Source organism: Micromonospora sp. DSM 45708 (assembly GCF_039566955.1).
Lineage (GTDB): Bacteria > Actinomycetota > Actinomycetes > Mycobacteriales > Micromonosporaceae > Micromonospora.
This window is the reverse complement of record NZ_CP154796.1, coordinates 5,246,867-5,303,976: the sequence shown is the minus strand read 5'-3', so window position 1 is coordinate 5,303,976 and position 57,110 is coordinate 5,246,867. Positions and strand designations below refer to the sequence as shown.

At 74.2% G+C, this 57,110-nt stretch carries 53 protein-coding genes (2 of these 53 running past the window's edge); 26 read left to right on the top strand and 27 right to left on the bottom strand.

Features of this window, described 5'->3' with window-relative positions; genetic code table 11:
- Window positions 1-260, top strand: partial view of a cellulose binding domain-containing protein gene (locus VKK44_RS22685; protein ID WP_343443239.1) — the final stretch only. The gene continues 1,060 nt to the left of window position 1, outside the view; the window shows 260 of its 1,320 coding nt (coding positions 1,061-1,320); its start codon lies beyond the left edge, outside the window; the stop codon is at window positions 258-260.
- 51 nt (window positions 261-311) lie between these two features.
- On the opposite strand, the gene VKK44_RS22680 is transcribed toward VKK44_RS22685, so the two are convergent.
- The 3 genes from VKK44_RS22680 to VKK44_RS22670 form a co-directional block, all read right to left on the bottom strand.
- Window positions 312-977 carry a PepSY domain-containing protein gene (locus VKK44_RS22680; RefSeq protein WP_343443238.1) on the bottom strand — a complete coding sequence of 222 codons (666 nt, stop codon included), beginning with the start codon at window positions 975-977 and terminating at the stop codon, window positions 312-314.
- A 129-nt stretch (window positions 978-1,106) separates the two neighbouring features.
- Window positions 1,107-2,384, bottom strand: a complete 1,278-nt coding sequence (locus VKK44_RS22675; RefSeq protein ID WP_343443237.1) for a sensor histidine kinase — start codon at window positions 2,382-2,384, stop codon at window positions 1,107-1,109.
- Window positions 2,381-3,073 carry a response regulator transcription factor gene (locus tag VKK44_RS22670; protein WP_343443236.1) on the bottom strand — a complete coding sequence of 231 codons (693 nt, stop codon included), beginning with the start codon at window positions 3,071-3,073 and terminating at the stop codon, window positions 2,381-2,383. Before VKK44_RS22670 ends, VKK44_RS22675 begins: the two co-directional genes overlap by 4 nt.
- A gap of 104 nt (window positions 3,074-3,177) precedes the next feature.
- Here VKK44_RS22670 and VKK44_RS22665 point away from each other — a divergent pair, with 104 nt between their 5' ends.
- The 3 genes from VKK44_RS22665 (at window position 3,178) to VKK44_RS22655 (ending at window position 4,855) form a co-directional block, all read left to right on the top strand.
- The gene (locus tag VKK44_RS22665) at window positions 3,178-3,645 is read left to right on the top strand and encodes a septum formation initiator (RefSeq protein ID WP_343443235.1); all 468 of its coding nucleotides are present in this window, start codon (window positions 3,178-3,180) and stop codon (window positions 3,643-3,645) included.
- A 162-nt stretch (window positions 3,646-3,807) separates the two neighbouring features.
- Window positions 3,808-4,212, top strand: coding sequence for a hypothetical protein (locus tag VKK44_RS22660; protein ID WP_343443234.1), 405 nt, complete (start codon window positions 3,808-3,810; stop codon window positions 4,210-4,212).
- A gap of 250 nt (window positions 4,213-4,462) precedes the next feature.
- On the top strand, window positions 4,463-4,855 hold the full coding sequence (locus VKK44_RS22655) for a cupin domain-containing protein (RefSeq protein WP_343443233.1): 393 nt from the start codon (window positions 4,463-4,465) through the stop codon (window positions 4,853-4,855).
- 67 nt (window positions 4,856-4,922) lie between these two features.
- Here VKK44_RS22655 and VKK44_RS22650 read toward each other — a convergent pair whose 3' ends face one another.
- Window positions 4,923-6,086, bottom strand: coding sequence for a threonine synthase (locus VKK44_RS22650; RefSeq protein WP_343443232.1), 1,164 nt, complete (start codon window positions 6,084-6,086; stop codon window positions 4,923-4,925).
- A gap of 8 nt (window positions 6,087-6,094) precedes the next feature.
- Window positions 6,095-7,129 carry a DNA polymerase ligase N-terminal domain-containing protein gene (locus tag VKK44_RS22645; RefSeq protein ID WP_343447861.1) on the bottom strand — a complete coding sequence of 345 codons (1,035 nt, stop codon included), beginning with the start codon at window positions 7,127-7,129 and terminating at the stop codon, window positions 6,095-6,097.
- Window positions 7,130-7,199: 70 nt separating this feature from the next.
- Here VKK44_RS22645 and VKK44_RS22640 point away from each other — a divergent pair, with 70 nt between their 5' ends.
- Window positions 7,200-7,982 (top strand): aldo/keto reductase, encoded by a 783-nt coding sequence (locus VKK44_RS22640; protein WP_343443231.1) that lies wholly within the window; start codon window positions 7,200-7,202, stop codon window positions 7,980-7,982.
- Between the two features lie 61 nt (window positions 7,983-8,043).
- On the opposite strand, the gene VKK44_RS22635 is transcribed toward VKK44_RS22640, so the two are convergent.
- On the bottom strand, window positions 8,044-9,183 hold the full coding sequence (locus VKK44_RS22635) for a GH12 family glycosyl hydrolase domain-containing protein (protein ID WP_343443230.1): 1,140 nt from the start codon (window positions 9,181-9,183) through the stop codon (window positions 8,044-8,046).
- A 221-nt stretch (window positions 9,184-9,404) separates the two neighbouring features.
- Between VKK44_RS22635 and VKK44_RS22630 the strand changes: the two genes are divergently transcribed.
- Window positions 9,405-10,511: an FAD-dependent monooxygenase gene (locus VKK44_RS22630; RefSeq protein ID WP_343443229.1), complete on the top strand. Its 1,107-nt coding sequence runs from the start codon at window positions 9,405-9,407 to the stop codon at window positions 10,509-10,511.
- A 129-nt stretch (window positions 10,512-10,640) separates the two neighbouring features.
- Entirely contained in the window at window positions 10,641-12,398 is a 1,758-nt protein-coding gene (ctaD, locus tag VKK44_RS22625; RefSeq protein WP_343443228.1) for an aa3-type cytochrome oxidase subunit I, read from the top strand.
- A 344-nt stretch (window positions 12,399-12,742) separates the two neighbouring features.
- On the opposite strand, the gene VKK44_RS22620 is transcribed toward ctaD, so the two are convergent.
- The 4 genes from VKK44_RS22620 to VKK44_RS22605 form a co-directional block, all read right to left on the bottom strand.
- A complete protein-coding gene (locus VKK44_RS22620) occupies window positions 12,743-13,969 on the bottom strand; it encodes an MFS transporter (RefSeq protein WP_343443227.1) in 1,227 nt (408 codons plus the stop codon).
- Between the two features lie 62 nt (window positions 13,970-14,031).
- The gene (locus VKK44_RS22615; protein WP_343443226.1) at window positions 14,032-14,613 is read right to left on the bottom strand and encodes an isochorismatase family protein; all 582 of its coding nucleotides are present in this window, start codon (window positions 14,611-14,613) and stop codon (window positions 14,032-14,034) included.
- 13 nt (window positions 14,614-14,626) lie between these two features.
- A complete protein-coding gene (locus VKK44_RS22610) occupies window positions 14,627-15,913 on the bottom strand; it encodes a nicotinate phosphoribosyltransferase (RefSeq protein WP_343443225.1) in 1,287 nt (428 codons plus the stop codon).
- A gap of 16 nt (window positions 15,914-15,929) precedes the next feature.
- A complete protein-coding gene (locus tag VKK44_RS22605) occupies window positions 15,930-18,602 on the bottom strand; it encodes a LuxR C-terminal-related transcriptional regulator (protein ID WP_343443224.1) in 2,673 nt (890 codons plus the stop codon).
- Window positions 18,603-18,889: 287 nt separating this feature from the next.
- Here VKK44_RS22605 and VKK44_RS22600 point away from each other — a divergent pair, with 287 nt between their 5' ends.
- From VKK44_RS22600 to rdgB, 11 genes are all read left to right on the top strand, one after another.
- Window positions 18,890-20,359, top strand: a complete 1,470-nt coding sequence (locus VKK44_RS22600) for a hypothetical protein (RefSeq protein ID WP_343443223.1) — start codon at window positions 18,890-18,892, stop codon at window positions 20,357-20,359.
- A 115-nt stretch (window positions 20,360-20,474) separates the two neighbouring features.
- Entirely contained in the window at window positions 20,475-20,765 is a 291-nt protein-coding gene (gene clpS, locus VKK44_RS22595) for an ATP-dependent Clp protease adapter ClpS (protein ID WP_343443222.1), read from the top strand.
- Window positions 20,762-21,265, top strand: coding sequence for a DUF2017 domain-containing protein (locus VKK44_RS22590; protein WP_343443221.1), 504 nt, complete (start codon window positions 20,762-20,764; stop codon window positions 21,263-21,265). Before clpS ends, VKK44_RS22590 begins: the two co-directional genes overlap by 4 nt.
- Window positions 21,266-21,320: 55 nt before the next feature.
- Window positions 21,321-21,809, top strand: coding sequence for a M67 family metallopeptidase (locus VKK44_RS22585; protein ID WP_343443220.1), 489 nt, complete (start codon window positions 21,321-21,323; stop codon window positions 21,807-21,809).
- A 69-nt stretch (window positions 21,810-21,878) separates the two neighbouring features.
- Entirely contained in the window at window positions 21,879-22,253 is a 375-nt protein-coding gene (locus VKK44_RS22580) for a MoaD/ThiS family protein (RefSeq protein WP_343443219.1), read from the top strand.
- A 10-nt stretch (window positions 22,254-22,263) separates the two neighbouring features.
- Entirely contained in the window at window positions 22,264-23,229 is a 966-nt protein-coding gene (locus VKK44_RS22575) for a PLP-dependent cysteine synthase family protein (protein WP_343443218.1), read from the top strand.
- Between the two features lie 225 nt (window positions 23,230-23,454).
- Window positions 23,455-24,201 carry an MBL fold metallo-hydrolase gene (locus tag VKK44_RS22570; RefSeq protein WP_343443217.1) on the top strand — a complete coding sequence of 249 codons (747 nt, stop codon included), beginning with the start codon at window positions 23,455-23,457 and terminating at the stop codon, window positions 24,199-24,201.
- Between the two features lie 90 nt (window positions 24,202-24,291).
- The gene (locus tag VKK44_RS22565) at window positions 24,292-25,431 is read left to right on the top strand and encodes a glycosyltransferase family 4 protein (RefSeq protein ID WP_343443216.1); all 1,140 of its coding nucleotides are present in this window, start codon (window positions 24,292-24,294) and stop codon (window positions 25,429-25,431) included.
- On the top strand, window positions 25,428-26,570 hold the full coding sequence (locus VKK44_RS22560; protein WP_343443215.1) for a glycosyltransferase: 1,143 nt from the start codon (window positions 25,428-25,430) through the stop codon (window positions 26,568-26,570). Before VKK44_RS22565 ends, VKK44_RS22560 begins: the two co-directional genes overlap by 4 nt.
- A gap of 54 nt (window positions 26,571-26,624) precedes the next feature.
- Entirely contained in the window at window positions 26,625-27,353 is a 729-nt protein-coding gene (gene rph, locus VKK44_RS22555; protein ID WP_343443214.1) for a ribonuclease PH, read from the top strand.
- Window positions 27,350-27,973, top strand: a complete 624-nt coding sequence (gene rdgB, locus VKK44_RS22550; protein WP_343443213.1) for an RdgB/HAM1 family non-canonical purine NTP pyrophosphatase — start codon at window positions 27,350-27,352, stop codon at window positions 27,971-27,973. The genes rph and rdgB overlap by 4 nt, the downstream gene beginning before the upstream one ends.
- Before the next feature lie 113 nt (window positions 27,974-28,086).
- Here rdgB and hutH read toward each other — a convergent pair whose 3' ends face one another.
- Genes hutH through VKK44_RS22520 form a run of 6 tightly spaced genes read right to left on the bottom strand, consistent with a single transcriptional unit; the run spans window position 28,087 to window position 35,870 of the window.
- Window positions 28,087-29,625 carry a histidine ammonia-lyase gene (gene hutH / locus VKK44_RS22545; protein ID WP_343443212.1) on the bottom strand — a complete coding sequence of 513 codons (1,539 nt, stop codon included), beginning with the start codon at window positions 29,623-29,625 and terminating at the stop codon, window positions 28,087-28,089.
- Window positions 29,622-30,785 carry an imidazolonepropionase gene (gene hutI, locus VKK44_RS22540; RefSeq protein WP_343447860.1) on the bottom strand — a complete coding sequence of 388 codons (1,164 nt, stop codon included), beginning with the start codon at window positions 30,783-30,785 and terminating at the stop codon, window positions 29,622-29,624. Before hutI ends, hutH begins: the two co-directional genes overlap by 4 nt.
- Window positions 30,785-32,131, bottom strand: a complete 1,347-nt coding sequence (locus VKK44_RS22535; RefSeq protein ID WP_343447859.1) for a formimidoylglutamate deiminase — start codon at window positions 32,129-32,131, stop codon at window positions 30,785-30,787. The genes hutI and VKK44_RS22535 overlap by 1 nt, the downstream gene beginning before the upstream one ends.
- Entirely contained in the window at window positions 32,128-33,348 is a 1,221-nt protein-coding gene (locus tag VKK44_RS22530) for an allantoate amidohydrolase (RefSeq protein ID WP_343443211.1), read from the bottom strand. The genes VKK44_RS22535 and VKK44_RS22530 overlap by 4 nt, the downstream gene beginning before the upstream one ends.
- Window positions 33,349-33,359: 11 nt before the next feature.
- On the bottom strand, window positions 33,360-35,009 hold the full coding sequence (gene hutU, locus VKK44_RS22525) for a urocanate hydratase (RefSeq protein WP_343443210.1): 1,650 nt from the start codon (window positions 35,007-35,009) through the stop codon (window positions 33,360-33,362).
- Between the two features lie 12 nt (window positions 35,010-35,021).
- Window positions 35,022-35,870 (bottom strand): MurR/RpiR family transcriptional regulator, encoded by an 849-nt coding sequence (locus VKK44_RS22520; protein WP_343443209.1) that lies wholly within the window; start codon window positions 35,868-35,870, stop codon window positions 35,022-35,024.
- A gap of 195 nt (window positions 35,871-36,065) precedes the next feature.
- Here VKK44_RS22520 and VKK44_RS22515 point away from each other — a divergent pair, with 195 nt between their 5' ends.
- The 5 genes from VKK44_RS22515 (at window position 36,066) to VKK44_RS22495 (ending at window position 43,028) form a co-directional block, all read left to right on the top strand.
- Window positions 36,066-36,308 (top strand): hypothetical protein, encoded by a 243-nt coding sequence (locus VKK44_RS22515; RefSeq protein ID WP_343443208.1) that lies wholly within the window; start codon window positions 36,066-36,068, stop codon window positions 36,306-36,308.
- A 54-nt stretch (window positions 36,309-36,362) separates the two neighbouring features.
- Window positions 36,363-36,854, top strand: a complete 492-nt coding sequence (locus VKK44_RS22510) for a hypothetical protein (protein WP_343443207.1) — start codon at window positions 36,363-36,365, stop codon at window positions 36,852-36,854.
- 146 nt (window positions 36,855-37,000) lie between these two features.
- Window positions 37,001-41,209 carry a polymorphic toxin-type HINT domain-containing protein gene (locus tag VKK44_RS22505; RefSeq protein WP_343443206.1) on the top strand — a complete coding sequence of 1,403 codons (4,209 nt, stop codon included), beginning with the start codon at window positions 37,001-37,003 and terminating at the stop codon, window positions 41,207-41,209.
- Window positions 41,210-41,261: 52 nt separating this feature from the next.
- Complete coding sequence (locus VKK44_RS22500) at window positions 41,262-41,726, top strand: hypothetical protein (protein ID WP_343443205.1); 465 nt, start codon at window positions 41,262-41,264, stop codon at window positions 41,724-41,726.
- Window positions 41,727-41,834: 108 nt separating this feature from the next.
- Window positions 41,835-43,028 carry a hypothetical protein gene (locus VKK44_RS22495; RefSeq protein ID WP_343443204.1) on the top strand — a complete coding sequence of 398 codons (1,194 nt, stop codon included), beginning with the start codon at window positions 41,835-41,837 and terminating at the stop codon, window positions 43,026-43,028.
- Between the two features lie 167 nt (window positions 43,029-43,195).
- Here VKK44_RS22495 and VKK44_RS22490 read toward each other — a convergent pair whose 3' ends face one another.
- From VKK44_RS22490 to VKK44_RS22460, 7 genes are read right to left on the bottom strand one after another with little or no spacing between them, the layout of a single operon-like run.
- Window positions 43,196-44,818 (bottom strand): glycosyltransferase family 39 protein, encoded by a 1,623-nt coding sequence (locus VKK44_RS22490; protein WP_343443203.1) that lies wholly within the window; start codon window positions 44,816-44,818, stop codon window positions 43,196-43,198.
- A gap of 9 nt (window positions 44,819-44,827) precedes the next feature.
- Window positions 44,828-45,679 (bottom strand): glycosyltransferase, encoded by an 852-nt coding sequence (locus tag VKK44_RS22485; RefSeq protein ID WP_343443202.1) that lies wholly within the window; start codon window positions 45,677-45,679, stop codon window positions 44,828-44,830.
- Entirely contained in the window at window positions 45,676-46,605 is a 930-nt protein-coding gene (locus VKK44_RS22480) for a glycosyltransferase family 2 protein (protein WP_343443201.1), read from the bottom strand. Before VKK44_RS22480 ends, VKK44_RS22485 begins: the two co-directional genes overlap by 4 nt.
- Window positions 46,602-47,936, bottom strand: coding sequence for a hypothetical protein (locus tag VKK44_RS22475; RefSeq protein ID WP_343443200.1), 1,335 nt, complete (start codon window positions 47,934-47,936; stop codon window positions 46,602-46,604). The genes VKK44_RS22480 and VKK44_RS22475 overlap by 4 nt, the downstream gene beginning before the upstream one ends.
- Window positions 47,923-49,014 carry a glycosyltransferase family 4 protein gene (locus tag VKK44_RS22470; RefSeq protein ID WP_343443199.1) on the bottom strand — a complete coding sequence of 364 codons (1,092 nt, stop codon included), beginning with the start codon at window positions 49,012-49,014 and terminating at the stop codon, window positions 47,923-47,925. The genes VKK44_RS22475 and VKK44_RS22470 overlap by 14 nt, the downstream gene beginning before the upstream one ends.
- Window positions 49,011-49,862, bottom strand: coding sequence for a glycosyltransferase family 2 protein (locus tag VKK44_RS22465; RefSeq protein ID WP_343443198.1), 852 nt, complete (start codon window positions 49,860-49,862; stop codon window positions 49,011-49,013). Before VKK44_RS22465 ends, VKK44_RS22470 begins: the two co-directional genes overlap by 4 nt.
- 2 nt (window positions 49,863-49,864) lie before the next feature.
- Window positions 49,865-51,052 carry a polysaccharide biosynthesis C-terminal domain-containing protein gene (locus VKK44_RS22460; RefSeq protein ID WP_343443197.1) on the bottom strand — a complete coding sequence of 396 codons (1,188 nt, stop codon included), beginning with the start codon at window positions 51,050-51,052 and terminating at the stop codon, window positions 49,865-49,867.
- A gap of 126 nt (window positions 51,053-51,178) precedes the next feature.
- Here VKK44_RS22460 and VKK44_RS22455 point away from each other — a divergent pair, with 126 nt between their 5' ends.
- Entirely contained in the window at window positions 51,179-52,102 is a 924-nt protein-coding gene (locus tag VKK44_RS22455; RefSeq protein WP_343443196.1) for a YveK family protein, read from the top strand.
- On the opposite strand, the gene VKK44_RS22450 is transcribed toward VKK44_RS22455, so the two are convergent.
- Both VKK44_RS22450 and rfbA read right to left on the bottom strand, forming a co-directional pair.
- Complete coding sequence (locus VKK44_RS22450; protein WP_343447858.1) at window positions 52,048-52,656, bottom strand: dTDP-4-dehydrorhamnose 3,5-epimerase family protein; 609 nt, start codon at window positions 52,654-52,656, stop codon at window positions 52,048-52,050. The genes VKK44_RS22455 and VKK44_RS22450 overlap by 55 nt on opposite strands.
- Window positions 52,653-53,543: a glucose-1-phosphate thymidylyltransferase RfbA gene (gene rfbA / locus VKK44_RS22445; protein WP_343443195.1), complete on the bottom strand. Its 891-nt coding sequence runs from the start codon at window positions 53,541-53,543 to the stop codon at window positions 52,653-52,655. Before rfbA ends, VKK44_RS22450 begins: the two co-directional genes overlap by 4 nt.
- 35 nt (window positions 53,544-53,578) lie before the next feature.
- Between rfbA and rfbB the strand changes: the two genes are divergently transcribed.
- Window positions 53,579-54,577: a dTDP-glucose 4,6-dehydratase gene (gene rfbB / locus VKK44_RS22440; RefSeq protein WP_343443194.1), complete on the top strand. Its 999-nt coding sequence runs from the start codon at window positions 53,579-53,581 to the stop codon at window positions 54,575-54,577.
- Window positions 54,574-55,482, top strand: coding sequence for a dTDP-4-dehydrorhamnose reductase (gene rfbD / locus VKK44_RS22435; protein ID WP_343443193.1), 909 nt, complete (start codon window positions 54,574-54,576; stop codon window positions 55,480-55,482). The genes rfbB and rfbD overlap by 4 nt, the downstream gene beginning before the upstream one ends.
- Here rfbD and VKK44_RS22430 read toward each other — a convergent pair.
- A complete protein-coding gene (locus tag VKK44_RS22430) occupies window positions 55,430-56,875 on the bottom strand; it encodes a sugar transferase (protein ID WP_343443192.1) in 1,446 nt (481 codons plus the stop codon). The two genes, rfbD and VKK44_RS22430, sit on opposite strands and share 53 nt — an antisense overlap.
- 15 nt (window positions 56,876-56,890) lie before the next feature.
- A protein-coding gene (locus tag VKK44_RS22425) for an LCP family protein (protein ID WP_343443191.1) crosses the window boundary here: on the bottom strand, window positions 56,891-57,110 show its final stretch. It continues 854 nt past the right edge of the window; 220 of the gene's 1,074 nt are visible here — the last part of the coding sequence; its start codon lies off the right edge, out of view; the stop codon is at window positions 56,891-56,893.

Below are 57,110 nucleotides of genomic sequence, written 5' to 3'. Positions count from 1 at the left end.
CCGGCGGCTTCCAGGCCGAGGTGACCGTCCGCAACACCGGCGCCTCCGCCGCCAACGGGTGGAGCAGCGAGGTCGCTTTCGCCGGCGGGCAACGGCTGGTGAACGCCTGGAACGCCGGCGCGACGCAGTCCGGCGCGCGGGTGACCGCCACGAACGCGGCCTGGAACGGTGCGCTGCCGGCCGGCGGGGCCACCAGTTGGGGGCTGGTCGTCTCCGGCGACAACCAGCCGCCGTCCGAGCTGCGTTGCACGCTGCGGTGACCACGGCCGGGGCCGGGCGCGGACCGCGCCGCGCCCGGCCCCGGCCGGCGTTCAGTCGTCGTCGCCGTGGCGGCCGTGGTCGTCGCCCCGGTCGTGCGAACCGTGGTCGTCGCGGCCACCCCGGTCGTCGCCCCGATCGTCGTCGTCGCGCCCGCCCCGGTCGTCCGTGCCGGCCCGCTCCCGCTCGGCCTCCAGCACGGCGCCGGTCACCCGGTCCACCTTGACCTCGTGCCGCCAGCCGTCGCGGGTGACCTTGACGCTCCACGCCGGACGGCCGTGCTCGGTCTCCGCCTCGATCTCGGTGACCCGGCCGCCCCCGATCCGCGCCAGCGCCACCTCGGCGGCCCGCTGCCGGCTCACCGTGCCGCCGGCCGCCCGTGCCGGGTCCGCGTCGTCATCCGCACCCCGGCGGGCCGGGTTGTCCTCCCGGCGCGTACCGGTCGGGGCCGGGTTGTCGTCGGCCGTGCCCCGCCCGGCCCGGTCGTCCCCGCCGCCGGTCGCCGACCGGGCCGGGTTGTCCTCACCGCCCGCGCCCCGGCGGGCCGGGTTGTCCTCGCCGCTCGTCGCCGGTCGGGCCGGGTCGTCCTCGACGGTCACGGCGGCCGGGGCGGTCCGGCCGGTCGACCGGTCGGCCGCGGTCGCGCCGAGCGCCGCGCCGGTCACCGCCAGCACGGCGACTCCACCGGCCGCCGCCAGCATCAGGGAGGTACGTCGCATGGTTGCCACCTTTCCTCGGTTCGTGCCGTCGAGACTGCGCGCCGGACGGTCGGGGCCGCGCTAGCCGAGGGACAAGGCCGGGTTAAGGCGTGTCGCCGGCCGCCGAAGCTCGACGAACGGTCGACCGTGTCACGCAGGCGGCGCGACGCCGAGCCGGAGCACCACCCGGGCGCCGCCGCCGGCGGCGGTGGACAACTCCAGCTCACCGCCGCTCGCGCGGGCGGCCCGCTCGGCGATGTCCAGCCCGAGCCCGGTCGACCCGGCCCGGCTGGCGCCGCGCCGCACCGGGCCGGGTGGCAGTCCCGGGCCGGCGTCGGCCACGGTGAGCGCCACCCGGTCCGGCTCCGCCGCGAGCCGCACCGTGAACGGGGTGCCGTCGGGCGTGTGGGCGAAGACGTTGCCCAGCAACGCGTCCACGGCGGCGGCCAGCTCGTCGCCGCTCAGCCGTACCGGCAGCGGGCCGGGGGCGAGGTCGAGCGTCACGGTCCGGCCGGTGTCCTCCGCGAGCACCGACCAGAACGTCACCCGCTCGCCGATCACGCCGGCCGCGTCGCAGCGCTCGCCGGTGGCCGCCGTGCTGCGCCACCGGGCCTGCCGGATCACCCCGGTCACCGCCCGCTCCAGCCCGTCCGCCGCGGCGGTCAGGCGGGCGGCGTCGTCCGGGTCGCGCAGCGACTCGGCCTCCAGCCGCAGCGCCGTCAACGGGGTACGCAGCCGGTGGGACAGGTCGGCCACCTGCTCGCGTTCCTCGCGCAGCAGGATCTGGATCCGCTCGGCGAGGTGGTTCAACGCGCCCGCCACCTCGCGCAACTCGGCCGGGCCGGCCGGTTCGACACGCGCGTCCAACTCGGCGTTGGCGAGCCGGTGCGAGACGGCGGACAGCGCCGTGATCGGCCGGACCAGCGTGCCGGCCAGCCGGTCGGCGACCACCAGGCCGACCAGCACGAGCAGCGCGCCGAGCAGCGCCAGCACCAGCCAGGCGCGGGTCACCCCGGCGGTCAGTTCCGCGCGGGGGACCAGCGTACGGATCACCCCGGTCCCCTCCGGGCGGCCCTGCACCGCGATGATCACCTCCCGTCCGGCGGCGGACTCGACGGTCAGGCTCTGCCCCCGGGCGGCCAGCGTGACCGCCGGGGTACGCGACGCCGGCGCACCGAGCACCGTGCCGTCGGCGAGGAAGACGGTCACCTCGCGGCCGGTGTCGACGGCGAGCTGGTCCACCGTCGACCGGACGGTCTCCGGCGCGGCGGTGCCGACCACGGTGACCAGGAGCTGCACGTCGGCGGTGGCCCGGGCGGTCGCGCGGTCCGCGGCGACGGTGCGCACCAGCACGGCCAGCGGCACCAGGAACGCGACCATGACGAGCACCCCGACGGCCGCGACCAGCAGGGTCAGCCGGCGCCTCACCGGTCCTGCTCCGGCACGTCGAGCCGCACGCCCACCCCGCGCACCGTGTGCAGGTAGCGGGGCGCCTGGGCGCTCTCGCCGAGCTTGCGGCGCAGCCAGGACAGGTGCACGTCGACCGTCTTGTCGGCGCCGCCGTACGGGATCCGCCAGACCTCGGTCAGCAGTTCCCGCTTGGTGACGACCTGCCCGGGGCGGCCGGCGAGGTGGTGCAGCAGGTCGAACTCGCGTGGCGTCAGCTCCACCGGTGTGCCGTCCAGCGTGACCTGCCGGGACCGCCTGTCGATCCGTAGCCCGCCGAGCACCAGCGCCGGCTCCGTGGCGCCGCCGCCGGCCGAGCGTCGCAGCACCGCACGGATCCGCGCGTCCAGTTGCGCGGCGGTGAACGGCTTCACCAGGTAGTCGTCGGCGCCGGCGTCGAGCAGGCGCACGATCTCGACCTCGTCGTCGCGGGCGGTCGCCACCACCACCGGCACCGCGCTGACGGCGCGCAGCATCCGCAGCAGTTCGGCGCCGTCCAGATCGGGCAGCCCGAGGTCGAGCACGACCAGGTCGGGTCGGTCGTCGAGGGCGTCGCGCAGCCCGCCCAGGGCGGTCGACGCCGCCGCGACGGCGTGCCCGTACTCCCGGAGGGCGCGCAGCAGCGGAGTGCGGATGGTCAGGTCGTCCTCGATGAGCAGCAGGCGCGCCACGCAAGGGAGGGTAGCCGTTCGGCGGGTCGGCGACCGCGTCCGTTAACCGGACCTTAGCGTCGCCCTAGGACCGGCCCGGCCCGGTCGCGGGGCAGACTCGGGGGATGGATCGCCGTACCCTCCTCGCCGTCAGCGGCTGGCTGGCCACGACCGTCGCGGCCACGCTCGTCGGGCTGGCCGCCGTCGACCTGGCCGGCGCGGGCATCACCGGAACGGCGGGCGGGGTGCGCACCGAGCGGGACGTCGCCCGCGCGCTCGCCGTACCCGACCCGGGGTCGGGCGGCGCGGCCGGCACGACTCCGGTCGCGTCGCCGACCGGCACGCGCTCCGGCGCCGCGTCGCCGGCCGGCGCCCGGCGGGGGTTCGTGACGGACGGCGGCAGCGTGCTCGCCGAGTGCGGGCCCGGCGGTGTCCGCGTGGTGACGTCGTCCCCGGCACCCGGATACCTGACGAAGGACGCCGACCTGGGGCCCGACGATCACGTCGAGGTCCGCTTCGTGGGCGGCGGTCGGGAGTACGAGGTGCGGCTGCGCTGCCGTGACGGAGTGCCGACGAGAGAGTCGGAGGACTGAGTATTCCCAGCTCAGGGCCGTTGACTGTCCATGATCGGACAGTGCTGTCGCTGGTTGGTGGGCGGTGGGGCGGCATAGCTTCGGAAGCAGGAGAGTGGTCACTGACCGCTCGACGCACCACGAACGCCTCCTGCCGGCGTACCGACGGGAGAGAGGACCACCATGTCCAGCCCCAGAGCGAGGAGGGGAGCGACCGGCCAACCCACCCCGAGCGCGCGGGAGGCCGCGCACGTCGACACGCAGATCAACTCGGGCTCGTCGGTCGGGTTGCCGCCGACCGCGCGCGTGTTGTTCGCCGTGGTCGACGCGAACGGCACGCTGGTCCGTGGCCTCGGCGCCACCTCGGCCACCCGGCTCGCCGCCGGGATGTACCAGGTGGCCTTCGATCAGGACGTCGCCGGGGCGGCCTACATCGGGACCGTCGGTCCCGCCACCGGAGGCGGGCTCGCGCAGCAGGGCGTCATCACCGTGGCCCCCCGGGCCGGCATCGCCAACGCGGTCTTCGTCGAGACGCATGCCGCGAGCGGGCACGCGGACCGGCCGTTCCACCTGGCCGTGCTCGCCTGACCGGTGGGCACAGACGAGCGCACGGCGCCGCCCGACCGTCCGGTCGTCACGTCGCCGCGCTCTGGCCGTCTCCCACCGTCGCAGCCGTACGGCGGTACGTCAGCGGGGACCTGGCTCGACCGGCCAGCCCGCACCGGTCTTGTCGCATGCTGATGCCCGTCCCGAAAGGATCCAAACCCGGCCGGCGTGCCGAATTCCACTATTTGCCAGTCCCGGCGTGGTGGGCACGGGAACGGGGTATGAGCGGGCCATGGAGCATTTCACGATCGCGACCGTCGCCGAGAAGAGTCCCGACTTCCGCCGCGTGCTCTGGACCGGGGAGCGCACCCAGTTGGTCATCATGACCGTTCCGCCGGGCGGTGAGATCGGCGAGGAGGTCCACGAGGGCATCGACCAGATCCTCACGTTCGTCAGCGGCACCGGCGAGGCCCGGGTGGCCGGGGAGAAGAAGGAGGTCGTCGCCGGCGACCTGGTGGTCGTGCCGGCCGGCACGAAGCACAACTTCGTCAACACCGGGCCGAACCCGCTGGTGCTCTACACCGTCTACGGCCCGCCGGAGCACGCCGACGGCGCGGTGCACAAGACGAAGGAGGAGGCGGACGCCGCCGAGGAGGCCGGCGAGGACGAGCCGCCCACGTCCTGACGCCCCGCGCGCGGGTGGGTGAGCGGGAGCCCCTGCTCTACCGGAGACGTTAAGAAGGGGCCCCGCCCTACACCAGGTCGGGGTACTTGATGCCGGCGCCGGTGTTCAGGACCACGACCCGCTCACCCGGACGGATCCACCCGCCGGCGCGCAGGTGCCGGGCGGCGGTCAGGCAGGCCGCGCCCTCCGGGCAGAGCAGCAGCCCCTCCCGGGCGGCGAAGTCGCGCAGGTCGGCGACGATCTCCGCGTCGTCCACCGCGATCGCGGTGCCGGCGCTGTCCCGCAACGCGGTCAGGATCAGCTCGTCGCCGAGCGGGGCGGGCACGGTGATGCCGAACGCGACCGTGTGCGCGTCCCGCCACGGGGTGGCGCGCGCCTCGCCGGCCGCGAACGCCCGCACGACCGGCGCGCAGCCGGTGGACTGCACGGCCACCAGCCGGGGCAGCTTGTCCTCGACCCAGCCCAGCTCGCGCAGCTCGTGCAGCGCCTTGTGGATGCCGATCAGCCCGACGCCGCCGCCGGTGGGGTAGATGATGACGTCGGGCACCTGCCAGCCGAGCTGCTCGACGATCTCGTACCCCATGGTCTTCTTGCCTTCCAGGCGGTACGGCTCGCGCAGTGTGCCGGCGTCGAAGATCCGCCCGCCCGAACCGGCGACCAGCGCGGCGATCTCCCGGCCGGCGTCGTTGATCAGCCCGTCGATCAACCGGAGGTCCGCGCCGGCGGCGAGGCACTCCTGCCGGCAGATGGTGGGCGCGGCCAGCGGCATGGCGATCGTCGCGCCCATCCCGGCCCGGGCCGCGTACGTCGCCCAGGCCGCGCCCGCGTTGCCGTTGGTCGGCATGGCGATCCGCTCGACGCCCAACTCCCGGGCCCGGCTCACGCCGACCGCCGCGCCGCGCGCCTTGAACGACCCGGTCGGGGTGAGCCCCTCGTCCTTGACGATCAGCTCCGCCACGCCGATCTCGTGGCCGTACGCCCGGGCGTGCCACAGCGGCGTCCAGCCCTCGCCCAGCGTGGTGACGAACCGCGGATCGGCCACCGGCAGCAGCTCCCGGTAGCGCCACAGGTCGGCCGGGCGGAGCCCGAACTGCTCCGGGGTGACCGTGGCGGCCACCGCGGCCAGGTCGTAGCGGGCCAGCAGCGGGGACCCGCAGCCGCACAGGTTCTGCAGCTTGTCGGCCGGATGCTCCAGGCCGCAGCGCGGGCACTCCAGGTGCGTCAGGTGCACGGTGGTCCTCAGCTCGCGTCGATGCTCAGCCAGTGCCGGCTGCGCCGACCCGGCTCGTACGGGGAGTCGAGGCGCTTCGCCACCACTCCGGGGAGCCCTTGCTCACGGGCGGCCCGCAGAGCGTCCGCGCCGACCCCCGGGAACCACGGCGGAGTCTGCCAGTGCGGGCCGGCGAGCGCCAGACCGTCGAGCAGGTCGCGGCGTTGGGCGTACGGCACATCGAGGCTGGTCACGCCCTCCAGCCAGAGCAGATCGACGGCGAGGAACTGACCGTCCCGCCTGCTGGGCGGCTTGACCCGCCCGGCCGGGTCGATGCGCACCAGCACCCCGTCCAGCACCACCTCGGTGGGGGCCAGTTCCTCGGCCATGGCCCGCAGCCAGGGGTGGTCGCCGGTGATCTCCGCGTCGTCGCCGTCGAGCAGCCGGAGCCGGCCGGCGGAGACGTACGCCATCGCCCGCACGCCGGCCCAGCGCGGCTCGTATCCCCAGGCGGCGGCGTCGCGCGGCAGCCGCCCGGCCTCGGTGGCGCGCATCGGGCGGACCAGTTCGGGCATCGGCGTCCACCCCGCCGGCGCCGGGTCGGTGCGGCGGACCATCCAGTCCCGGCCCCGGCCGCCGGTGGCGAACAGGACGTACCGCCCCTTGGTGCGCGCGCCGTCGAGCACCACGATCACCTCGTCGTCGCGCCACTTTTCGGCGTGGTACGTGCCGGTGTCGTGCACGGTCATCCGCCCGCCGCCGTACTCCCCGGCCGGGATCTCGCCGGCGAACGTCAGGTATTCCATCGGGTGGTCCTCGGTGTGCACGGCGAGGTGGTTGCGGCCCGGGTCGCGGGGCAGGCCGCGCGGCACCGCCCAGGAGGCCAGCACGCCGTCGTGCTCCAGCCGCAGGTCCCAGTGCAGGCTCCGGGCGTGGTGCTGCTGGATGACGAAGCGGGGCGCGCGCCGCGCGGTCCGCTTCCGTGCCGGGGGTCGCTCGGGCACCGGTTCCGGGGTACGCGCCGCGTCCCGCTTCCGCCGGTACTCCTCCAGCCGGTCCGCCACCCCCGCATTCTCCGGCATACCCGGCGCGCGCGCCGGCATGGCGGCGGCGTTGCGGGGTAGAACCGTCGACATGGACTTCGACCAGCCCACCCTCCCGCTCACCGGCGACGTCCGGATCCCGCTGCTCGGCTTCGGCACCTGGCAGGCCACCGGCGAGGACGGCTACCAGGCCGTGCTCGCCGCGCTGGACGCCGGCTACCGGCACCTCGACACCGCCACGATGTACGGCAACGAGAAGGAGGTCGGGCGCGCGGTCGCGGAGAGCGGGCTGCGCCGGGAGGACCTCTTCATCACCACGAAGCTGCCGCCGGACCGGGTGGGCCGGGAGCGGGAGACGATCGAGGCCAGCCTCGCGGCGCTGGGCACCGGGTACGTCGACCTGTGGCTGGTGCACTGGCCGCCGTCCGCGCCCGGCGACAGCATCCCGGTCTGGCGGGAGATGCTGGCCGCCCGGGACGAGAACCTGGCCCGCGCCGTCGGGGTGAGCAACTACTCGACCGCGCAGCTCGACGAGCTGATCCAGGCCACCGAGGAGACGCCCGCGGTCAACCAGATCCGGTGGAGCCCGTCGCTGTACGACCGGCAGACGCACGCCGCGCACCGGGACCGGGGGGTGGCGCTGGAGGGCTACAGCCCGTTCAAGACCAGCGACCTGTCCGACCCGGTGCTCGTGCGCATCGCCCAGGCGCACGACGTGTCACCGGCCCAGGTGGTGCTGCGCTGGCACATCGACCACGAGATCGTGGTCATCCCGAAGTCGGTCACGCCGGAGCGGATCCGGGCCAACGCCGACGTGTTCGGGTTCTCGCTGACCGCCGAGGAGATGCGCGACATCGACGCGCTCGGCGGCTGACGCCGCGTACGCGGAAGGGGGCGCGGTCCGGTGCGGACCGCGCCCCCTCGTGTCGCGATGGTCAGCCCCGGGCGCAGGCGGTGCCGTTGAGGGTGAAGCTGCTCGGTGCGGAGAAGCTGCCGTTCAGCGTCGCCTGGTAACCGAAGTTGGTCGACGCGCCGGGGGACAGCGTGCCGTTGTAGTCGACGTTGCGCGCGGTCACCGCCGATCCGCTCTGGGTCACGGTGGCGTTCCACGCGCTCGTCACGTTCTGCCCGGAGGTCAGGTTGTAGTTGAGCGTCCAGCCGTTGACGGTGCTGTTGCCGGTGTTCTTGACCGTCACCTCGGCGGTGAAGCCGTTGTTCCACACGTTGGTCGCCCGGTAGGTCACGGTGCAGGCCGTGTTCCCCGAGGGCGGCGGCGTGGTGGTCGGCGGCGTCGAGGTGGGCGGCGGGTTGCTGCCGCCGGTGTTGACGCTCTGCGAGAACGAGTTCACCGCCAGGCCGACACCGCCCTGCCACGGCTCGAAGCCGGCCTGGATGCTGGTGAGGTACCAGTCGTTGGTGATCGCGCCCCGGTTCCGGGTGTCGTTGATGAACGCCAGCGCGTCGAAGCTGAAGCTGGGGACGGCGGACGGCGCCACGTACGAGATGACGTTGTTGGAGCCGTTGCTGCCCCGCCAGACCTCCCAGGTCCGGCCGGCGATGGTCGTGTTGCCGACCGGGGAGCCGATGGGCTGGATCGAACCCTGCCGGTTGAGCCAGATCATGATCTCCATCTGGTTCACGCCGTCCTTCTTGGGCGACGGGTCGAGCCAGATGTCGTACGCGGCGTCGTAGATCGCGCCGCTGACGTAGTTGTAGCTGATGCTGGCCGGCGCGCTGCTGATGTTCTTCACCTGCACCGGCAGGTTCGTGCCGGGGGAGCAGTTGGTGTAGTGGCAGCCCACGAAGATCGACGGGTAGGAGACCGGCGCCCCGTTGGTCGGCGCGGAGCCGTCCGCCCGGGTGATCGAGAAGCCGGTCGAGGTGACGTTGATGCACTGCTGGGCGCTGGTGCCCCAGCGGTTGTTCTGCACCACGTACTTACCGCCGATGGTGGTGGAGCCGTACTGCTCGCAGATCTGGGTGTCGGCGGAGGCGGTGCCGCCGAGCGCGACGGCGACGATGCTGCCGGCGGCCAACAGGCTAGCGGCGGCGAGGGCCCTGAGTGAACGCTTCATGATGCTCCTTGGTTCGGCGCGGGGGCGCCGGTGCGGTGGAGGGACAGGTGCGGGAGCGCTCCCATGTTCACCTGGACACATTTACATGTTTGAAATCGATGCGCAACTGAACCGGTTAAGAAGGTGAAGGAGGGGCCCTCCGGCACTTCCGTGGCGCTGGTCGCAGCGAGTAGTGTCTTGCCTCCAACGCGTTCCGACCCCCTCCGGAGGCGTACTCCACGATGGGTGGTTCTCCCCTGCGCATCCTCGTCGTCGGCGCGGGCGTCGCCGGCCTCGCCGTGGCCCGGGCGCTGCGCCTGGCGGGGTTCCGGCCGGACGTCACCGACCGGCTGCCGCCCGGCGAGCGCACCGACACCGGCCTCTACCTTCCCGGCAACGCGGCGCGGGCGATGCGCCGGCTCGACCTGGACGGGCCGCTGCGACCACTCGGCCAGGTGATCCACCGGCAGCGCTTCCTCGACGCCGCCGGGGCGCCGCTGTGCGAGGTCGACCTGGACACGCTCTGGGCCGGGGTGGGGGAGTGCCGGGCCCTGCCCCGCGCCGAACTGCACCGGGTGCTGCTCACCGGCGCCGGCGGCGCGGTCCGGCACGGCGCCGAGGTGAGCACCGTCGAACCCCACACCTCCGGCGTCACCGTCGGCTTCACCGACGGCACCGGCGGCGAGTACGACCTGGTCGTCGGCGCGGACGGGCCCCGGTCCGCGGTCCGCACCCTGGCCGCCCTCGGCGGTCCGCCCCGCCCCGCCGGGCAGGTGGTCTACCGCGCCGTGGTGCGCGGCGGCCCGCCGGTCACCGACTGGACCGCCCTGCTCGGCCAGCGGGCCGGCTTCCTGCTGGTGCCGCTCGGCGCCGGCCGGCTCTACTGCTACGCCGACGAGGCCGGCACCGCCCTGCCGGCCGACCCGCTCGCCCGGCTGCACGAGCTGTTCGACGGGTACGGCGGCCCGGTGCCCGAGGTGCTCGCCGCGCTGGAGACGGTGCACGTCGAACGCACCGAGGAGGTCGAGCTGGGCCGCTGGTTCCACGGCCGGGTGCTGCTGGTCGGTGACGCCGCTCACGCCGTCGCGCCGACGCTCTCCCAGGGCGCCGCCATGGCGTTGGAGGACGCGGTCGTGCTCGCCGAGTCGCTCCGGGCCGCCGGCAGCGTCGAGGCCGCGCTGATCGCGTACGAGAGCCGGCGTCGGCCGCGTACCCGCTGGGTGCGGGACCGGACCCGGGACCGCAACCGCACCCGCGACGTGCCGCCGGCGCTGCGCGACCCGTTGCTGCGCGGACGCGGCGGCCGGATCTTCGGCGAGCACTACCGGCTTCTCACCGGTCCGCTGTAGAAGCGCCGAAGATCGTAGCCGCCCACCCCACGCGGCGGGGTCACCTACCGGGGACTATCCTCCTTGCGGATGACGGCTGCGCCGATGACCAGCGCGCCGAGCGGGACAACCCAGAACCGGAGGCCACTCGTGACCACCGTCGCACCCAAGCCGGTCGTGACCCGGCCCTGGCCGGTCCGCGAGCCGGTCAAGGGGTCGGCCCTCGCGCGGCTGCTGCGCACCACGGACGCGAAGCAGATCGGGATCATGTACATGGTCACCGCGTTCGCGTTCTTCATGATCGGTGGCCTGATGGCCCTGATCATGCGCGCCGAGCTGGCGCGACCGGGGCTGCAGTTCCTGTCGCCCGAGCAGTACAACCAGCTCTTCACCATGCACGGCACGATCATGCTGCTGTTCTTCGCGACGCCGATCGTGTTCGCCTTCGCGAACTACGTGGTGCCGCTCCAGATCGGCGCGCCCGACGTGTCGTTCCCCCGGCTCAACGCGTTCGCGTACTGGCTCTACCTCTTCGGCGGCACGCTGGCCGTCGCCGGCTTCATCAGCCCCGGCGGCGCGGCCGACTTCGGCTGGACGGCCTACACGCCGCTGAGCAGCGTCGAGCACTCCCCGGGCGTCGGCGCCAACATGTGGGTGGTCGGCCTGGCCATCTCCGGTCTGGGCACCATCCTCGGCGCGGTCAACCTGATCACCACGATCCTGACCCTGCGCGCGCCCGGCATGACCATGTTCCGGATGCCGATCTTCACCTGGAACATGCTGGTCACCAGCCTGCTGGCCATCCTGGTCTTCCCGCTGCTGGCCGCCGCGCTGTTCGCGCTCGCCGCGGACCGCCTGGTCGGCGCCCACGTGTACGACCCGGCGACCGGTGGGCCGATGCTCTGGCAGCACCTGTTCTGGTTCTTCGGGCACCCCGAGGTCTACATCGTGGCGCTGCCGTTCTTCGGCATCATCACCGAGATCATCCCGGTCTTCTCCCGGAAGCCGATCTTCGGTTACAAGGGCCTGGTGGCGGCCACCGTCGCCATCGCCGCGCTGTCGATGAGCGTCTGGGCGCACCACATGTTCGCCACCGGCCAGGTGCTGCTGCCGTTCTTCAGCTTCCTGAGCTACCTGATCGCGGTGCCCACCGGCATGAAGTTCTTCAACTGGATCGGCACCATGTGGCGGGGCCAGATCAGCTTCGAGACGCCGATGCTGTGGGCCATCGGCTTCCTGGTGACGTTCCTCTTCGGCGGCCTGACCGGGGTGCTGCTGGCCAGCCCGCCGATCGACTTCCACCTGCACGACTCCTACTTCGTGGTGGCGCACTTCCACTACGTGCTGTTCGGCACCATCGTGTTCGCGGTCTTCGCCGGCATCTACTTCTGGTTCCCGAAGATGACCGGCCGGATGCTCGACGAGCGGCTCGGCAAGATCCACTTCTGGCTGACCATGATCGGCTTCCACACCACATTCCTGGTGCAGCACTGGCTCGGCGCCGAGGGCATGCCCCGGCGGTACGCCGACTACCAGGCCGACGACGGCTTCACCACGCTGAACATGGTCTCCACCATCGGCGCGTTCATCACCGGCATCTCGACCCTGCCGTTCATCTGGAACTGCTGGAAGTCGTACAAGACCGGCCCGGTGGTCGAGGTCGACGACCCGTGGGGCCACGGCAACTCGCTGGAGTGGGCCACCTCCTGCCCGCCGCCGCTGCGGAACTTCGACCGGATGCCGCGGATCCGCTCCGAGCGGCCCGCGTTCGACGCGAAGTTCCCCGAGCTGGCCGCCGGGCAGAGCGTCGCCGGCCCGCCGGAGGGTGGTGCCAAGCCGCTGACCAGCGAGGTCAACGGTGGCGCCAGCTACCAGGAGGACACCGCCGGAAACCTCGACCAGCGCTGACCCCTCCCCTGCCCCGACGGGCGCCGCACCCCTCCCGGGCCGCGGCGCCCGTCGCGTCTTCCCCCTCCCCCCTTCCGCCCCGGCCCCCGCCCTCTTGCGGTGATCAAGGAGTTCGCGTCAACGACCGACCACCAACCCGACACGAACTCCTTGATCACCGACGCCCGGCCCGGCACCGCCAGCCCAACCTCACGATCACCGGGCGGAGTGTCGGGGGAGGGACAGCCGGCCCCGGCCCACGGCGGTGATCAAGGAGATTGCGTCGGTGGTGGGCGCGGCCCACGACGCGAACTCCTTGATCATCGCGCGGTGGGGGTGGGGGGAGGAGAGGGGTGGTGGGGGCCTCAGGGGGTGGCGGGGGCCAGGTCGGGCTCGGGTGTGGCAGCGTCGGTGGAGGGCGGTGGGGTGCGGCGGTGGCGCAGCTCGACGGGGAGCACCGCCAGCGCCACCAGCACGCCGATCGCGCCGGTGACCACGAAGCCCCAGGCCGGCGCGGAGGCGTCGATCACGGCCCCGGCCAACGGCGCGCCCAGGGCGATGCCGATCGTGACGGCGGAGCCGTGCAGCCCCATCGCCAGGCCGCGTACGCCGGGCGGGGCCAGTCGGCTGACCGCGTCCGAGGTGGCCGCGATGGTGGGCGCGCAGAGCGCGCCCGCCGGGATCAGCGCCAGGCAGAGCAACCACCAGTGCGAACCGCCCAGCCCGACCGGAATCGTGGTGAGGCTGAGCACCGCCATCAGCGCCAGCGGGGAGAACGAGCGGCGTACCGCACCGTAGGCGAAGCCGCCCACCAGCGAGGCGACCGCCCAGGCGGCCAGCACCGCGCCGGTCCAGCCGACCTCGCCGCTGGCGCGGAGCACCGCCACCACGGCGACGTCGGTGCCGCCCAGCACCAGCGTGGCGGCCAGGCTGACCGCCAGCACGGAGAGCAGCCGCGGGGTGAGCCACTCCCGGCGGGGCACCGCGCGCCGCGGCCCGGCCGGCTCGTCGGCGGACCGGGTCGGCGGGTTCAGCAGCCAGAAGCAGAGGCCGGAGGCGACGATGCCGGCGCCGACCGCCCAGAGCGTGAGACGCGGCGTGACGGCGGTCGCCAGCGCCACCGCGAGCGCCGGGCCCACCATGAACGACAGCTCGACCGACATCGAGTCCAGCGCGTACGCCGGGCGGCGTTGCTCCGCCGGGACCAGCGCGGCGACGGACTGGCGGACCACCGAGAAGACCGGCAACGCGAGCAGCCCGGCCAGGAACGCGGTGGGCAGCAGCACCGGGTACGAAAGGGTGGGCGCGGCGGCCCAGAACGTGCCCTCGACGATCGTGCAGAGCAGCAGCACCGGCCGGAGGCCGTGGCGATCGACCAGCCGCCCGAGCAGCGGGGCGCCGATCGCCGTGCCGACGGTGGCCGCGGCGCCGACCAGTCCGGCGGCGCCGTAGCCCCGCCCCAGGTCGAGCACCACGTAGAAGGTGAGCGTCACCCCGACCGCGGTCAGCGGGATGCGGGCCAGCACCGACACCAGCAGCAGCGAGCGCAGGCCGGGCAGGGCGAGCGCCTCCCGGTAGGGCTTCAGGTTCACGACGGCCGCACCTCCGGCGCCATCCTGGGCCGGAGGTGCGACAGTCGCAAGCGATTACCTGGTCAAGCGGCCTTGATCACAGGTTCGCCCACCATGGCGACGCCGGCGCCGTCGAGCGCGCGCAGCGCCACGTCGAGCGTCTCCGGCGCGACGGCGGCGGTCAGGTCCAGCAGCACGGTGGTGTGGAAGCCCTCCCGGGCGGCGTCCAGCGCGGTCGCACGGACGCAGTGGTCGGTGGCGATGCCGACCACGTCGACCCGGTCCACGTCGTGCCGGCGCAGCCAGTCGGCCAGGCACTCGCCGTCGGGTGCCTGCCCCTCGAAACCGGAGTACGCGGCGGCGTGCTCGCCCTTGTGGAAGATCGCCTCCACCCGGCCGGTCTCCAGCTCGGGGTGGAACTCGGAGCCGGACGTGCCGACCACGCAGTGTCGGGGCCAGGAGTCGACGAAGTCCGGCGGGTCGCCGAAGTGCGCGCCCGGGTCGACGTGGTAGTCCTTGGTCGCGACCACGTGGTCCCAGCGGCCCGGTTCGGCGGCGAGCAGCCGGGAGATGCCGCCGGCCACGCCGGCCCCGCCGCCGACCGCGAGGGAGCCGCCCTCGCAGAAGTCGTTCTGTACGTCCACGATGATCAAGGCGTTCGCCATCGGTCGGTCCTCCTCAGGTCGCGGGTACGACGGTCACCGGAACGGCCGGGTCGCCGCCGGAGAGCTTGAGCCCCTCCCACGGGATGGAGATCAGGCACTGCCGCAGGTGCTCCCGGGACTCGTCGAGCGTGGGCAGCGTCACCGGCTCGCCGGACACCACGTACGAGTGCTGGAGCAGCCGGTCGTTGGGCTGCCGGTCCGGCACGCCCTGCGGCACGATGACCTCCTCGGTGGCGGTGCCGGTCGGCTTGTGCCGGCGGACGGCCACCTTCCGGCCGCCGATGGTGGACTTGTGCTCGGAGCGCTTGACCACCGGCCGCCCCTCCACCTCGACCAGCTTGTAGACCAGACCGGCGGTGGGCGCGCCCGAGCCGGTCACCACGGCGGTGCCGGCGCCGTACATGTCGACCGGCTCGGCGGCGAGCGAGGCGATCGCGTACTCGTCCAGGTCGCCGGAGACGATGATCTTCGTTTCGGTGGCGCCGAGCGAGTCGAGCAACTCGCGGGACTGCTGGGCGATCACCGCCAGGTCACCCGAGTCGATCCGGACCGCCCGCAGCTCGGGCCCGGCGACCGCGATGGCGTTGCGGATGCCCTGCGCGATGTCGTACGTGTCGACCAGCAGCGTGGTGTCCTTGCCCAGCGTGGCGACCTGGGACGCGAACGCGGTCCGCTCGTCGTCGTGCAGCAGGGTGAACGCGTGCGCGGCGGTGCCGGCGGTCGGGATGCCGTAACGCTGCCCGGCGGCCAGGTTGGAGGTGAACCGGAATCCGGCCAGGTACGCCGCCCGCGCGGCGGCCACCGCCGCCTCCTCGTGCGCCCGGCGGGAGCCCATCTCGATCAGCGCCCGGCCCCGGGCGGCGGTGACCATCCGGGCCGCCGCCGCGGCGACCGCGCAGTCGTAATTGAGCACGGACAACACCAGCGTCTCCAGCACCACGCACTCGGCGAACGTGCCCGACACGGTGAGGATCGGTGAGCCGGGGAAGAACAGCTCGCCCTCGGCGTAGCCGTCGACGTCGCCGGTGAAGCGGTAGTCGGCCAGCCACTGCGCGGCCCGGTCGTCGACCACGCCGGTCCGGCGCAGGAAGTCGATCTCCGTCGGGTCGAACCGGAAGTCGCGGATCATCTCGATCAGCCGGCCGGTGCCGGCGACCACCCCGTAGCGGCGGCCGGCCGGCAGCCGCCGGCTGAACACCTCGAAGACGCAGCGTCGGTCGGCCGTGCCGTCGGCGAGCGCGGCGCTGACCATGGTCAGCTCGTAGTGGTCGGTCAGCAGCGCGGGGCGAAGGGTGCTCACCGCACCAGCCTAGAGTTCAGGCCGAATCCGTGCCGTCGTGCCCCGGCATCGACCCCAGCGCGGTCCGCAGCTCGCTACGGCGGGTGACGCCGAGCTTGCTGTAGACGCGTTGCAGGTGGTTCTCCACCGTGCGGGTGGAGAGGAACAGCCGCTCCGCGATCGCGCGGCTGGTCAGCCCCACGGCGGCGAGGCGGGCGATCTCCCACTCGCGGTCGCTGAGCGCCGGCCGGAGCAGCCGCAACGCCGGGGTGGAGATCTCGTCGCAGCGGCGCAGCAGGTCGGCGAGGCGTTCCCGGGCCGGCGCGGGGACGCCGGCCCGGGCGTCCCGCAGCCGGTGCAGCGCCATCGCGGTCGCCTCGGCGGCGTAGACGACCAGGTCCCGGTCGGCGAAGCCGTCGGCGACCGCGAGCAGGTCGTCGGGCGAACCGTCGAGCGCGGCCCGGCCGTACCGGGCCACCAGCGGCGGCAGGACGCCGTCGATCTGTTCGGAGAGTTCCGCCAGGCGCTGCGCCACGGTGCGCCGGCTGCCGTCGGTGCAGGTGGGTCCGACCGGCGCGGCGGCCTGGTCGAGCCGGACCAGGTCGAGCAGGACGTGCAGCTCGTGGCCGGCGAGGCGGTCCTCGCGCAGCCGGTCGGCCAGCGCGCAGAGGTGCTTGGTGGCGCCCGGCAGGTCGCCGGACGCCGCCTGCGCGGCACCCCGGGCCTGCTCCAGCCACGGGTAGAGGACGGCCATCCCGGGCGCGTGCGTCCGGTCCGCCTCGGCCATCGCCTCGGCGGCGTGCGCCGCGTCCCCGCGCAGGGCCGCGGCCTGGGCGCGCTCGGCGTGGGCCAGGCCGGCGTAGACCCGGCTGGTGGCGAGCACCGCGCACGCGCCCAGGCTGGTCCTGAGCGCGTCGTCGCCGCGCCCGCGCAGCCGTGCCGCGTACGCCTGGAGGATGGCCAGGTAGCCGGTGCCGAGCCGGAAGTCACCGGCGCCGGCCAGGTCGGCGAACTCGTCGGCGACGATCGCGTCGATGCCGGCCAGGTCGCCGGAGAGCGCCAGTCTGGTGCCCCGGGCCAGTTCCATGGCGAGCTGGAGGTAGGGCATGTCGGAGCGCCAGCACGCCGCCTCGGCCTGCACCCTGGCGATCGCGGTGGCGCTGCGACGGTACTGCCCCTGCGCGGCCTGGAGGTGGGCGAGCGTGCAGCGGGCCAGTTCCCGGGCCGCCATCGGGGCGGCCGGGCGGTCCAGCACCTCCTGGGCCAGCCGCACCGCGACGTCGACGTCCAGCCGGTGCAGCCGCATGATGGCCTCGAAGGCGCGGACCCGGGACCGGTCGGCGGGGTCGGTCAGCTCCTCGCCGCGGGCGGCGATCTCCTCCACCGTGGACTCTCGGTTGAGCCCCCAGTAGCTGACCATGCCCCGGACGGTCAGCCAGCGGCTGCGGCGCCGGTCGTCGCGGATCTCGCCGGCGACCTGGTCGAGCACCCGGAGCGCCTCCTCCGGCCGGTCGCCGAACATGAGGATGGTGGCGAGCAGCTCCGCGGCGTCCGTGCCGCCGCCGGCCTCCAACGCGGCCCGGGCCAGCCGGGTGGCCAGCGGCACGTCGTACCGGCCGAACGCCTGCACGGCGGCGTCGAGCAGCAGCGTCACGTTCTGCGCCGTGCCGGAGTCGAGCCGCCACACCGCGACCCGCAGCAGATCGTCGCGACGGCGCTTGCCGACCTGTTCCAGCAGCTCGGCCAGGGTGGCCTGGAGCCGACGGGTGCGGCTGACCGGGCAGTGCCGGCGCATCACCTCGCCGTAGAGCGGGTGGGCCAGGCGGACGTTGAGCCGCCGGTCGTCGCGGACCATGGCGATGAGCCCGCGCTCCTCGGCCACCTCCACGTCCGCCGGCTCGACCGCCCGCTCCAGCAGGTGCAGGCCCAGTGGCTCGCCGAAGGCGACCAGCTCCACCACCGCCCGGACGCCGGGGGTGAGCCGGCCGATCCGGGTGTCGATCAGGTCGGTGAGGCTGGGTGCCAGCTCCAGCCGGCCGGTCCACTTCCAGATCCCGTACCTGCGGTCGAGTTCGTCGCCGGCGGCCAGCACCAGCTCGCGCAGCAGCAGCGGGTTGCCGGCGGAGAGCCGAAACAGCCGGTCGGAGGAGCCGGCGTCGACCGGGCCGCCGAGGATCGCGGCGAGCAGGCCGGTGGTCTCGCTGCGGCCGAGCGGGCCCAGCTCCATCAGTTCGACCAGGTCGTCGGTCCACAACGCGCGGATCGGCAGCGGGATCTGCTCGCCGTTGCGCAGCGTGCCGATCACGGTGGCGTTCTCCGATCGGGCGATCAGGTGCACCAGCGCCGCCGAGGGCGGGTCGAGCAGGTGCGCGTCGTCGACGGCCAGCACGATGGGCCGGCCCGCGGCCTGCTCCTGGAGCAGATCCACCGCCCAGCGCAGGATCCCGGCGGGGGAGAGGCCCTGCGGTTGCGCGGCGGGGAGCACCTGGACCAGCCCGCCGAACGGCAGCGCGGCGGTGGTGGCGCTGGCGGCGACCGACCAGATCGCGAAGCGCTCGGGGGAGAGCGCGGCCACCCCCTCCCGCAGGAGGCGGCTCTTGCCCACCCCGGCGTCGCCGCTGAAGAGCAGGCCACGACCGTCCGGACCGCCGATCGTGGACGACAGACGGTGGAGTTCATCCGCTCGGCCGACGAACTCCCACCTGGTCATCGATGCAGCATATCGATGGAATGCCCTCCGCGCGCACGCCGTCACGCAGTGAAGTTGAGTAATCTGGCAATTACTCGTGAGTACCGGATGTGTTCGGTGTCGGATGGCCGACACCCGTACTCTTCCGACATCCCCGCCGGGGACAGTTCCCCGCGACCGGGCCGGGCCCGGTCGCCGCACCGGGAGGCCGCCTGATGAAGCCGGGTCCACTCCCTTCGGTCGACGTGCCGGATCCACGCGGCCCGGCCGAGCCGCCGCGATGCGCCCCGCTCCCGACCCACCTCGGCGTGACCGAACCGGGCCCGGACGAGCCGCTCACCGTGGTCGCGGCCGGCCCGGCCGGCGCGGGCCGGCGCGAGCTGGTCGCCGGCCTGCTCGGGGTGCCGGCCGGGACGCTGGCCGTGCCCGTCGGCAGTCACCTGCTGGTCAACCACGCCAAGGTCGCCACCCGGGCGGCGTACGTCCCGGGCTACCGCCAGCCGCTCGCCTACGGCGCCGACCCGCTCGCCGCCGGTCCCGCGCTGGCCCGGCCGCCGCGCCGGGTCGAGCTCAGCCTGCCCGAACCGCTGCTGCGGCACTTCGCGGTGCTCGACACGCCGGACACCGCCGCCCTGGGGGTGGCCGGGGGCCGGGTGCTGCGGGACGCCGTGGGCCGGGCCGGCGCGCTGCTCTTCGTGATCGCCACCGACCAGGCGTTCAGCGCGGTCGAGCTGCACCTGCTGGCCGAGGTGGCGCGGGCCCCGGTCGAGGTGTTCTTCGTCGTCACCCCCGGCGTGACCGGCTGGGCGGCGCCGGCGGACGGCGCGACGGCGGAGGGCACGGGGGCGTCCGTGCCGTCGCCCGGCCCCGCCGGCCCGCCCGGCCCCGCCGGCCCGCTCGACCAGGTGGCGGTCTCCATCGCGGCCCACCGGGCGGTGCTGCTGGCCGCGGTGCCCGCGCTCGCCCCGGCCCGGTGGTTCCCGGCCCGCCGCGCCGAGCTGCCTAACCTGCGCCGGGCGCTCGTCGGGTGGGCCGCCGTCGAGGGGCTGCGGCGGGCCAGCGCCCGGCCGCCCGAACCGCCCGGCGCGCACGGCCGGGTGCCGGTGCTGGCCGGGGTCGAGCCGGCCGACCTGGCCGACCGGCTCGACCGCCAGGCCCGCTCCTGCGCCCAGCGGATCCGCCAGCACCTCGCGCTGGAGCTGGCCAACATCCACCTCCGGGTGGTCCAGGAGATCGTCTTCGGGGTCGGCTGCGCCGGCCTGCCGCGGTTGCTCGACCGCGAGCTGGAGGCGCTGTCGCTGCTCGCGACCGCGCAGTGCGACGAGGCGGTGCGCGGCATGGTCGACGACGCCGCCGCCCGGGTCTTCGGCGCGCCGCTCGCCGAGGGCGTACGCCGGCGGATCACCCGCGCCGTGCGCTGGGGCCTCGCCGACCATCCGGACGGCCGGGAGCTGGGCCGGGTGCTGCTGGTCACCAGCACCGCCGGGGTCGCCGCGCTGGCCGGCGCCGGCGCCCTGGACGCGCTGACCGGGCTGCCCGGCGCGGAACGCGACGAGGCGCTCCCGCCGGTCGGCGTGGCGCTCAACGGCGGCTGCTGGCAGCACTGGCGGGCGCCGGGCAACGACGATCCGAACGCCGCCCGGTCCTGGGCCCAGCGCGCCCTGCGTGAGGTCGAACTCGAACTGTCCCGCGAGGTGTCCCGCCGCTTCGAGGTGATCCGTCTCTCGCTGGGCGCGGTGCTCGCCGATGCTGTCGACCACGGCATCCTGCTGGCCTGAGGCCGGGGCCGCCGTGCGCCGCCCCGGGCCCGCGCACCCGGTCCGGGCGGGCGATCCCGACCGCCGCGCCGTTCCGGTTCATCGGTTCCCCCGATCCGGTGGCACGATGGGGGGCATGGCGGCTCCACAGGTTGCGCCGGTCGAGACGCCGGACACCGCAGAGGTGCCGGTCTCCGACCGGCCATGGGTGACCATCGTCTGGGACGATCCGGTCAACCTGATGACGTACGTGACCTGGGTGTTCCAGAAGCTGTTCGGGTACAGCAGGGAGAAGGCGGAGCAGCTCATGCTGGACGTGCACCACAAGGGCAAGGCGGTGGTCTCCAGCGGGGCCCGGGAGCGCATGGAGCACGACGCGGCGCAGCTGCACGCGTACGGGCTGTGGGCGACGGTGGACCGCTCATGAGCATGTTCCGTCGCCGGGGCGACCGCTACGTGGCCAGTTTCGCGGTCGACGAGGTGCGGGTGCTGCGCAAGGTCGCCTCCGAGGTGGTCGGGCTGCTGACCGACGGCTTCGACCACGGCGACCCGGTGGTCGGCCGGCTCTTCCCGGAGGTCTACCCGGACGACGACGCCGGCACCGCCGAGTTCCGTCGCTACACCGAGGGCGACCTGAAGACCGCGAAGATCGACCAGGCCGGCGCGATCCTCGCCGCGCTGCCCGACGGTGACGCGGGCGGCGAGGTGCGGCTGGACGCGGAGGCGGCGGAGGCGTGGCTGCGGGCGCTCAACGACGCCCGGCTGGCGATGGGCGTCCGGCTGGAGATCAAGGACGGCACCGACCTGGGTGAGGAGCTGGACGACGCGGTCGCCGCGGACCCGGCCTCGTCCCGGGTGTTCCAACTGTCGGTCTACGCCTATCTCGGATATCTCCAGGAGTCCCTGCTCAACGCGCTCATCGACTGAGTGGTGACGGCGGCCACCTCGCCGCCCGGGGCGGCCAGGCGCTAGTGTTGTCGGCGTGCTGAGCATCGACCGGTCGATCATCGACGCGATCGTGGCCCACGCGCGCCGGGACCACCCGGACGAGGCGTGTGGCGTGGTCGCCGGTCCCGCCGGCGGCGACACCCCGACCCGGCACATCCCGATGGACAATGCCGCCCGCTCGATGACGTTCTACGAGTTCGATTCGATGGAGCAGTTGCGGGTCTGGCGCGAGATGGACGACCGCGACGAGGAGCCGGTCGTCATCTACCACTCGCACACCGCGACGGAGGCCTACCCGTCCCGCACGGACGTCTCCTTCGCGGGCGAGCCGGGTGCGCACTACCTGCTCGTCTCCACCCGTGAGCCCGACACCGAGGAGATCCGCTCCTTCCGGATCGTCGACGGGGTGGTCACCGAGGAGCCGGTCGAGATCGTGGACGCCGCCGTGGACCCGAACGCCGTCCAGTCCTACATGTTCGGGCAGAGCCCGGCGACGGTCGACTACGAGTGTTCCGGCCGCTGAACCCCAGCGCCGGCACGCCCTTTCCTGCCCGTCACCTGGCACGACCCTGAACGAGGAGCACGAGACACCATGGCCATCGAGGTTCGCATCCCCACCATCCTGCGCAGCTACACCGGCGGCGCGAAGGTCGTCGAGGGCAGTGGCGACACGCTCGCCGACCTGCTCACCGACCTGGACTCCCGGCACGCCGGCCTGCGGGGCCGGCTGGTCACCGACGCCGGCGCGTTGCACCGGTTCGTCAACGTCTACGTCAACGACGAGGACGTCCGCTTCCTCGGCGCGCTCGACGCGAAGCTCAACGACGGCGACAGCGTGACCATCCTGCCGGCCGTGGCCGGCGGCGCGTTCGGCTTCGCCGCGGCGGCGGCGATCGCGTCGCACAGCGCCGCGGCGGCGGCGATCGCGTCGCACGCGGGGTCAGCGCGCGCCGTCGTCGTCCGCTAGGCGACCCGCCATGGCGCGGTACGACAGCCTGCTCGACGCCTCCGGCGGCACACCGCTCGTCGGTCTGCCCCGGCTCTCCCCGACCGTGCCCGACGGGGCGCCGCCGGTGCGGCTCTGGGCCAAGCTCGAGGACCGGAACCCGACCGGCAGCATCAAGGACCGCGCGGCCCTGTTCATGGTCCGTGCGGCCGAGGAGGCCGGCCGGCTCCGTCCCGGTGACACCATCCTGGAGCCGACCAGCGGCAACACCGGCATCTCGCTGGCCATGGTGGCGAAGCTGCGGGGTTACCGGCTGGTCTGCGTGATGCCGGAGAACGTCTCCACCGAGCGGGTGCAGCTGCTCCGGATGTACGGCGCGGAGATCATTTTCTCGCCGGCCGCCGGTGGCTCGAACCAGGCCGTCGCCACCGCCAAGCAGATCGCGGCCGAGCACCCGGACTGGGTGATGCTCTACCAGTACGGCAACGAGGCGAACGCCCGGGCGCACTACGAGACGACCGGGCCGGAGCTGCTGCGCGACCTGCCGGGCATCACCCACTTCGTGGCCGGGTTGGGCACCACCGGCACGCTCATGGGCACCGGCCGCTACCTGCGGGAGAAGGTCGACGGGATCCAGATCGTGGCGGCCGAGCCGCGCTACGGCGAGCTGGTCTACGGCCTGCGCAACATCGACGAGGGCTACGTGCCCGAGCTGTACGACGCCGGGGTGCTCTCCCGGCGCTTCTCGGTGGGCACCCGGGACGCGGTGCTGCGCACCCGGCAGCTCGTCGAGGTGGAGGGGATCTTCGCCGGCTTCTCCACCGGCGCGATCCTGCACGCCGCGCTGGCCGTGGCGCACGAGGCGGTCAAGGCGGGCCGCGGCGCCGACGTGGCGTTCGTGGTCTGCGACGGCGGGTGGAAGTACCTGTCCACCGGCGCCTACGGCGGCACGCTCGCGGACGCCGAGGACGCGCTGGAGGGGCAACTCTGGGCCTGACGGCCCGGTGGCGGTCCGGTCGGTGGGGACACACCGGCCGGATCGCCGCGATCTCCCGGATCCCGGACGTGTATGGGTGTCACGTTGATGACAACTTCCGGTAGATGATTCTTGCCCGACCGGGCCGCCGCGTAGGCTGCGCAGCGTGGCGAGCGCGTCGGTGGAGATCAACGGCGGGGCGGCTGCCGAGGCGTCGACTACCCACGGTGAGATCGAGGCAACCGGATGCGACTGACCGTCCTCGGCTGTGCGGGCAGCTTCCCGGGCCCCGAATCCCCCTGCTCCGCCTACCTCATGGAGGCCGACGGGTTCCGGCTCCTGATCGACTTCGGGGCGGGTTCGCTCTCCACGCTCCAGCGCTACGTCGGGCTGCACGCCCCGGACGCCGTCCTCCTCACCCACCTGCACTGCGACCACATGTTCGACGCGGTGTCGTACGTGGTGGTGCGCCGGTACGCCCCGGACGGCCCCTACCCGCCCCTGCCGATGTACGCGCCCTCCGGCGCGCCCGACCGGCTGGCCAGCGCGTACGGGCAGGAGGAGGGCTCGATGGAGGACGTCTACCAGTTCTACAGCCTCCAGCCGGGCACGTTCCCGATCGGCCCGTTCGCCGTCACCGTCGACCGGATGAACCACCCGGTCGAGACGTACGGGGTGCGGCTGGAGCACGGTGGCCGGGTGTTCTGCTACTCCGCCGACACCGCGCCGTGCGAGGCGCTGCTGCGGCTGGCCCAGGACGCCGACGTGTTCCTCTGCGAGGCCAGCTACCTGGACGGCATGGACAATCCGCCGGACCTGCACCTGACCGGCCGGGAGGCCGGTGAGGCGGCCACCAAGGCGGGGGTGGGTCGGCTGTTGCTCACCCATCTCGTCCCGGCGTGGGGCAGCGAGTCGCACACCGTGGAGTCGGCGACCGGGGCGTACGCCGGGCCGATCGAGGTGGTCCGGGCCGGCGCCGGCTACGACGTCTGAGCGACAGCCGGCCCGCGCGTTGCCGTAGTGTTCGCCGGCCGGTCAGCGGGTGGTCGCCTGCCGCATCCGTGCGGCACGCACGCTCGGGCCATGCGGATCGCCATCGTCACCGAGTCGTTCCCGCCGGATGTCAACGGCGTGGCGCACTCGGTCGTCCGGGCCGCCGAGCACCTGGTCGCCCGGGGCCACGAGCCGCTGGTCGTCGCGCCCGCCCCGGCCGGCGGCCGGCGTCGCCGGGCCGACCACCACGCCTATCCGGTGGTGCGTATCCCGAGCGTCCCCCTGCCCCGCTACCAGGGCTTCCGCCTCGGCGTGCCGCGCGTCGGGCTGACCGGCGCGCTGCTCGGGCACCGGCCCGACGTGGTTCATCTGGCCAGCCCTTTCGTGTTGGGCGCGGCCGGGGCGTCGGTGGCCGCCCGGCACGGCCTGCCCACGGTCGCGGTCTACCAGACGGACGTGGCGGCCTACGCCCGGGCGTACCGGGTGGGGTGGGGCGAGGCCGCCGCATGGCGGCGGATCCGTGAGATCCACAACTCCGCGCAGCGCACCCTCGCGCCGTCCACCCGCGCCGCGGCGGACCTGATCACCCACGGGGTACGGCGGATCTGGCTGTGGCGGCGGGGCGTGGACGCGGTCCGGTTCCACCCGGCACGGCGCAGCCAAACGCTCCGCGCGACGCTCGCGCCGGACGGCGAACTGCTGGTCGGCTACGTCGGCCGGCTCGCCCCGGAGAAGCGGGTGGAACTGCTGGCGCCGGTCACCGCCCTGCCCGGCGTGCGGGTGGTGGTGGTCGGCGACGGACCGGTGCGCCGGCAACTGGAACGCGCGCTGCCGGCGGCGCGGTTCCTCGGCGTACGGCGTGACGACGCGCTGGCCGAGCTGTACGCCAGCCTGGACGTGTTCGTCCACACCGGACCGCACGAGACGTTCGGGCAGACGCTCCAGGAGGCCGCGGCGAGCGGCGTGCCCGTGGTGGCGCCGGCCAGCGGCGGTCCGGTGGATTTGGTCGAGTCGGGGGTGACCGGGCTGCTGGTGCCGCCGGACGACGGCGCGGCGCTGGCCGCCGCCGTGGCCGAGCTGGCCGCCGATCCGGCGCGGCGGGCCCGGTACGGCGCGGCGGCCCGCGTCGCGGTGGCCCGGCGAAGCTGGGACGCGGTCGGTGACGAGCTGATCGGGCACTACGAGGCGGTGCTGGCCGGCACGCCCGCCGCCGGTCGGCTCCCGGCGTGACCGGGGCCGGTCCCCGCCCGGTCCGCATCGTCCGGCTGGCCAACTTCGTGACGGCGCGCTCCGGCGGGCTGCGGACGGCGTTGCGGCAGCTCGGCGCCGGCTATCTGGCCGCCGGTCACGAACCCGTGCTGGTGGTCCCCGGCGCGCGTCCCTCGGACCGCATGCGTCCGTGGGGGCGGGAGATCGCGCTGCCCGGACCGGAACTGCCCGGCACCGGCGGCTACCGGGTGCTGTCGGACCGGCGGGGGCTGGCCCGGCTCCTCACCGACCTGGCCCCGGACCGGATCGAGGTCTCCGACCGCAGCACGCTGCGCTGGACCGGCCGCTGGGCGCGGGAGCACGGGGTGCGCTCGACGATGGTCTCGCACGAGAGCCTGACCGGGCTGCTCGGTCAGTGGGGGATGCCGGCCGGGCTGGCCCGGCGGACCGCCGACCGGCTGAACCGCGAGACGGCACGGCGGTACGACCGGATCGTCTGCACCACCGGCTGGGCCGCCGAGGAGTTCGTCCGGTTGGGCGGGCCGCCGGTGGAGCGGGTGCCGCTCGGTGTCGACCTGGACACGTTCCATCCCCGTCGCGCCGACCCGGCGCTGCGGGAACGGTACGCCGACGACTCCGAGGTGCTGCTGGTGCACTGCGCCCGGCTCTCCGTGGAGAAGCGTCCCGCGCTGGCGGTGGCCGCGCTGGCCCGGCTGCGACGTGCCGGCGTACCGGCGGTCCTGGTGCTGGCCGGTGACGGGCCGCTGCGGCCGGCGCTGACCCGGTGGGCGGCGGGCCTGCCGGTGCACTTCACCGGTTTCCTGCCGGACCGGTTGGCGGTGGCCGCGCTGCTGGCCAGCGCGGACGTGGCGCTCGCACCGGGGCCGGTGGAGACGTTCGGCCTGGCCGGGCTGGAGGCGCTCGCGTGCGGCACGCCGGTGGTGGCGAACGCGGCGAGTGCCCTGCCGGAGGTGATCGGCGCGGGCGGGCTCGCCGCGTACGGCACCCCGGCGGCGTTCGCCGTCGCGGTCCGCCGGCTGCTGGACCGGCCGGCGGCGGAGCGCCGCGCCGCCGCGCGGGCCCGCGCCGAGGAGTTCGGCTGGCCGGCCGCGGTGGCGGGTTTCCTCCGCGCGCACGGCGTCGACCCGCCGGAGCGCTGACCGGCCGGCGGCACCCGTGGGCGGCGCGATCGGCGCACCGCATAGGGTGCAGGCATGGCGCGACCTGACGGGCGGCGGCCCGACCAACTCCGACCGGTGACCCTGACCCGGGGCTGGAGCACCCACCCGGAGGGCTCGGTGCTCGTGGAGTTCGGCGCGACGCGCGTGCTCTGCACGGCAAGCGTCACCGAGGGGGTGCCCCGCTGGCGCAAGGGCTCCGGGCTGGGCTGGGTGACCGCCGAGTACGCGATGCTGCCGAGGGCCACCAACACCCGCTCCGACCGGGAGAGCGTGCGGGGGAAGATCGGCGGTCGCACGCACGAGATCTCCCGGCTGATCGGTCGTAGCCTGCGCGCCTGCGTCGACCTCAAGGCGTTGGGCGAGAACTCCGTGGTGCTCGACTGCGACGTGCTCCAGGCCGACGGCGGCACGCGCACCGCCGCGATCACCGGCGCGTACGTCGCGCTGTACGACGCGGTGACCTGGCTGGCCGAGCGCAAGGCGCTGACCGGCAAGGTGGCGAAGGTGATGCACCGTTCGGTGTCCGCGGTCAGCGTCGGCGTGATCGGCGGCGAGCCGATGCTCGACCTCTGCTACGCCGAGGACGTGACCGCCGAGGTGGACATGAACGTGGTCTGCACCGGCACCGGCGACTTCGTCGAGGTGCAGGGGACGGGCGAGGCCGGTGTCTTCGCCCGCGACCAGCTCGACGCGCTGCTCGACCTGGGCGTGGCGGGCTGCCTGGAACTGGCCGACGCGCAGCGGAAGGCGCTCAACCTGTGACCGACAACAAGGTGCTCCTGGCCACCCGCAACCGCAAGAAGCTCGTCGAGTTGCAGCGGATCCTGGACGGCGCGCTCGGCGCCCACCGGGTCGCCCTGCTCGGCCTCGACGACGTCGAGGAATATCCCGAGCTGCCGGAAACCGGCCTCACGTTCGGCGAGAACGCGCTGATCAAGGCGCGGGAGGGCTGCCGGCGCACCGGCCTGCCGACCATCGCCGACGACTCCGGCATCGCGGTGGACGCGCTGGGCGGCATGCCCGGCGTGTTCAGCGCCCGCTGGTCCGGCCGGCACGGCGACGACCGGGCCAACCTCCAGCTCCTGCTGGACCAGGTGGCCGACGTGCCGGACGAGCACCGTGGCGCGGCCTTCGTCTGCACGGTGGCGTTGGTGCTGCCCAGCGGCAAGGAGCACCTGGTCGACGGCCGGCAGCCGGGCCGGCTGCTGCGCGCGCCCCGGGGCGAGGGCGGCTTCGGCTACGACCCGGTCTTCCTGGGCGACGGGCAGGAGCGGACCAACGCCGAGCTGACGCCCGAGGAGAAGGACGCGGTCAGCCACCGCGGCAAGGCCCTGCGGGAGCTGGCCAAGCTGGTCGCCAAGGTGCTCCCGCCGGCCGGCTGACGGCGCGATGCCCGTCCCGCCCCCGGACCCCGGCCGCTGATCCACGGAAAGCGTGGCCATTCGACGTCGAATGGCCACGCTTTCCGTGAATCAGCGCGAACCAAGAGCGGGCGTCAGGCCAGGGGGCCGGTGGTTCGCTCGATCGCGGTGCGCAGGTGGGGGCCGGCGATGACGGCCCGCGCCGCCTCCATCAGCGGGGCGAGGAACACGTCCGGGCCGGGCTCGCCGATGGTGTCGCCGAGCGCCTCCAGCGCGGCCCGGCCGGCCGGGGACGGCTCCAGCGGCGCGCGGAGCTGGAGCCCGCGTACCGCCGCCAGCAGCTCCACCGCGAGCAGGCTGGTCAGGTTGTCCAGCACGGTACGCAGCTTCTTGGTGGCCGCCCAGCCCATCGAGACGTGGTCCTCCTGCATGCCGCTGGTGGGCAGCGAGTCGACCGAGGCGGGGGCCGCCAGCCGGCGGTTCTCCGCGACGATGCCGGCGGCGGTGTACTGGGCGATCATCAGCCCGGAGTTCACCCCGGCGTCGGGGGAGAGGAACGCCGGCAGGTCCCGGTTGCGGGCCACGTCGAGCAGCCGGTCCACCCGCCGTTCGGCGATCGCGCCCACCTCGGCGGCGGCGATGGCCAGGTAGTCGGCGGCGAAGCCGAGCGGCGCGCCGTGGAAGTTGCCGGTCGACTCGACCCGCCCGTCGGGCAGCACCACCGGGTTGTCCACCACGGACGCCAGCTCCCGGCCGGCGACCACCTCGACGAAGTCCAGCGTGTCCCGGGCCGCGCCGGCCACCTGCGGCGCGCAGCGCATCGAGTACGCGTCCTGCACCGCGTGGGCCAGGTCGTCGCGGTGCGAGTCCATCACCGCCGAGCCCTGGAGCAGCCGGTGGATGTTCGCGGCCGACGCGGCCTGGCCGGGGTGCGGGCGGATGGCGTGCAGCTCGGGCAGGAACGGCCGCTCCGAGCCGAGCATCGCCTCGATGGCCAGCGCGGCGGTCACGTCGGCCATGGCGAACAGGTGCCGCGCGTCGGAGACGGCCAGCAGCAGCATGCCGAGCATGCCGTCGGTGCCGTTGATCAGCGCCAGCCCCTCCTTGGCGGCCAGTTCGACCGGGCTCAGCCCGACCCGGCGCAGCGCCTCGGCGGCGTCGAGCCGTTCCCCGGCCGGGCCGAGCACCCAACCCTCACCGAGCAGCACCAGCGCGCAGTGCGCCAGCGGCGCCAGGTCACCGGACGCGCCCAGCGAGCCGTGCTCCGGCACCCACGGGGTGATCTCGTGGTTGAGCAGGTCCACCAGCGCCTCGGCGACCAGCGGGCGCACGCCGGAGCGGCCGAGCGCGAGCGAGCGTACCCGCAGCAGCATCATGGCCCGCACCACCTCGCGGGGCATCGGCGCGCCCACCCCGGCCGCGTGCGAGCGGATCAGCGCGTGCTGCAACTCGGCCCGCCGCTCGGGAGCGACGAACGTGTTCGCCAGCGCCCCGAACCCGGTGGAGACGCCGTACACCGGGCGGCCGGCGGCCTCGATGCCGTCCACGATGGAGCGGCTGGTGGCCATCGCCTCGACGGCGGCGGGGTCGAGCACGACCTTGGCGGTGCCGCGGGCGACCGCGAGCACGTCGGCCGGGGAGACCCCGGTGGACAGGATGGTGACGGTGGTCATCGTGGCACTCCGTTGTGCAGAACCTGACGGATCAGTGGCACCCCCGGCCGGTAGGCCAGGTGCAGGTGGGTCGGGGCGTCGAGGATGACCAGGTCGGCCCGGGACCCGGGGGTCAACCGCCCGACGTCGGTGCGGCGCAGCGCCGCCGCCCCGCCGGCGGTCGCGGCCCACACCGCCTCCGCCGGGGTCATCCGCATCTCGCGTACGGCGAGCGCGACACAGAACGGCATCGACGAGGTGTACGACGAGCCGGGGTTGCAGTCGGTGGCCAGCGCCACGGTGACGCCCGCGTCGAGCAGCCGCCGGGCGTCCGGGTAGGGCGACCGGGTGGAGAACTCGGCGCCGGGCAGCAGCGTGGCGACCGTCTCCGAGCCGGCGAGCGCGTCGACGTCGGCGTCGGACAGGTGGGTGCAGTGGTCCACGCTGGCCGCGCCGAGTTCCACCCCGAGCCGGACGGCCGGCCCGGGGCCGAGCTGGTTGGCGTGCAGCCGGACGCCCAACCCGACCGCCTGCCCGCAGGTGAGGATCGCCCGTGCGTGGTCGGCGTCGAACGCGCCCCGCTCGCAGAACACGTCGATCCAGCGGGCGTACGGCGCGGCGGCGGCCAGCATCGGCCCACACACCAGGCCCACGTAGTCGTCGGGGCGGTCGGCGTACTCGGCGGGGACGACGTGCGCGCCGAGGAACGTGGTGTCCTCGGTGAACTCGGCGGCGATCCGCAGCGAGCGGGTCTCGTCGGCGACGGTCAGGCCGTACCCGCTCTTGATCTCGACGGTGGTGGTGCCCTGCCGCCGCATCTCCGCGCGCAGCCGGCCCACGGTGGCGCGCAGGTCGTCGTCGGAGGCGGCGCGCGTCGCGCCGACGGTGGTTCGGATGCCGCCGCCGGTGTAGGGCTCGCCGGCCATCCGGGCGGCGAACTCGGCGGCCCGGTCGCCGGCGAAGACCAGGTGGGCGTGGCTGTCCACGAAGCCGGGCAGCACGGCCGCGCCGTCGGCGTCGATCCGCCGGGCGGCGGCCGGCGCGTAGCGGGCCGGCCCGACCCAGGCCACCTGCCCGTCCTCGATGAGCACGGCGGCGTCGCGGCGCACGCCCAGCGGGTCGCCGCCCCGGCCGTCGTTGGTGACCAGCTCACCGATGTTGTCGATGAGAAGGGTGCCGATCACGACGTGACCGCCGCGATCGAGTCCCGGAGTTCGGTGGGCACGTCGACGGTCAGGTGCCGGCCGTCGGCCACCACGGTCCGGCCGTCCGCCACGACGTGCGTCACGTCGGCGGCGGTGGCCGCGAAGAACACGCCGACCGGCGGCACCCCGGCGGTGCGGGCGCTGTCCAGTCGTACCGTCACCAGGTCGGCCCGGTCGCCGACGGCGAGCCGGCCGGCGTCGCCCCAGCCCAGCGCGGCGTGGCCGGTCACGGTGGCGGCGGCGAGCAGCTCGGCGGCGGCGAAGTGCCCGCGTCTGCGGGTGCGCAGCCGTTCGTCCAGCTCCACCGCGCGGGCCTCCTCGAACAGGTCCACCACGGCGTGGCTGTCGCTGCCCAGGCTGAGCGGGCTGCCCGCCTCGGCGATCCGCCGGGCCGGGCCGATCCCGTCGGCCAGGTCCCGTTCGGTGGTGGGGCAGAGGCAGACCCCGGTGCCGCTGTCGCCGAGCAGCGCCACGTCGGCGGCGGTCGGGTGGGTGGCGTGCACGGCGGTGGTGTGCCGACCGAGCACGCCGTGGTCGGCCAGCAGCCGGGTGGGGGTGCAGCCGTGCACGGCCCGGCAGGCGTCGTTCTCGGCCGGCTGCTCGGACAGGTGCACGTGCAGCGGCAGCCCCTGCCGGTCCGCCCAGCCGGCCACGGTGGCGAGCTGCCCGGCCGGCACCGCGCGGACCGAGTGCACGGCCGCGCCGCGTCGCACGTGGGTGTCGGTCGGGCGGAACGCGTCGACCCGTTCCGCCCAGCGCAGCGCGTCGCCGTCGCCGAACCGGCGCTGCGGGCCGGCCAGCTCCGCGCCGTCCACGCCCGCGGTCAGGTACGCGGCGTCCAGCAGCGTGAGCCGGATCCCGGCGTGCGCGGCGGCCTCCACCAGTGCGGCGGACATCGCGTTCGGGTCGTCGTACGGGGTGCCGCCGGGGCCGTGGTGCAGGTAGTGGAACTCGCCCACGCAGGTGATCCCGGCGAGCGCCATCTCCGCGTACGCGGCGCGGGCCAGCGCCAGGTAGGAGTCGGGGTCGAGGCGCGCGGCCACCTCGTACATCAGGTCCCGCCAGGACCAGAAGTCGCCCCGGCCGTCATGGGTGCGCCCGCGCAGCGCCCGGTGGAACGCGTGCGAGTGCGTGTCGGCCAGGCCGGGCAGCGTCAGCCCGGGCAGCCGCACGGCGTCCACCGCCACCCCGGCGGCCGGCGGGCCGCCCGCGGTCAGCGGCGTGACGGCGGTGAGCCGCCCGTCCGTCGCCTCGATCAGCACGTCCGGCGTGGGTTCGGCGTGGTCGGGCAGCCAGGCGTACTCGGCCAGCCAGCGGGTCAGCGGCATGCCAGCTCCTCCAGCACCCGGGCCAGGGCGGTCACCCCGGCCGCGCAGTCGGCGTCGGTGGCGGACTCGGCCGGGGAGTGCGACACCCCGGTCGGGTTCCGCACGAACAGCATCGCGGTGGGCAGGTGCGCGGCCAGCACCCCGGCGTCGTGCCCGGCGCCGGTCGGCAGCACCGGCGCGTCGAGCAACTCCACCAGCCGTTTCGCCAGCCCGCCGTCGAACGCGACCAGCGGGGTCGCCGACTCCCGGGTGCAGGCCAGCGTGGTGCCGTCCCGGCCGGCCCGCTCGGTGGCCTTGACGCGTACCGCCTCGACCAGGCCGTGCAGCGTCTCCGCCTCGGCCGCCCGCGCGTCCAGCCAGCCGGTGACCCGGGACGGGATCGCGTTGGTGGCGTTCGGCTCCACCGACACCCGGCCCACGGTGGCGTGCGCGTCGCGCAGCCGGGCCTCCTTGTTCGCCGCGAGCACGGTGAACGCGTAGGTGAGCATCGGGTCGCGCCGGTCGGCCATCCGGGTGGTACCGGCGTGGTTGCCCTCGCCGGTGAAGTCGAACCGCCACCGGCCGTGCGGCCAGATGGCGGACGCCACCGCGACCGGCGCGTCCGCGTCGACCAGCGCGCGGCCCTGCTCGACGTGCAGCTCCACGAATGCCGCGAAGCGGCCGAGCAGCGCCGGGTCGGCGCCCGCCGGCCGCTCGCCCAGCGCCTCGGCGAAGCTCACCCCGGCCTGGTCGCGCAGCCCGGCCGCGCGGTCGACGTCGATCTCGCCGGTGAGCAGCCGCGACCCCAGGCAGGGTACGCCGAACCGGGCGCCCTCCTCCTCCACGAACGCGGCCACCACGACGGGCCGGTCCGGGGTGGTCCCGCCGGCCCGCAGCTCGTCCACGGCGAGGAACGCGCTGACGATGCCGAGCGGCCCGTCGTACCCGCCGCCGTGCGGCACCGAGTCGAAGTGGCTGCCGGTGAGCACCGCGCCGCCGGCCGCCGGGTCGCCCCACCAGGCGAACAGGTTGCCGTTGCCGTCCTCGCTGACCGGCATTCCCCGCCGGTCGGCCTGCTCCCGGAACCAGCCGCGCAGCCTGCGCTCCGGCTCGGTCAGCGCGTACCGCAGGTAGCCGCCGCTGCCGGCGTCCCGCCCGATCGGCGCGATCTCCGCCCACAGCTTCCGGAACCTGTTAATGAGGGGCCCTTCCTCTACCGAATGCGTTAACAAGGGGACCCTCCTTACGCCTCGGCCATGGGGACGCGGACGCCGGTGCGTTCCGCGACCTCGCGGGCGTCGTCGTAGCCGGCGTCCACGTGCCGGATCACGCCCATCGCCGGGTCGTTGGTGAGCACCCGCTCGATCTTCTGCCCGGCCAGGGCGCTGCCGTCGGCCACGCAGACCTGCCCGGCGTGGATGGACCGACCGATGCCCACCCCGCCGCCGTGGTGGATGGACACCCAGGACGCGCCGCTGGCGGTGTTGACGAGCGCGTTGAGCAGCGGCCAGTCGGCGATCGCGTCGGAGCCGTCGGCCATCGACTCGGTCTCCCGGTAGGGGCTGGCCACGCTGCCGCAGTCCAGGTGGTCCCGGCCGATCACCACCGGCGCGCTCAGCTCACCGGAGGCGACCATCTCGTTGAACCGCACCCCGGCCCGGTCCCGCTCGCCGTAGCCGAGCCAGCAGATCCGGGCCGGCAGGCCCTGGAACGCGACCCGCTCGCCGGCCATCCGCATCCAGCGCGCGAGCGACTCGTTCTCCGGGAACAGGTCGAGGATCGCCCGGTCGGTGGCGGCGATGTCGCGCGGGTCGCCGGAGAGCGCCGCCCACCGGAACGGGCCCTTGCCCTCGCAGAACAGCGGCCGGATGTACGCCGGCACGAAACCGGGGAAGTCGAACGCCCGCTCGTACCCGCCGAGCTTCGCCTCGCCCCGGATCGAGTTGCCGTAGTCGAACACCTCCGCGCCCGCGTCGAGGAAGCCGACCATCGCCTCGACGTGCTTCGCCATCGACGCCCGCGCCCGGTCGGTGAACTCGGCCGGCTTGGCCGCCGCGTAGTCCCGCGCGTCGTCCGGCTCCACCCCCTCCGGCAGGTACGACAGCGGGTCGTGCGCGCTGGTCTGGTCGGTCACGACGTCGATCTCGACGCCGCGCGCCAGCAACTCGGGGAAGACGGTGGCCGCGTTGCCGACCACGCCGACGCTGAGCGCCCGGCGGTCCCGCTTCGCGGCCAGCGCGCGGGCGACCGCGTCGTCGAGCGAGTCGGCGATCTCGTCCAGGTAGCGGTCGTGCGCCCGCCGCTCCAACCGGGTCCGGTCCACGTCGACGATCAGGCAGACGCCACCGTTCATGGTGACCGCGAGCGGCTGCGCGCCGCCCATGCCGCCGCAGCCGGCGGTGAGCGTCAGGGTGCCGGCCAGGCTCCCGCCGAACCGTTTGGCGGCGACCGCGGCGAACGTCTCGTAGGTGCCCTGGAGGATGCCCTGGGTGCCGATGTAGATCCACGACCCGGCGGTCATCTGCCCGTACATGGTCAGGCCGAGTGATTCGAGGCGGCGGAACTCCGGCCAGGTTGCCCAGTCGCCGACCAGGTTGGAGTTGGCCAGCAGCACGCGCGGCGCCCACTCGTGGGTGCGCATCACCCCGACCGGCCGGCCGGACTGCACCAGCATGGTCTCGTCGTCGCGCAGCTCGGTGAGCGTCCGCACCAGCGCGTGGTAGGACGGCCAGTCCCGGGCCGCCTTTCCGGTGCCGCCGTAGACCACCAGGTCCTCGGGGCGCTCGGCCACCTCCGGGTCGAGGTTGTTCATCAGCATCCGCAGCGCGGCCTCCTGCGGCCACCCCTTCGCGGTGCGTACGGTGCCGCGGGCGGCGCGGACGGGCTGGTGCATCTCGTACTCCTCTCAGCCGAGGAACAACTGGCGGCGGGCGGCGGACGACTCGAACGCCTCGAGCCGGGCCTGGGTCTCGGCCGGGGCGGCGTCGCAGATCGCCTGCAACACCACCATGGCCAGGGTCATCGGGGCGGTGTGCAGGTCGAAGACGAGGTCGGTGCCGACCGCGGCGGGCAGCACCACGTCGGCGTGGTCGACGGCCGGGCTGACCGGGGAGTCGGTGATGGCCACGACCGTCAGCCCGGCGTCGCGGGCCTCACGCAGCGCGGCCAGCGTCTCCCGTGGGTAGCGGGGCAGCACGAATGCGAGCAGCGCGGTGGCGCCGGCCGCGACGGCCTGTTCGACACGGTCGGCGAGCAGGCTGCCGCCGTCGTCGAGGACCCGCACGTCCGGGTGCACCTTCGCGGCGAAGTACGCGAAGTACGCGGCCAGCGGTGCCGCGGCGCGCAGCCCGAGCACCGGCAACGGGCGGGTGGCCGCCAGCAGCTTGCCCACCTCGGCGATCCGGTCGGCGTCGGCGAGTTGGCCGGCGAGCCGGTCGAGGTTGTCCATCTCGGCGTGCACCGCCCGTTGCAGCGGGTTCCCGGTGTCGGCCGGCTCCGCCGCCCCGGTGGCGGTCAGCTCCCGCAGCCGGCGGCGCAGTGCGGGGTAGCCGTCGTGCCCGAGCGTCATCGCGAACCGGGTCACCGACGGCTGGCTGACCCCGGCCAGCTCGGCGACCTCCGCCGCGGACAGGTACGCCGCCGCGCCCGCGTGGCGGACCAGGCAGTGCGCGATGCGGCGCTGGGTCGGGGTGAGGCGGACGCCGTGGAAGAGGTCGAGCAGTCGGTCGGCGCTGGACGCACCGTTTTCATTCACCCGCCGACTCTATGCATGAAAACTTTCACCTGGCAAGACCGGCGGTTTCGAAACTTTCCCTGGTCGGAGCGGTGCGGGCGGGATGGACGAGGAGTGAGCACCCTTCGACCGCTTGTGCGGGGTGATGGGGATCTATAGCGTGCACCCTGTCTTGTCTCGCTTCCACGGGGGTTGCCGTGACTGCACGGTCGATGCATGCTGCCCAAGTCCGGGCCAAACGCCAGAGCGCACCATGGGCTCGTCGATTCGCCGTCGGGCTACCGCTCGTTCTCGTTGCGACGACGACAGATCCGCTCGCTCCTTGAGGCGGCTCAAGTTCTCGCGTATCTCTACGCCGACTCGGAGGAAGCGTTCTTCGTTCGGTCGGGATTCTTTCGCGGAAATGTCAAAAGCCTGGTGACCGGGCGGTCGGCCGCGGTCGCCGACATCAATCCCTGATTACGTGCGGCGAGTGGATGCCGGACCCTGTTCTGGCCATGATTGGAGCTTCGAATGAAAATGTTGCGCTGGGCTGCGGTGGCGGTGGTCACCGCCGGTGGTGCCGTGGCAATTCCGGCCACGATGTCGACGGCGGCCGACACTCCGCCCTCCCTTGAGGAGGATTTCAACTACCCGGGCGCCGCCAAGATCCTGGCGGACCACGGCCTGAAGCTGTTCAAGGGTGACGGCCACATCGTGTGGGCGGCCACCCGTCCGGTGGAAGACGACATCCAGTGCGCCACGGGTGAGATCCAGGTGGAGCAGATTCCCGGCGTTTCCGGCTTCTACCACTGCTTCAAGGTGCTGGGCCCGACGGGCTACCTGACCCTGGAAATTCCTGGGACCTTCGGTGTTCGGGCCGGCGCCGAAACCGTCGTGGCGACCGCGAAGCTGCCGGCGGGTGAGAAGGAGTTCACGATCCCGCCGAACCAGCCGGTGCCGATCACTCCGGGCGACGGCAGTGGCCTGCCGACGGCGATCCTGGTCGAGTTGCGGGTCAACTGACAAAGAGCACCGAATGGCGGGCCGTTGCCGAAAGGGCTGCGGCCCGCCATTTGGGTCGTGCCGACCCTTGTGGATGATGGTGTTCGTCGATAATGTTTCGACTGTCCTGTCTCGCTTCCACGGGGGTTGCCGTGACCGCACGGTCAATGCGCGCTGCGCTTTTCAGAAATAGTCGTCTGTCGCCTGGCTGGGTGCGGCGTGTCGCCGTCACGACAGCGCTGGTGCTCGTTGGTTCGCTCGTGCCGGTGACGCCGGCGAGCGCCGAGGACGAGGAGTACCCCTGGGACCCGGCGGTGGCCCGGGAGGTGCTCGTCTACTACGTCACCGAGGGGACTCCCTCGGTGAAGCGGGCCGCGGCGGAGATGCTGCTCGCCGACGACGCCGCAGTCCGCGCGTTCGTCGAGGGCGGGGTGGACGAGGCGTACGCCGCTGACGCCCGGGCGGCGGCGGAGTCGCTGGCGTCGATGGATGGTCCCGCGATGCGGGCCGGTGCCTTGCAGGCCCTGGCCGGAACGCCGGCGGACGTCCAGGCGTTCGTCGACGGCGGCTGGCGCGCGTCGTGGGCCTCCGACGAGCGGGTGCGGGCCTACCGGCTGCTGGAGTCCGGCGGCCCGACGGTGCGGGCCGCCGCGCAGAAGGCACTCGACGGCACATCGGAGGAGCTGACCGAGTTCCTCGCCGAGGGGCGGGACGCCGCGCTGATGGCGGACGACCGGCTGGCAGCGACCCAGATGCTCACCGGCGGGGCCAACAACTCCGGCCCGGTGCTCAACACCGCGGCGCAGCAGGCGCTGGCGGGTACGGCGGACGACCTGCGCGAGTTCATCACGGCCGGCCAGTTCGTGGCCCGCGCGCGGGACAAGGAACTCGCCTCCATCCGCAGCCTCACCGAGCAGGCGAAGCAGGCCAGCGAGACCACCGCCCGGGAGTCTCTTGCCGCGACGGAGGCGTCGAACCGGGCGGCGAACGCGGCCGAGGAGGCCAAGAAGGCGGCCAAGACGGCGGCGGACGAGACCGCTGCGGCGGGCGGCGCCGCGAGCAAGGCCTCCGCTGCGGCCGGCCGAGCCGCCGACGCGGCGGACGGCGCCGCCGACGCGGCCCGGGACGCGGTGAGCGCCTCGAACGCCGCGATGCGGGCGGCGCGGGTGGCGTCGGACGCGGCCCGGAAGGCGACCACTGCCGCGTCCCTGACCGCGCAGGCCGCCGCTCGGGCCCAGCGGGCCGCGGCGGATGCCCGGACGGATGCGGGCAAGGCGGCGGCGGCTCGGCAGGCCGCGCAGCAGGCCCGCGACGCGGCCCGCAAGGCACGCGAGCTCGACCAGGTACGGGCCCAGCGGGACCGCGCGCTCGCCCAGGCCAAGTCGGCCAGCACGGCGGCGAAGGGCGCGAGCGCCAACGCGGACATCGCGGCGGCGGAAGCTCGGCGGGCCGGCTCCCAGGCCGGCGTCTCCGAGGCGCAGGCGAAGCGGGCGCGGGATGCGGCTGCGCGTGCGCAGGCGCAGGCGGCGGCGGCGTCGCGGGCGGCGGATCGGGCGTATGCGTTGGCGCAGGCGGCGGCGAAGGCGTCGGATGAGGCGTTCGAGTTCGCGCGGCGGGCGGCGGTGCATGCGGAGGCGGCGGCTGATGCGGCTGATGCGGCTGCGGCTGCGGCGGGTGATGCGGCGAAGGCGGCGGTGGAGTCGGCGAAGCATGCGGCGGCTGCGGTGTCGGCGTCGAACACGGCGGTGGAGGCGGCGAACAAGGCTGTCGAGTTGGAGCGGTTGGCGCGTGAGGAGGATGACGCGCGGTTGGCGGAGTCCACCGAGCAGGGTGTGTTGGCGGCGCAGGACGCGCGGGCGTTCGAGCAGGCGAAGAACGCCGCGGTGGGTGATGTGGTGGCGTGGAACCGTAAGTTGTTGTGGGACACCGCGGAGGAGGATCGGGTCGATCCGGCGACGCGGCAGTTGCTGACCGAGGCGACCGCGTCAGGTGTCTCCACGGAGGTCATGCTCGACCGTGGCCGCCGGGCCGCGATCAACCTGCTGACCACCGGTGGCGAGCACACCAAGGCGTCCGCGTCGGCGGCCCTGACCGGTGGTGAGGTGGAGCTGCGGTCCTGGTTGACGGATGGTCGTCGGGTCGCGGTGGGTCAGGATGACCGGGTGCGGGTGTGGCGCCTGGTGGACACGTTGCCGGACGGGAATGAGAAGTCGGCGGCGCAGGCGGCGTTGGCCGGTGACGACGCGGCGGTGCAGGCGTTCCTGCGGACGCGGAACTACACGGGCAAGGCGACGGCTGATCGGTTGGCGGTCTACCGGATTTTGGAGACGGCCGGGCCGACGCTGAAGACGGCTGCGGAGCAGGCGTTGGCGGGGACGAACGCGGATCGGCATGAGTTCCTGCGGTCGGGTCAGTATGCGGCGCGGACGGCTGACGACCGGCTTGAGGTCTATCGGGTCATCGATGCGGGTGGGCCGCAGGTGAAGGCTGCCGGACAGGTGGCGTTGGCGGGTCCGGCGTCGTACATCTCGTATTTCCTGACGGCGGGTCGGTATCAGGCGGCGCAGCGGGATCAGGAGCAGGCCGCGCATGTGGCGGCGGTGCAGGCGTTGATCGCGGAGGCGCAGCGGTACGCGCAGAGCGCGGTGTCGGACGCGGCGGAGGCGAACCGGGTCGCGGCGGTGGCGGCGGGCAAGGCGGCGGAGGCGCAGACGTACGCGCAGCAGGCCGCGGCGTCGGCGAACAAGGCGGCGCAGTACGCGACCGACGCCAACAACTCGGCGGTCGCGGCGAAGAACTCCGCGGATCAGGCGGCGCAGTCGGCCACGACGGCGCGGAACGCGGCGAACTCCGCCCAGGCCAGCGCGAACCAGGCCGCCCAGTCCGCCGCGACGGCGGGTGCGGCAGCGAAGCGGGCCCGCCAGGACGCTGCGGGGGCCGCGCAGGCGGCCAGGGAAGCCCGACAGTCGGCGAAACAGGCCGGTGCCGACGCCGCCGCCGCGAACCAGGCGGCCCGGGAAGCGGAGCAGATCTACAACACCAAGCTGAAGGAGTGGGAGGCCGCCCAGCGGAACACCGCGCCGGGCAGCGCCTGGGACGGGGACGGTACCGCACTGGACCAGCACCGGACCTGGAGCTGCATGGTGCAGCCGTCCCAGCTCACCGCGGAGTGCGCGAAGGTCTACATCGACTTCGCCGACGCGCTCGTCCGGCCCAACAAGTGCACCACCGCCGGGCTGAACACCGGACCCGGCTGCGAGATGGTCGACGACATCAAGGAGTTCGTCAAGGACAACCCCGATCTCATCCTCGACGTCGTGCAGCTCGTCCTCATGGTGTGCGGCCTCGTGCCGGCCTACGGCGAGGCGTGCGACGGGGTGGACGCCGGCATCTCCTTCGCCCGGGGCGACTGGGTGGGCGGCGTGCTCTCCGGGCTCAGCGCGATCCCGGGCGCCGGTTGGGTGCCGGCCGGGATCAACATGGGTCGGCTCGGGGACAAGTTCCGCGACGCGTGGCGGGTGTTCGACGAACTCGCCAAGAAGTGCGACGCCGTGCCGAACAGCTTCGCGCCGGGCACCAAGGTGCTGCTCGCCGACGGTAGCCGCAAGGCCATCGAGCGGCTGCGCGTCGGCGACGAGGTCCGGTCGGCCAACGCACTGATGGGTGTCTCGGCCAACGGCCGGGTGATCGAGACGATCACGGGCTCCGGCACGAGGGTGCTGGCGGACGTCACGGTCGACACCGATGGCGACCGAGGCACCGGAACCGCGACGATCACCGCTACCTGGAACCACCCGTTCTGGACGGCCGACAGCCGGGCCTGGACCAGGGCCGGCGAGCTGCGCCGAGGTCAGTCGCTGCTCACGCCCGGGGGTCAGCAGGTCGAGGTCGAGCAGGTCAGCACCCGCACCGAGCGCACGACGGTCTACAACCTGAACGTCGCCGACCTGCACACCTATTACGTCTTCGCCGGTGACGCCCCAGTGCTCGTGCACAACTGTGGCAAGATCGATATTGACGACGGTATTCAAGGTGCGCACCCGAAGGAGCACATCGGTAAGTCGGACGACTACCTGCGCGACCGGGCCCCGACTCTTCCCAACGGCCAGGCTTCCGCGCTGTTCAAGGAATCCGCGCAGGAGACCGTGGACGCCGTGGTGGCGGCCAACCTTCAGAAGATCAACGATTGGATGGCCAAGGCACCGCAGGGCGACCAGCGGAACTTCAAGCTGAAGTTCACGGACAAGAGGGGGCGGATCGCCTACGCCGACGGCACCGTCAAGGACGCGTACACGGTGGAGGTCCGCCTGAAGAAGATCCCCGCCCAGTCAGGGCACAAGGGTAAGTGGGTGCTCTACACGATCGTCGCCTACTAGGGTCTGACAGGTGGGGGTGGAGTAGCTGCGCAGAGTCACGGACGGAGACGGCATGAGTCGCGAGCAAGTCGCCATGGACCTTCTCGCGTTGCTCCGCCGGTGTGAGCGTGCGATCGAGGACTACGCGATCGACCTCGGGATCCGCTACGACTTCGGCGAAGAGAGCAGCTTCCACCCCCACCTTGACCTCACCGGCGGCACCGCGGCCTGCCGGCGTGCGGATCTGCGAGGCTCCATCACCATGCCGGTCGCCGGTGAGGTGGCGGTGGACAACGACATCGTGCTTCGGGTGGGGCTCGAATTCACCCGGACCGGATGCTCCATCGACTCGGCCATCGAGGCGCACCTGAACACACCGATGGGTGAGCGGCAGCCGGGCTCGTACATTCTGTATCAGCGATCCGATCGAGGGCTTTCCTTTTCGGACCTGGCGCAGACCGTGGAGGAGCATTTTGCCATGCTTCGCGGCGCCCCGGACTTTCCCGATTCACTGGGGATACCGAGAACCGATCGGTGAGGCATCCGTCAGCCGAGGGAGCCCACCGGAGGCCGGGACCCTGGTGAGCGGATCAGACGGGTCCCGCCTCTGTACTATCCGCACGGCGGGTGAGCAGAGGAGTGGGGCATGCAGCCGGAGGGGCCGTACAGGTTCACCGAGGTGCTGGGGGAGTGCCAGGTCGGCCGGGCCTGGGCGGCGCTCGACGGGCAGGACCGGCCGCTGACCGTGGCGACTCTCGACGGCGCCGCCGCCGACGACCAGCGGTGGCGGGAGGCGTTCACCAACGCGGCGAACGTGCTGGCGCAGACGCCCGACGGCCACCGCTACGTCGACGCCGGCTTCGACGTCGGCCAGCCCTGGGTCGCGTACCCGTCCGACGGGGAGGCCGCGGCCGAGCGGCTGTTCCGCTCCCTGGGCATGGACTACCAGCGCACCGCCGCCGACGTCCTGCCGCCGCCCCCGCCGGTCTCCGCCCCGCCGCAGCCGGTCTCCGCCCCGCCGCAGTTGCCGTGGAACCCGCAGCCGTGGGCCATGGCGCCGGCACACCCGGTCTCCGGCGCGCCGTCCTCCGGCGTGCCGGTCTCGCCCGGCATGCCGGTGCCGGCCGTCCCCGCCCAGGCCATCGGCCCGGACCCGCTCGCCCCGGACCCGCTCGCCCCGACCGGCGGCCCCCGGATCACCCCGGTCCCGCGTCCCCCACGCAACCGGACCGGCCTCTGGATCGGCGGCGTGGTCATGGCCGCGGTGCTGGCCGGCGGCGCCGGCCTGCTCGCCGGTCGGGCGCTCGCCGGCGGCGACGAGCCGGCCACCCCGTCGGCCAGCGCCTCCCCGGCGCTCTACGAGGCCACGCAGTACTCGCTGAACAAGGCGAAGTTCGACGCCGGCCTGATGCCGCTCGCCGAGCCCTGGCTGGGCGAGATGGGCGGATGCGCGATCAACACGGAGAAGAGCGGCCCGGCGCTGGCGGCGGGTGAGAAGCAGCACGTCTTCTGCCGCTACCTGGGCGTGTCGCTGCACTTCGCGGCGTACGAGTCGCCCGATAAGAAGGAGGCGGCGCGCGCCTTCCGGCAGCAGATGGGCATCATCGGCCGCGCGTTGGCCCCGGGCCTGCGGGAGGCCGGCCCGGCCACCGGCGGTGTCAGCGGCGCCCCCGGTGGCTACGTCGAGTACGCCGGCAACGGCCGGGACGGCCGCCCGGTCTGCGGCATCTGGTGGGGCCGGGACGACAGCGTCACCGCGCTCTACCTGGAGACGCCGTGCGGGGCCGGGCTCGGCGGCAACTGGGACGCGCTGCGCGACCTCTGGCAACGGCACAGCTAGGCCCCGATCCCGACGCCGATCCCGACGCGGTCGCGGCCGGAGGAATGGACGTGTCTCTGGCGATATACCTGAGAGGCATAATTATGCCTCTCAGGTATATGGTTCGGGACGGATTGGTCTTTCGTCGGGGCCACGCACGGTAATCGCCGGGCCGAGTGTGGGCCCCCCTAGCGGCGGCCGGCGCCGTTCGGCGGCGGCACCAGGCAGACGTCGCTGCCCTTGGCGGTGCCCGCGATCAGGTCGAAGCGCACCACGCGCGCCCCGCTGAACGGTCGCTCGGTGACCGCCACGCCGCCCCCGCCCAGCCGCACGATGACGTCCCGGTTCGCCACGTCCGCCCAGTCGGTGGCCTGGAAGAGCCACATCCGGGACCGCCCGGCCAGCAGTGTCGACAGGGTCCGCCCCGGGCAGCCGCCGGGACCGGCCGCGACCACGTAGGCGTCGGCCGGCGGGCCGTACCAGGACTGGGCGTTCCACGAGACGGTGGTGGCGAGCACCAGGTCGCCGGCGCGTCGCTGGGCGTCCAGGTGGCGCAACGCGGTGCGGTAGTCGGCCGCGTTCGCGCCGCCGCCCTGCGCGAACGCCCGCGCCGGGTGCACCGTGGCCACCACGTCGGTGGCGAGCTGCGGCACCGCCAGGGCCAGGAACAGCGCCACCGCGACCGCCCACCGGACCCGACCGGGTGCCCCGACCCCGGCCGGCGGCGTCACGGCCAGGGCGGCCAGCAGCAGGCACGCCGGCACCGCGTAGAGCGCCAACCGGCCGTTGAACGGGTAGACCGACACGGCGACGCCGGCCAGCCCGGCCGCCAACGGCGCGAGCAGGACCAGCACCGCGAGGCCGGATAGCCGGCGGCGGCCGGCCACCGCGCCGAGGACCAGCAACGGTACGACCACCCAGGCCGACCAGGCCACGAACGGCACCGCGGCCAGACTCCGGTACGTCGCCCCGAACCAGTCCACGGTGGCCGGCAGATCGGTCAGCGGGCGCGCCGGATAGATCGACTTCCCCTGCCAGTAGGCGGCGAGCTGGGCGTCGTCCAGCCCGGGAGCCAGGAACAGCACGTACACCACCAGCACGACCACGGCCCACGCCGGCGCGGGCGCGACGAACCGCCCCAGATCCCGCCACCGCGTCCGCCAGGCGCGGTCGGGGCGGGCGAGCGTCCGGGCGGCGAGCAGCGCGCCGAGCACGCCGGCGACCGGGATGGACAGCGTGCTGAAGCCGGCCGCGACCAGCGACCCGGACCAGAACACGCTGGCGCCGGCCCAGCTCGGGGTGCCCCGGGACAGCAGCAACGCCAGCCCGACGAGCAGCGTGACGCAGAACGCCTCGGCGCTGTACTGCTTCAGCTCGTTGGAGTAGCCGATCAGGAACGGGGCGACCGCGACCAGCAGCAGCGCCGCCAACGCGGGCAGCGGCGGCAGGAGCCGCCGGCCGAGCGCGGCCACCAGCGGCAGCAGCGCCAGCCCGAACAGCAGCGGTACCAGCCGCAGCGACCGCTCGCCGGCGCCGAGGTGCTCCAGCGCGAACCGTTCCAGCCACAGCCAGCCGGGCGGCGCGGACTGGCTGAACGCCAGCGGTCGCAACAGGTCCAGGTAGCCGCGCTCGCGCAGGTTGTGCGCCACGTACAGCTCGTCGCTCCAGAAGCTGCGGGCGTACGCCCACTGCCGGAGCCGCAGCCCCGCGCCGAGCGCGACGAGCAGGCCGGCCACCGGCCAGTAGGGCGACCGGCTCAGCCGGCTCCACCCGGCCGCCAGGTACGCCGCCGGCGAGCCTGTCACGGACACGGCGCGACGCTACCAAGCGGTCCCGGAGTTGTCGGCTCCGTCCGGGGTGGACGCCGCCGGCACCGCCGACCCGACCAGCCGCGCGGCCCGCCGGTGCCGGCGGGCCGGTCGGGGGAGCCCGACCAGGAACTCGGGGAACATGCCGAAGAACGTGCGGGCGCTGCGCAGCTCCAGACGGTGTGCCCGGGACCAGCGCCACGAGTTCGTCGCGCGGGCCCAGTGGTGCGTCCACCGCACGCCGCCCAGCAACGCGACCGGCCGGCCCTGCCGCCAGGCGCGCAGCCCCAGCTCGTGGTCCTCGTAGTAGAGGAAGAACCGCTCGTTCCAGCCGCCCAGCGCGGCGACGTCGGCGGTGCGGCCGGCCACCGCCGCGCCCATCAGCCAGGCCACGTAGCGCACCTCGCCCGGCGCGGCCACCAGCCGGTACGACGCGTGCAGCCGGGACAGCGGCCAGACGTTGCGGTTGCCGAGCTTGGCGGTCGCGTACGGGAAGCCACGCCCGTTGGCCTGCGGCGTGCCGTCGGTGCCGAGCAGTTGGGGCGCGACCAGGCCGCCGTGGACGTCCAGGTGCCGGGCCAGCACGGCCAGGTCGTCGGCGCACACCTCCAGGTCCGGATTGGCGAACAGCACGTAACGGCTGGCCGCCTCGCGCAGCGCCACGTTGTTCGCGCGGGCGAAGCCGACGTTCTCCGGCAGCCGGATGACCCGCGCGCCGAGGCCGGCGGCGACCGCGGCCGAGTCGTCGGTCGACGCGTTGTCCACCACCAGCCACTCGTACGGCTTCGCGCCGCGCCAGCAGCGGCGCAGCGTCGCCGCCGAGTCGTAGCTGACCGTCACCACGGTCCACTGATGCGCCGTCATCGGGACCGCCGTCCGGTCAGGTGGCCGCGCAGGGCGGCGACGCCGAACCGCCGGCCGGTCCAGTGCCGCCGCGCGGCCGGCGCCTCGACCAGCCCACGCCCCACGCCGCGCAGGAACGGCCGCAGCAGGCCCTGACGCATCCGCCGGGCGGCCAGCGCGACGTGCGCCACCGCCAGCACCGGCAGCGTCACCAGCAGCAGCGGCCCGGTGAACGTGCGCGCCGCCACCAGCAGCCGGTTGCGGGCCAGCAGGAACGCCCGGAACCCGGTCAGCCGGTCGTCGCCGGCCACGCTGTGCCCGCCGGCGTGCGGCAGCGCCAGGTCCAGCGCGCGCGTGCGCAGGCCGGCGGCGTGCAGCCGGAACGCCAGGTCGGCGTCCTCGCCCCAGGCGAACAGGTGCTCCCAGAAGCCGTCGAAGCGGCGGAACAACGCGGTCGGGAACACCGCCGCCCCGCCCGACGGGCCCAGCGGCGTCCGCGCGGCCGTGGCCGGCCGGTCCACGAAGAGCGACACCGGGTGCAGGTCGATGCCCACGTACTCGCCGCCGTGCATGGCCAGGCCGACCGCGATCGGGGCGTCCGGGTACGCGGCGACGGCGGCGCAGATCCGGGCCAGCGCGCCGTCGGGCAGCCACACGTCCGGGTTCAGCAGCAGCACGTGACTCGTGCCGGCGGTCGCCACCGCCCGGTTGCAGCCGGCCGCGAAGCCCGGGTTCGACGCGTCGGGCAGGTACGCGTACCGGTCGGCGGACAGGTGACCGGCGATGATCCCGGCGCAGCCGTCGGCCGGGAAGTGGTCCGCGAAGACGAAGCGGACCGGCAGGTCGGCGGCGTCGCGTACCCAGGTCGGCAGCGTCGCGGCCAGCATGCCGGCGGACCGGTAGAGGACGGTGACCACGGTGAGCCCGTCGAACGGCGGGGCGCTCACGCCGGGGCCCGGCCCAGCCGGTGCAGGACCCAGAGCCCGGGCACCAGGCTCAACCAGGTCGGCTGGATCAGCGGATACAGCTCGTAGACGCCGAACAGCGCGAAGTACACCACGAACGCCCGCGCGAGCTGCCCGGCCGGCGCGGGGGAGAACTCGAACCACCGTTCCGTCGCGCCCACCGCCAACCCCAGCACGGCCAGGAAGAGCGCGGCGCCGAGCGGGCCCCAGTCGAGCAGCGGGACGGCCACGAACGTGGCGGTGTTCATCAGGTACGGCTGGCTGAGCTGGGACGTCAACCCGTAGAGGTCGGCCCGGCCGACGATCGGCTCGACCCGGGAGCCGAGGAACGTCAGCGAGTAGGTGCCGTACCGGGGTTCCAGGTGGGCCCGCTGCGACCAGACCCGCCCGAACGTCTCGGTGGAGGAACTCAACGACAGGTCGAGCGAGCCGGCGCTGCTGGTCAGCGCGTTGCTGCCGTAGCGGGCCCGGAACTCGGTCTCGAACGCGCCGGTGCCGGCCATGGTGCGCTGCCCGCCGAGGAACACCGCCGCGCCGAGCGCGACCGCGCCGATCAGCAGCACCACCGGCGTCCGCGCGGCCAGGAACGACGCGGTCCGGCCCCGGGTACGCCGCACCGACAGCGCCGCGATCAGCGCCGGCGCGATGCCCACCAGCACCGAGTTCTTGCTCGCGCCGAGCGCCGCGCCGGCGGTGAACACCACGGTCAGCGCCCAGTACAGCGGCAACGCCGGCCGTCGACCGGAGAGCGCCCGCAGCAGCGAGATCGCCATGCCGAGCGTCCACGCCTCGGAGAGCAGGCCGACAACCAGGTTCGACTGCTCGCGGAGCACCTGCCGGGCGGCGTCCGGGTTGTCGGCGAACAGCGGCGGCAGCGTGCCCCGGAAGCGGACCGCCGCGGCCCCCGCCGCGACGACCAGCAGCACGAGCAGGTACGCCCGCAGCCGCCGCTCGGACGGCCAGGACAGCTCCGGCCGGGGCCGCCCGCCGTCGCCGTCCCGCCTGTCGACCAGTCGCCGCCCGACAACCCAGGCCAGCAGGAACACGGTCACGTAGCCGGCCAGCACCGGCAGCACGCCGCGCCCCGCCCAGGAGTCGTACGGGCCGGGCAGCACCCGCACCGCCAGCAGCGCGGCGGTCCAGACCGTGGCGCACGCGGCGAGCGCCCACATGCGGGCGCGGGCGGCCAGCAGCGCGCCGACCGCCAACGCCGCCGTGACCGCGATCCCCGGGTCCCAGGTCGCCAGCAGCAGCACCGCACCGAGCGCGAACGGCAGCGCCACCGTCCACAGTCGTCGTTCAGCCGACGTCACGGGTCACCGTCCGGTAGAGGTCGTACCAGGCGTCCAGACACCCGGCGAACGAGTGCCGGGCCGCGTACGTGCCGGCCAGCTCGCGCCGCCGCCGGTCCCACGCGTCCGGGCGGGTGGCGGCCCGGACCGCCGCCGCCATCGCCGGCGCGGTCAGCTCCGCCCGGTACGCGAGCACGCCGTCGGCGGCGGCGGTGACCTCCGCCAGGCCACCGACCCCGGAGTGCACCACCGGGACGCCGAGTGACATCGCCTCCAGCGCGCTGCGCCCGAACGCCTCCACCCGGGACGGCACCAGCAGGCAGTGCACCCGCGGCAGGAACGCGGCGGCGTCCACCCGCCCGACGAGGTGCAGGTTCGGCCGCGCGGCGGGCGGCGCGGCGCCGGCGCCGGCGACCAGGAACTCGACGTCGGGCAGCGCGTCCGCGACGGCCGGCAGCAGGTCCGCGCCCTTCTCCCGTTCCAGCCGGCCGAGGAAGCCCACCCGGACCGGACCGTCCGCCGGGTCCGACCGGTCGCTCGCCGCCGGCCAGATCGCCGGCAGCGGGTTCCCGATCACGTGCACGTCCCGGACCCGCCCGCGTACCCGCAGCTCCCGGGCCTCGAAGGCGGAGACCGCGACGGTCGCGTGCGGCCGGAGCCGGCGGAGCAGCAGGTCGACGCCGATGTTGAGCTGGACCGCGGCCTTCGCCCGCGGCGACTCCGCCGCGTCGCGGTACTGCCAGAGGCTGTTGTGCAGCGCCACCACCAGGGGCGTGCGCCGGCCCCGCACGGCCAGCCCGGCGCGGGCGTGCATGGCGGCGGAGAGCAGGTGGGCGCTGACCACGTCCGGCCGCAGCTCGTCGACGAGCGCCCGGATCCGCCGCGCGTAGCCCGGGTCGACGCGCCGGGCCGCGCCGAGCGGGAGCCACCGCACGCCCGCGTCCCGCAGTGCCGCCGCCACCTCGTCGTCGGGCGTGGCGGCGACCACGTCGACGCCCCGGTCGGCCAGCGCCGGCAGCATCTCGACGAGGAAGCGCTCGGCGCCGCCGAGCTGCCGCCGGCCCGACCCGCCGGTGGTGCAGACGAACAGGACCCTCACCGCGCGCCCAGGCCCTCGATCGCGCCGCGGGCGACCGCCCGGCGGGCCGCGCCGCCACCCACCGCGGCCCGCGCCACCACCCCCAGGGTGTACGCGGCGCAGGCGACCGTGCCCCGCCACCCGGCCAACTCGCGGCTGGCCCGGATGAACTCCCGGGTCTGCCGGCGGGCGATCTCCTCCACCGGCCACCGGCGTTTCGCGCTCGCGTCGTCCTCGTGGGTGACCACGGCGTCCGGCAGGTACGCCAGGCGCAGCCCCGACCGGCGGACCGCCCAGCACAGTCGCAGGTCCTCGGAGTAGAAGAACGACGACTCGTCGACGCCGCCGATCCGGTCCAGCGTCTCCCGCCGGATCGCCACGAACGGCCCGGAGAGCCAGTCCCCGCGCTCCGGCGGCGCGACGATCCGCAGCGACGGGACGACCAGGCTGAGCCCGGTGGCGTGCGCCAGGCCGGCACCCACGGTCAGGAACCGGCCGGCGGCGGTCCGGTCCTGCCCGTCGACGTCGAGCACCTTCGGGAACGCGGCGCCCACCGTCGGGTCGTCCAGTTCGGCGGCCAGCCGTTCGATCGCGCCCGGGCGCACCACGATGTCGTTGTTGGACAGGATCACCCGGGAGCGGGTGCTGTGCCGGACCCCGAGGTTCATGCCCCGGGCGTAGCCGAGGTTCGTCTCCGCGCGGACGTACCGGGCGCCGGTCCCGGCGCACAGGGCCCGCAGCGCGGCGCCGATCCCGGCGGCGCTGCCGTTGTCCACCACGACGGTCTCCACCCCGGGCGGCAGGGACCTGACACAGGCCTCGGTGCGCTCGAAGTCTTCCCAGGTCAACACCACGATTGAGACGTCCATCGTCAGGCCATCCGAGTGACGAGTGCCGGCGTGGACCGGTGGAGGCGTCGCCGGGTGCGCACCGCGTACACGGCGTAGGCGACCGAGGAGGCGACCGCGGCACCGACGGCGCCGGTCCAGGGGATGAGCAGAACGTACAGCACGACCGACACGCCCATGGTGGTCAGCGCCACGGCGGTGGTGGCCCGCTCGTCGGCGCGCTTGAGCAGCGCGGCGCTCCACGTCTTGCCGGCCGACAGCGCCAGCGTCCCGGGCAGCAGCAGCAGCCCGAGGAGCCAGGCCTGCCGGTAGTCGGGGGCGAGCACGCCGAGCACCGCCAGGCCGGCGACGGCCAGCGCGGCGATCGGCGCAGCGCCGCGCACCACCTCGCGCCCGTGGTCGCCGATGGCGTCCGGGTCCCGCTCGGCCAGGATCCGCTGCGCCCGCACCACGGCCCCGGACTGCGCGAACTCCAGCGCGGCGACGGCCAGCGCGAACACGCCGAGCGGGCCGGCGCCGGCGAACCGGGCCACCAGCACCTGACTCAGCCGGTACGTCAGCATCTGCGCGCACACCCCGACGTGCAGCCGACCCACCGCCAGCAGGTCGGCGCGGTACTCGCCGCGACCGGCGGTGGCCGCCGGGACCGGCCCGGACCGCCGAGCCCAGACCAGCACCGCCCCGCCCAGCACCGTCGCGGTGAGCACCTGCACGCCCAGCCACAGCTGACCCCAACGGGCCCCGTCGAGCCGGTGGTACCGCCAGAGCAGCGCGTACCCGGTCACCAGCACGGCGCCGCCGGCGGCCCGCAGGGCGTAGACGAACCAGAACCGGCGCAGGCGCAGCCCCAGCGAGGCCGCGGTGTTGGCGACGGTGAGCGCGCATCCGGCCGCCATGCCGACCGGGTGGCTGCCCAGCCCGGCCAGCGTGGTCAGCAGCGCCGCCGCCAGCGCGGTGAGCACGAGCGACACGGCGAGGATGCCGACGATCCACCACCGGCCCCGGGACATGATCCAGCCGGCCGGTCGGGACAGCAGGAACGTGTCGACGGAGAGGCCGCCGAGCGCGGCGCCCACCGTGGCGCTCACCATGGTGGCGGCGAGTTCGCCCCGCTCCGCCGCCGGCAGCGTGACCGAGAGCAGCGCGGCGAGCCCGGTCAGGGCCAGCGCGGCCAGGTAGAGCCGTTCCGGGGAGACGATGCGCCTCACCACGTCGTCCTCCCCCCGGATGCGATGTCGCCGGCATGTTCTACCGGACCGGAGCGGCCCGCCGCAATCGCCCGAGGCCGGACGCGGGCCGCCGGGCCGGCCCGGGGACGCCCGGTAGTCTGCCGCTCCATGGACCTCGCCCGCTACCGCGACGCGATCCGGCGTCGGTGGCCGATCGTCGTGGCGTCGGCGTTGCTGGGTGGCGTCGTCACCGGTGTGCCGGCCGCGCGCCACGACCCCGCCTACCGGGCCGAGACCCGGTTGGGCGTCACGTTCGCCGCCGACGGCTCCGCCGAACCGCAGCCCCGCCCGTCCGAGGAGGAGGCCGGCCGGCTGATGCAGCGGCGGGTGAAGACGTACGCCACCATGATGAACACGCCCCGGCTGACCCGCCCGGTGATCGACGCGCTGCGACTGCCGTACGCACCGGACGCGCTGGCCGGCCGCATCGTCGCGTCGTCCACGGTGGACACGCTCATCATCGACGTGGCGGTGACCGACCGGGAGCCCGGGACCGCCGCCGCCGTCGCCAACGGGCTCGCCGACGAGCTGCAACGCATCGCCCGGCGCGACCTGCCGCCGGCCGGGCTGGGGCTCAAGGCCCACGTGGCGGTGCTCCGGCCGGCCGTCCCGCCGCGTCGGCCGGAGCCGGACCACTGGCCGCTGCGCGCCGCCGGCGGTGTGCTCGGCGGGCTCGCGATCGGGGTGGGCGTCGCCTTCGTGCTCGCCCACCGCCGGGCCGGCACACCGGTCGGTGCGGACCTGCGTACCGTCCGGGCGACCGCGCGACGCCGTCCGGGCGCACCCGCGGCGGCGGGACCGTCCACTCCCGACAGGACCGGGCCGGCCGACGACCCGGAGCGCGACGACCCCGGCCCCGACGACCCGGTGCCCGACGGCCCCGACTCCGACGACCCGGAGCGCGACGGCCCCGGCCCCGACGACCCGAAGCCCGACGGCCCCGGACCCGACGGTTCGGCGCCGGACGGTGCGCCGGCTCAGGGTGACGGGCGGGCGTCCAGTCCGGCGGTGAAGGAACGGCAGGCGTCGTAGTCGGGCAGCCGGCCCGCGGCCCACGCCTCGGCCAGGCTCGGCGCGGCGGCGTCCCGTGGGGAGAGCAGCGGCGTCGCGGTCGGCCAGTCGATGGCGAGGGCCGGGTCGAGCGGGTGCACCGTGTGTTCGGCCGCCGGCCGGTACGTGGCGGAGCAGAGATAGCTCAACGTGGCGTCGTCGGTCAACGCGCAGACCCCGTGCCCGAGCCCCTCGGCGAGGTAGACGGCCCGCCGGTCGGTGTCGTCGAGGCGTACCGTCTCCCACCGGCCGAAGGTCGGCGAGCCGACCCGGACGTCCACCACCACGTCGAGCACCGCCCCCCGGACGCAGGTCAGGTACTTCGCCTGGCCGGGTGGGACGTCGGCGAAGTGGATGCCGCGCACCACGTCCCGCGCGGAGACCGAGATGTTGGCCTGGGCCAGCCGCAACGGGTGCCCGACCGCCTCGGCGAGCCGGTCGTGGCGGTACCACTCCAGGAAGCGTCCGCGCGGGTCGCCGTGCTGCTGCGGCGTGACCTCCCAGGCCCCCTCGATGCCCAGCGGCCGGATCTTCACCATCCGCTCCGGCCGTCGGCCGGCCGCTCGGCCAGCAGGCCCAGCAGGTAGTCGCCGTAACCGCTGCGGGTCAGCGGGTGGGCCAGGGCGCGCAGCCGCTCGTCGTCGATCAGCCCGGACCGCCAGACCACCTCCTCGATACAGCCGATCTTCATGCCCTGGCGTTCCTCGATCACCCGGACGAACTCGGCGGCCTGCATCATCGAGGTGAACGTGCCGGTGTCCAGCCAGGCGGTGCCCCGGTCCAGCACGGTCACCGACAGCTCGCCCCAGCCGCGGTACGTCTCGTTCACCGCCGTGATCTCCAACTCGCCACGGGCGCTGGGCGTCAGCTTGCGGGCGATCTCGACCACCCGGTTGTCGTAGAAGTAGAGGCCGGGCACCACGTACCGGGAGCGGGGCCGGGCCGGCTTCTCCTCGATCGACAGCACCCGGCCGGCCGCGTCGAACTCGACCACGCCGTAGTCCGCCGGGTTGGCGACCGGGTACGCGAAGACCCGCCCCCCGGCCGGGTCGCCGTGCTGGGCGAGCTGCCGGCCGAGACCGACGCCGTGGAAGATGTTGTCGCCCAGGACCAGCGCGACCGACTCGTCGCCGATGAAGTCCGCGCCGATCACGAACGCCTGCGCGATGCCCTCCGGCCGGGCCTGCTCGGCGTACGTCAGCCGCAGCCCCCACTGCCCGCCGTCGCCGAGCAGCCGCTCGAACTGCGGGCGGTCCTCCGGCGTCGTGACCACCAGGATCTCCCGCACCCCGGCCATCACCAGTGTGGAGAGCGGGTAGTAGACCATCGGCTTGTCGAACACCGGCATGAGCTGCTTGGAAACGGCCCGGGTGATCGGCCAGAGCCGGGATCCGGTGCCACCGGCGAGAAGGATTCCGCGCACCCGCGGAGCGTACCGTCGCGTAAACTCCACCACCCGTGAGGATCCTCGTCACCGGCGGCGCCGGCTTCATCGGTTCGGAGTACGCGCGGATGCTGCTCGGGCGGCCCGGCGGCGACGCGCCGTGGTCGCCGGACCCCGAGCCCGCCGCGGTGACCGTGCTGGACAAGCTGACCTACTCCGGCAACCCGGCCAACCTCGACCCGGTGCGCGACGATGCCCGCCTGCGCTTCGTACGCGGCGACATCTGCGACGCGGCGCTCGTCGACGACGTGGTGCCCGGCCACGACGTGATCGTCCACTTCGCCGCCGAGTCGCACGTGGACCGGTCCATCACCGGCGCGGCCCCGTTCGTCACCACGAACGTGCTCGGCACCCAGACGCTGCTCGACGCCGCGCTGCGCCACGGCACCCGCCGGTTCGTGCACGTCTCCACCGACGAGGTGTACGGCTCGATCGACGTCGGCTCCTGGACCGAGGAGTGGCCGTTGGCGCCGAACTCCCCGTACTCGGCCTCGAAGGCCGGCGCGGACCTGCTGGCGTTGGCCTACCACCGCACCCACGGTCTCGACGTGGTGGTGACCCGCTGCGCCAACAACTACGGGCCGTACCAGTTCCCGGAGAAGGTCGTCCCGCTCTTCGTCACCAACCTGCTCGACGGCGGCACCGTGCCGCTCTACGGCGACGGCGGCAACGTCCGGGACTGGCTGCACGTGCACGACCACTGCCGGGGCATCGCGCTGGTGCAGGAGAAGGGCCGCGCCGGCGAGGTCTACCACATCGGCGGCGGCACCGAGCTGACCAACCGTGAGCTGACCGGCCGGCTGCTGGCGGCCTGCGACGCCGACTGGGACCGGGTGGTGCCGGTCGCCGACCGCAAGGGCCACGACCGCCGCTACTCGCTCGACATCACCAAGATCAAGAACGAGTTGGGGTACGCCCCGAGCATCGACCTCGACCGGGGGCTGGCCGCCACCGTGCGCTGGTACCGGGAGAACCGGGCCTGGTGGGAGCCGCTGAAGGCGGCGCACGGGTGACCCGACTGCTGGTCACCGGCGCCGGCGGCATGCTCGGGCGGGACCTGCTGGCCGTGCTGCGCGCCCGACCGGACCGGGCCGTCACCGCCACCACCCGCGCCGACCTCGACGTCACCGACCCGGCGGCGGTGCACGACGCGGTCGGCGGGCACGACGTCGTGCTCAACGCCGCCGCGTGGACCGACGTGGACGGCGCCCAGACCCGGGAACGGGACGCCACGGCGGTCAACGGCGACGCGGTCGCGTACCTGGCCCGGGCCTGCGCCGCCACCGGCGCCAAGCTCGTGCACGTCTCCACCGACTACGTGTTCGGCGGCGACGCCACCCGGCCGTACCCGGAACACGCGCCGACCGGCCCGGTCAACGCGTACGGGCGGAGCAAGCTCGCCGGGGAGCGGGCGGTGGCCCGGCTGCTGCCCGACGGCGGGTACGTGGTGCGGACCGCCTGGCTCTACGGCACCCACGGACGCAACTTCGTGACCACCGTGCTCCGGCTGGCCACCGAACGCGACCGGCTCGACGTGGTGGCCGACCAGCACGGGCAACCGACCTGGTCGTACCGGCTCGCCGAGCGGCTCGTCGCGCTCGCCGACGCGGCGCTGGCCGGCGACGCCCCGCCGGGCGTCTACCACGGCACCTCCGGCGGCGAGACGACCTGGTACGGCCTCGCCCGCGCGGTGTTCACGCTGCGCGGCCTGGACCCGGAGCGGGTCCGTCCGACCACGAGCGACCGCTTCCCGCGCCCGGCGCCCCGGCCCCGCTACAGCGTGCTGGCCCACGACCGGTGGGCCGCCGCGAAACTGCCGCCGCCCGGGGACTGGCTGGCGGACCTGACCGAGGCGCTGACCGGCCTCAACGACCGGCGCCCCGGAACACCTCCGCCACGGTCCGCAGCACGATCTTGATGTCGAGCCAGAGCGACCAGTTCTCCACGTAGTAGTTGTCGAAGCGCGCCCGGTCCGAGATCGGCGTGTCCCCCCGCAGGCCGCTGACCTGGGCCAGACCGGTCAGCCCCACCGGGACGCGGTGGCGCATCGCGTACCTGGGGTACTCCACGGAGAACTTCTCCACGAAGTACGGCCGCTCCGGCCGCGGCCCCACCACGCTCATCTCGCCGCGCAGAATGTTCCAGAGCTGGGGCAGCTCGTCCAGCGAGGTGCGGCGCAGGAACCGCCCGATCGGCCCGATCCGCCGGTCGTGCGCGATGGACCAGGTGGTCCGCGACTCGTGCTCGTCGGCCGGCCGCATGGTGCGGAACTTGACCACCTGGAACGGCCGGCCGTACCGGCCGACCCGCTCCTGACGGAAGAAGACGCCGCGCCCACCGTCGAGGAACACGGCGATCGCACAGAGCGCCAGCACCGGGCTCAGCACGACCAACCCGACCACGGCGACGAGCACGTCGGAGGCGCGCTTGACCAGCCACCGTGGACCGGTCAGCGTGGTGTCGCCGATCTTGACGATCGGGATCGCGCCGATGTGGTCGGGATGGCCGCCCTGGGAACGTGACCCCCACAGGCGCGGCACGGCCCACAGGTCGCAGCGCGCACTCGCCGGCCGGAGCAGCGCCTCCATCAGCTCGGACTCCGAGCAGTCCGGGTCCGCGATCACCAGCACCTCGCACTCCAGCAGCACGGTCAGCTCCTCGACGTCGTCGAGCGTGCCGATCAGCGGCAGCGCCCCGACCCGCTGCCGCGAGGCGACGTCGACCGCGCCCACGAACCGCAGCCCGTACTGCGGATAGCGCCGCAGCAGCCGGGCCAGCTCCCCGCCGATCGGGCCGCCGCCGACCACGATCGCGTTGTGCTCCACCCACCGACGTCGGCGGGCGAGCAAAACGAGCCGGGTGTTGACCGCCCGGCCCACCACCACCAGGCCGGCGGAGAGCGCGACGCCCCGCATGAAGCCGCTCACGTGGAGCACCGAGTCGTGCCGTAGCGCCGCGATGATGGCCACCACCGCGCCGGAGGCCAGCAGCCGGCCACCGAGACCGGGCAGCTCGTCGAGGATGCTGAGGTGCCGGCGCGGCCGGTAGAGCCCGCCGGTCGCGAAGAAACCCACCGTGAGCGCGGCGTTGACCAGCGTGCCCCGCCAGTAGTTCTGGGTCAGCAGCAGCGGGGCGAGCAACGCCGCCACGTCGATGGGCGCCGTCACCATCCAGGCCCGCAGCCGCCTGGTCCGCGTCGAGGCCCGGGAACCGGCGTACGGCAGCACGGTGGTCGTGTCCAGGCTGCCGGACGCCGACGCGGCGCCGGGCGGCTGCGCGGTCGGATGCTCGACCGCCGGTAGGCGTGGCATGGCCGGTCCTCCCCGTCACGCCCCCGGTTTTCCGCTGACCGCCAGGATGTCGGGGACGGAGTCACGGCGGACCGCCTCGAACAGCGTCCGGGAGCGGGCCGGGTCCGGGAACACCACGCTCTCGGTGCCGACCCGGCCGGTGCCCCGGACCGGGCAGGTGAAGAACGTCAGGTTGCCGCTGCGCAGACCACGCATCTCCATCGCCAGGTCCACCAGGGACAGTGACCTGTCGACA

Coding starts and splice junctions, on each gene's coding strand:
- VKK44_RS22680 (WP_343443238.1), bottom strand. CDS start 977: ATGCGACGTACCTCCCTGATGCTGGCGGCGGCCGGTGGAGTCGCCGTG.
- VKK44_RS22665 (WP_343443235.1), top strand. CDS start 3,178: ATGGATCGCCGTACCCTCCTCGCCGTCAGCGGCTGGCTGGCCACGACC.
- VKK44_RS22660 (WP_343443234.1), top strand. CDS start 3,808: ATGTCCAGCCCCAGAGCGAGGAGGGGAGCGACCGGCCAACCCACCCCG.
- VKK44_RS22655 (WP_343443233.1), top strand. CDS start 4,463: ATGGAGCATTTCACGATCGCGACCGTCGCCGAGAAGAGTCCCGACTTC.
- VKK44_RS22640 (WP_343443231.1), top strand. CDS start 7,200: ATGGACTTCGACCAGCCCACCCTCCCGCTCACCGGCGACGTCCGGATC.
- VKK44_RS22635 (WP_343443230.1), bottom strand. CDS start 9,183: ATGAAGCGTTCACTCAGGGCCCTCGCCGCCGCTAGCCTGTTGGCCGCC.
- VKK44_RS22630 (WP_343443229.1), top strand. CDS start 9,405: ATGGGTGGTTCTCCCCTGCGCATCCTCGTCGTCGGCGCGGGCGTCGCC.
- VKK44_RS22615 (WP_343443226.1), bottom strand. CDS start 14,613: ATGGCGAACGCCTTGATCATCGTGGACGTACAGAACGACTTCTGCGAG.
- VKK44_RS22605 (WP_343443224.1), bottom strand. CDS start 18,602: ATGACCAGGTGGGAGTTCGTCGGCCGAGCGGATGAACTCCACCGTCTG.
- clpS (WP_343443222.1), top strand. CDS start 20,475: ATGGCGGCTCCACAGGTTGCGCCGGTCGAGACGCCGGACACCGCAGAG.
- VKK44_RS22590 (WP_343443221.1), top strand. CDS start 20,762: ATGAGCATGTTCCGTCGCCGGGGCGACCGCTACGTGGCCAGTTTCGCG.
- VKK44_RS22580 (WP_343443219.1), top strand. CDS start 21,879: ATGGCCATCGAGGTTCGCATCCCCACCATCCTGCGCAGCTACACCGGC.
- VKK44_RS22575 (WP_343443218.1), top strand. CDS start 22,264: ATGGCGCGGTACGACAGCCTGCTCGACGCCTCCGGCGGCACACCGCTC.
- VKK44_RS22570 (WP_343443217.1), top strand. CDS start 23,455: ATGCGACTGACCGTCCTCGGCTGTGCGGGCAGCTTCCCGGGCCCCGAA.
- VKK44_RS22565 (WP_343443216.1), top strand. CDS start 24,292: ATGCGGATCGCCATCGTCACCGAGTCGTTCCCGCCGGATGTCAACGGC.
- rph (WP_343443214.1), top strand. CDS start 26,625: ATGGCGCGACCTGACGGGCGGCGGCCCGACCAACTCCGACCGGTGACC.
- hutH (WP_343443212.1), bottom strand. CDS start 29,625: ATGACCACCGTCACCATCCTGTCCACCGGGGTCTCCCCGGCCGACGTG.
- hutU (WP_343443210.1), bottom strand. CDS start 35,009: ATGCACCAGCCCGTCCGCGCCGCCCGCGGCACCGTACGCACCGCGAAG.
- VKK44_RS22515 (WP_343443208.1), top strand. CDS start 36,066: ATGCTGCCCAAGTCCGGGCCAAACGCCAGAGCGCACCATGGGCTCGTC.
- VKK44_RS22510 (WP_343443207.1), top strand. CDS start 36,363: ATGAAAATGTTGCGCTGGGCTGCGGTGGCGGTGGTCACCGCCGGTGGT.
- VKK44_RS22505 (WP_343443206.1), top strand. CDS start 37,001: ATGCGCGCTGCGCTTTTCAGAAATAGTCGTCTGTCGCCTGGCTGGGTG.
- VKK44_RS22500 (WP_343443205.1), top strand. CDS start 41,262: ATGAGTCGCGAGCAAGTCGCCATGGACCTTCTCGCGTTGCTCCGCCGG.
- VKK44_RS22495 (WP_343443204.1), top strand. CDS start 41,835: ATGCAGCCGGAGGGGCCGTACAGGTTCACCGAGGTGCTGGGGGAGTGC.
- VKK44_RS22485 (WP_343443202.1), bottom strand. CDS start 45,679: ATGACGGCGCATCAGTGGACCGTGGTGACGGTCAGCTACGACTCGGCG.
- VKK44_RS22465 (WP_343443198.1), bottom strand. CDS start 49,862: ATGGACGTCTCAATCGTGGTGTTGACCTGGGAAGACTTCGAGCGCACC.
- VKK44_RS22455 (WP_343443196.1), top strand. CDS start 51,179: ATGGACCTCGCCCGCTACCGCGACGCGATCCGGCGTCGGTGGCCGATC.
- VKK44_RS22430 (WP_343443192.1), bottom strand. CDS start 56,875: ATGCCACGCCTACCGGCGGTCGAGCATCCGACCGCGCAGCCGCCCGGC.